This is a genomic window from Fibrobacter succinogenes (genome assembly GCF_902779965.1).
Taxonomy (GTDB): Bacteria; Fibrobacterota; Fibrobacteria; order Fibrobacterales; family Fibrobacteraceae; genus Fibrobacter; species Fibrobacter succinogenes_F.
Genome location: NZ_CACZDK010000014.1, coordinates 1 through 57,671, shown reverse-complemented (window position 1 = coordinate 57,671; position 57,671 = coordinate 1). Strand labels below are relative to the sequence as shown.

At 45.3% G+C, this 57,671-nt stretch carries 38 protein-coding genes and 1 pseudogene (1 of these 39 running past the window's edge); 19 read left to right on the top strand and 20 right to left on the bottom strand.

Features of this window, described 5'->3' with window-relative positions; all coding sequences use genetic code 11:
* Positions 1–84, bottom strand: the 5' portion of a protein-coding gene (gene rpmH / locus HUF13_RS08275) for a 50S ribosomal protein L34 (RefSeq protein ID WP_014546417.1). 72 nt of this gene lie to the left of the window's left edge; the window shows 84 of its 156 coding nt (coding positions 1–84); the start codon lies at positions 82–84; its stop codon lies beyond the left edge, outside the window.
* A 391-nt stretch (positions 85–475) separates the two neighbouring features.
* On the opposite strand from rpmH, the gene HUF13_RS08270 reads away from it, so the two are divergent.
* Genes HUF13_RS08270 through HUF13_RS08260 form a run of 3 tightly spaced genes read left to right on the top strand, consistent with a single transcriptional unit; the run spans position 476 to position 2,876 of the window.
* Positions 476–985, top strand: coding sequence for a DivIVA domain-containing protein (locus HUF13_RS08270; protein WP_173474690.1), 510 nt, complete (start codon positions 476–478; stop codon positions 983–985).
* A gap of 8 nt (positions 986–993) precedes the next feature.
* On the top strand, positions 994–1,218 hold the full coding sequence (locus HUF13_RS08265) for a DUF167 domain-containing protein (protein ID WP_173474689.1): 225 nt from the start codon (positions 994–996) through the stop codon (positions 1,216–1,218).
* A gap of 53 nt (positions 1,219–1,271) precedes the next feature.
* Positions 1,272–2,876: a diguanylate cyclase domain-containing protein gene (locus HUF13_RS08260; protein WP_173474688.1), complete on the top strand. Its 1,605-nt coding sequence runs from the start codon at positions 1,272–1,274 to the stop codon at positions 2,874–2,876.
* 15 nt (positions 2,877–2,891) lie between these two features.
* Here HUF13_RS08260 and HUF13_RS08255 read toward each other — a convergent pair whose 3' ends face one another.
* The 7 genes from HUF13_RS08255 to HUF13_RS08225 form a co-directional block, all read right to left on the bottom strand.
* On the bottom strand, positions 2,892–3,767 hold the full coding sequence (locus HUF13_RS08255; protein WP_304038972.1) for an AraC family transcriptional regulator: 876 nt from the start codon (positions 3,765–3,767) through the stop codon (positions 2,892–2,894).
* A 192-nt stretch (positions 3,768–3,959) separates the two neighbouring features.
* On the bottom strand, positions 3,960–5,186 hold the full coding sequence (locus HUF13_RS08250; RefSeq protein WP_173474686.1) for a DUF1302 family protein: 1,227 nt from the start codon (positions 5,184–5,186) through the stop codon (positions 3,960–3,962).
* 352 nt (positions 5,187–5,538) lie between these two features.
* On the bottom strand, positions 5,539–6,309 hold the full coding sequence (locus tag HUF13_RS08245; RefSeq protein WP_173474685.1) for an outer membrane lipoprotein-sorting protein: 771 nt from the start codon (positions 6,307–6,309) through the stop codon (positions 5,539–5,541).
* Between the two features lie 2 nt (positions 6,310–6,311).
* Complete coding sequence (locus tag HUF13_RS08240) at positions 6,312–8,690, bottom strand: RND family transporter (protein WP_173474684.1); 2,379 nt, start codon at positions 8,688–8,690, stop codon at positions 6,312–6,314.
* Between the two features lie 2 nt (positions 8,691–8,692).
* Positions 8,693–9,085, bottom strand: coding sequence for a biopolymer transporter ExbD (locus HUF13_RS08235; RefSeq protein ID WP_173474683.1), 393 nt, complete (start codon positions 9,083–9,085; stop codon positions 8,693–8,695).
* 1 nt (position 9,086) lies between these two features.
* Positions 9,087–9,647 carry a MotA/TolQ/ExbB proton channel family protein gene (locus HUF13_RS08230; protein WP_173474682.1) on the bottom strand — a complete coding sequence of 187 codons (561 nt, stop codon included), beginning with the start codon at positions 9,645–9,647 and terminating at the stop codon, positions 9,087–9,089.
* On the bottom strand, positions 9,647–10,357 hold the full coding sequence (locus HUF13_RS08225) for an energy transducer TonB (protein ID WP_173474681.1): 711 nt from the start codon (positions 10,355–10,357) through the stop codon (positions 9,647–9,649). Before HUF13_RS08225 ends, HUF13_RS08230 begins: the two co-directional genes overlap by 1 nt.
* Before the next feature lie 265 nt (positions 10,358–10,622).
* Between HUF13_RS08225 and HUF13_RS08220 the strand changes: the two genes are divergently transcribed.
* Genes HUF13_RS08220 through HUF13_RS08170 form a run of 11 tightly spaced genes read left to right on the top strand, consistent with a single transcriptional unit; the run spans position 10,623 to position 36,720 of the window.
* Positions 10,623–12,377, top strand: a complete 1,755-nt coding sequence (locus tag HUF13_RS08220) for an ABC transporter ATP-binding protein (protein ID WP_173474680.1) — start codon at positions 10,623–10,625, stop codon at positions 12,375–12,377.
* Positions 12,377–14,095: an ABC transporter ATP-binding protein gene (locus HUF13_RS08215; protein ID WP_173474679.1), complete on the top strand. Its 1,719-nt coding sequence runs from the start codon at positions 12,377–12,379 to the stop codon at positions 14,093–14,095. Before HUF13_RS08220 ends, HUF13_RS08215 begins: the two co-directional genes overlap by 1 nt.
* 19 nt (positions 14,096–14,114) lie before the next feature.
* Positions 14,115–14,858 (top strand): thioesterase II family protein, encoded by a 744-nt coding sequence (locus HUF13_RS08210; RefSeq protein ID WP_173474678.1) that lies wholly within the window; start codon positions 14,115–14,117, stop codon positions 14,856–14,858.
* A gap of 6 nt (positions 14,859–14,864) precedes the next feature.
* The gene (locus HUF13_RS08205; RefSeq protein ID WP_173474677.1) at positions 14,865–17,591 is read left to right on the top strand and encodes an amino acid adenylation domain-containing protein; all 2,727 of its coding nucleotides are present in this window, start codon (positions 14,865–14,867) and stop codon (positions 17,589–17,591) included.
* Positions 17,588–18,667, top strand: coding sequence for an NAD(P)H-binding protein (locus HUF13_RS08200; RefSeq protein WP_173474676.1), 1,080 nt, complete (start codon positions 17,588–17,590; stop codon positions 18,665–18,667). The genes HUF13_RS08205 and HUF13_RS08200 overlap by 4 nt, the downstream gene beginning before the upstream one ends.
* 4 nt (positions 18,668–18,671) lie before the next feature.
* Positions 18,672–19,745 (top strand): Gfo/Idh/MocA family oxidoreductase, encoded by a 1,074-nt coding sequence (locus tag HUF13_RS08195; RefSeq protein WP_173474675.1) that lies wholly within the window; start codon positions 18,672–18,674, stop codon positions 19,743–19,745.
* 1 nt (position 19,746) lies between these two features.
* A complete protein-coding gene (locus HUF13_RS08190) occupies positions 19,747–26,637 on the top strand; it encodes a non-ribosomal peptide synthetase (RefSeq protein ID WP_173474674.1) in 6,891 nt (2,296 codons plus the stop codon).
* Positions 26,637–28,091, top strand: a complete 1,455-nt coding sequence (locus HUF13_RS08185) for a condensation domain-containing protein (RefSeq protein WP_173474673.1) — start codon at positions 26,637–26,639, stop codon at positions 28,089–28,091. The genes HUF13_RS08190 and HUF13_RS08185 overlap by 1 nt, the downstream gene beginning before the upstream one ends.
* Complete coding sequence (locus HUF13_RS08180; RefSeq protein ID WP_173474672.1) at positions 28,092–28,769, top strand: 4'-phosphopantetheinyl transferase superfamily protein; 678 nt, start codon at positions 28,092–28,094, stop codon at positions 28,767–28,769.
* Positions 28,747–30,363 carry an AMP-binding protein gene (locus tag HUF13_RS08175; protein ID WP_173474671.1) on the top strand — a complete coding sequence of 539 codons (1,617 nt, stop codon included), beginning with the start codon at positions 28,747–28,749 and terminating at the stop codon, positions 30,361–30,363. The genes HUF13_RS08180 and HUF13_RS08175 overlap by 23 nt, the downstream gene beginning before the upstream one ends.
* Before the next feature lie 9 nt (positions 30,364–30,372).
* Complete coding sequence (locus HUF13_RS08170) at positions 30,373–36,720, top strand: non-ribosomal peptide synthetase (protein ID WP_173474670.1); 6,348 nt, start codon at positions 30,373–30,375, stop codon at positions 36,718–36,720.
* 190 nt (positions 36,721–36,910) lie between these two features.
* Here the strand turns inward: HUF13_RS08170 and HUF13_RS08165 are convergent, their stop codons facing one another.
* The 6 genes from HUF13_RS08165 to HUF13_RS08140 all read right to left on the bottom strand — a co-directional run bounded on the left by HUF13_RS08165 (position 36,911) and on the right by HUF13_RS08140 (position 46,674).
* On the bottom strand, positions 36,911–38,146 hold the full coding sequence (locus HUF13_RS08165) for a hypothetical protein (RefSeq protein ID WP_173474669.1): 1,236 nt from the start codon (positions 38,144–38,146) through the stop codon (positions 36,911–36,913).
* Positions 38,147–38,175: 29 nt separating this feature from the next.
* Positions 38,176–40,419 carry a TonB-dependent receptor domain-containing protein gene (locus tag HUF13_RS08160; protein ID WP_173474668.1) on the bottom strand — a complete coding sequence of 748 codons (2,244 nt, stop codon included), beginning with the start codon at positions 40,417–40,419 and terminating at the stop codon, positions 38,176–38,178.
* 366 nt (positions 40,420–40,785) lie between these two features.
* The gene (feoB, locus tag HUF13_RS08155; RefSeq protein WP_173474667.1) at positions 40,786–42,810 is read right to left on the bottom strand and encodes a ferrous iron transport protein B; all 2,025 of its coding nucleotides are present in this window, start codon (positions 42,808–42,810) and stop codon (positions 40,786–40,788) included.
* Entirely contained in the window at positions 42,807–43,028 is a 222-nt protein-coding gene (locus tag HUF13_RS08150) for a FeoA family protein (protein WP_173474666.1), read from the bottom strand. The genes feoB and HUF13_RS08150 overlap by 4 nt, the downstream gene beginning before the upstream one ends.
* A 15-nt stretch (positions 43,029–43,043) precedes the next feature.
* Entirely contained in the window at positions 43,044–45,296 is a 2,253-nt protein-coding gene (locus tag HUF13_RS08145) for a TonB-dependent receptor (RefSeq protein WP_173474665.1), read from the bottom strand.
* Between the two features lie 178 nt (positions 45,297–45,474).
* Positions 45,475–46,674, bottom strand: coding sequence for a hypothetical protein (locus HUF13_RS08140; RefSeq protein ID WP_173474664.1), 1,200 nt, complete (start codon positions 46,672–46,674; stop codon positions 45,475–45,477).
* A gap of 178 nt (positions 46,675–46,852) precedes the next feature.
* Here HUF13_RS08140 and HUF13_RS08135 point away from each other — a divergent pair, with 178 nt between their 5' ends.
* The 3 genes from HUF13_RS08135 (at position 46,853) to HUF13_RS08125 (ending at position 51,907) form a co-directional block, all read left to right on the top strand.
* Positions 46,853–48,616, top strand: coding sequence for an ABC transporter ATP-binding protein (locus HUF13_RS08135; RefSeq protein WP_173474663.1), 1,764 nt, complete (start codon positions 46,853–46,855; stop codon positions 48,614–48,616).
* Positions 48,609–50,336: an ABC transporter ATP-binding protein gene (locus HUF13_RS08130; protein ID WP_173474662.1), complete on the top strand. Its 1,728-nt coding sequence runs from the start codon at positions 48,609–48,611 to the stop codon at positions 50,334–50,336. The genes HUF13_RS08135 and HUF13_RS08130 overlap by 8 nt, the downstream gene beginning before the upstream one ends.
* A gap of 233 nt (positions 50,337–50,569) precedes the next feature.
* Positions 50,570–51,907 (top strand): ATP-binding protein, encoded by a 1,338-nt coding sequence (locus HUF13_RS08125; protein WP_173474661.1) that lies wholly within the window; start codon positions 50,570–50,572, stop codon positions 51,905–51,907.
* Here the strand turns inward: HUF13_RS08125 and HUF13_RS17575 are convergent.
* A complete protein-coding gene (locus tag HUF13_RS17575; protein WP_173474706.1) occupies positions 51,870–52,115 on the bottom strand; it encodes an RNA 2'-phosphotransferase in 246 nt (81 codons plus the stop codon). The two genes, HUF13_RS08125 and HUF13_RS17575, sit on opposite strands and share 38 nt — an antisense overlap.
* Between HUF13_RS17575 and HUF13_RS08115 the strand changes: the two genes are divergently transcribed.
* Positions 52,091–52,261 carry a hypothetical protein gene (locus tag HUF13_RS08115; protein WP_173474660.1) on the top strand — a complete coding sequence of 57 codons (171 nt, stop codon included), beginning with the start codon at positions 52,091–52,093 and terminating at the stop codon, positions 52,259–52,261. The genes HUF13_RS17575 and HUF13_RS08115 overlap by 25 nt on opposite strands.
* 31 nt (positions 52,262–52,292) lie before the next feature.
* On the opposite strand, the gene HUF13_RS08110 is transcribed toward HUF13_RS08115, so the two are convergent.
* The 3 genes from HUF13_RS08110 to HUF13_RS08100 all read right to left on the bottom strand — a co-directional run bounded on the left by HUF13_RS08110 (position 52,293) and on the right by HUF13_RS08100 (position 55,876).
* Positions 52,293–53,966, bottom strand: coding sequence for a beta-galactosidase (locus HUF13_RS08110; protein ID WP_173474659.1), 1,674 nt, complete (start codon positions 53,964–53,966; stop codon positions 52,293–52,295).
* A 61-nt stretch (positions 53,967–54,027) separates the two neighbouring features.
* On the bottom strand, positions 54,028–54,621 hold the full coding sequence (locus HUF13_RS08105) for a class I SAM-dependent methyltransferase (protein WP_173474658.1): 594 nt from the start codon (positions 54,619–54,621) through the stop codon (positions 54,028–54,030).
* A 73-nt stretch (positions 54,622–54,694) separates the two neighbouring features.
* Positions 54,695–55,876: an alpha/beta hydrolase gene (locus tag HUF13_RS08100; RefSeq protein ID WP_304038970.1), complete on the bottom strand. Its 1,182-nt coding sequence runs from the start codon at positions 55,874–55,876 to the stop codon at positions 54,695–54,697.
* A gap of 106 nt (positions 55,877–55,982) precedes the next feature.
* Between HUF13_RS08100 and HUF13_RS08095 the strand changes: the two genes are divergently transcribed.
* A complete protein-coding gene (locus HUF13_RS08095; RefSeq protein ID WP_173474657.1) occupies positions 55,983–56,771 on the top strand; it encodes a ZIP family metal transporter in 789 nt (262 codons plus the stop codon).
* A gap of 134 nt (positions 56,772–56,905) precedes the next feature.
* On the opposite strand, the gene HUF13_RS08090 is transcribed toward HUF13_RS08095, so the two are convergent.
* Entirely contained in the window at positions 56,906–57,394 is a 489-nt protein-coding gene (locus HUF13_RS08090) for a GNAT family N-acetyltransferase (RefSeq protein ID WP_173474656.1), read from the bottom strand.
* A 24-nt stretch (positions 57,395–57,418) separates the two neighbouring features.
* Positions 57,419–57,671: pseudogene (locus HUF13_RS08085) on the bottom strand (LysR family transcriptional regulator); the annotation flags it as partial.

Sequence of the window (57,671 nt, the reverse complement as noted above, 5' to 3'; positions counted from 1 at the left end):
ACGACCCCAACGGTCTTCCATACGGGCCATAAAACCGTGCTTGTTAACACGCTTACGATTGTGAGGCTGGAATGTTCTTTTCATGATAAAACCTTTCTATGAAAACAGAATTTTTTGAGACTCAAATTTAGTAAAATGTTGGTATTTATCAAGGGGTAACACCTCACCTAAAGGTTAAAAAATCGCACCAAACGAGACTCAAACAGAAAGCGTTCAGCGAAAGCACAATGTATTAACAAGATGTAAACATGTTTTTTTTAGTAGGAAGTAGGAAGTAGACAGTAGGCAGTGGTTAGGGACTGGTCGCTGGACAATTGATACGCGAGCACACGATTCTAAAACTTAGATCTTTGACCGCTTCGCTCTTAGAACTTAGAAAATGCCCCTAAGTTCTAAGTTCTGCCAACTAAGTTCTATAAAACTCCAAATCCTTTTTATATCTTTTACATATATAATGGAGCAATAGTAGGATTTTATGGAACTTACACCACTTGACATCAGAAACCAGACATTCCACAAGAAAAGCTTTAGCGGCTACGACCCGGATGAAGTGAAGGCATTTTTGGAAACGACCGCCACCGCATTCGAGAATATGTTCCGCGACCGCACAAACTTGACAGAACGTCTGAAAGTTGCCGAAGAACGCGTAAACTACTACCGTCAAATCGAAAAGACTATCCAGGAAGCTGTTGTCACCATGCAGCGCACCATTAACGAAGTCAAGGCGTCTGCCGAAAAAGAAGCCGAGATTATCGTAGCCGAAGCGAAGGCACGAGCCATGCGCGAAGTCGAAAGCATCAAGCGCGAAAGCGAAAACCTGCGCACCGAAATCGAACAGCTCCGCCAGCTCCGCACAAACTACTTCATCCGCTGCCGCGCGCTCATCCACAGCCAAGACGAATTGCTCTCCGCTATGGAAAACGACCAGCAGAAAGAATTCGAAGCCCCAGCCAGGCCGAAAAACGGTGGCATTGCGCTCACTTAGCCTTCGCCATGAGAATAAACATCAAGGTACACGCGCGTAGCAAACGCGAAAGCATAACGCCGCTCCCCGACGGGAGCTACAAGGTCGATGTCAAGGCGCCACCAGTAGATGGCGCCGCGAATGAAGCCATCTGCGAACTCATCGCAGACTACTTCCACGTTCACAAACGCGATGTTTCTGTTGTTATAGGCTCCACGAACAACAAGAAAGTTATCGAAATTTCAGGTAAATAAAAACAGCGGAAATCGAGGGGAAACCAACACGCTATTTTTTGAGCAAGTTGATTATGAAAGTTTCAATTCAGTCAAAAATTTTACTTCTATCTTTATCTTGTACGCTTATCAGTACACTTTCGCTCGGCATTCTCAGCACTATATTCATTAGCCGGACGACACAGCGCAACTCCATGCAATACATGAACGATCAGGCTAGCGCCGAAGCCGCGAAGCTGAACTACATGTTCGAATCGCATGAGAAATACATGATGGCTGCAGCCGCCGGGGTTCTTTCGCAAATAAAAGAAGATTCCACATTTTTAACCGACGAGACAAAGCTTCACACCAACATCGAGGGCATCCAGGAACGACTCCATTCAACCATATACAACCTCTCGGGAACAAAAAGCGTCTATGTTAGATTCAATCCACAAATTGTAGATTCAAACGAAGGCATTCTTCTCGTTAGAGCTAATCCAGACGATCAATTTAAACCATATAAATTAACAAATATTTTGCAATTCAGTCCAACAGATATGGAACATGTCGGTTGGTATTACAAGCCCATTCTATCGGGCAGCCCCATCTGGCTCCCTCCCTATTACAACAAGAACTACAATTCCTACATCATTTCTTACGTCATCCCCATGTTCCTGAACAACAAGGAAATAGGCGTTGCAGGTATAGATATCGACTTTGAATTATTGAGCAAGCAACTTTCGCAAGTCCGCATCATGACATCGGGATTTGCATTCCTAGAAGACAACGAAGGGCTTGTTGTTTACCACCCCACCCTCCCCGCAGGGCTCACGTTCAAACCCGAAGACGATCAAGTTAAATTGACGTACCCGCTCCAAAACGGCATGAAGCTTATCATGGTCGTGCCAACGGTCGAAATCAACGCCCAACGCGACAAGCACATCAAACAAAGTATTATTTTCATTTTACTCCTTTTATGCTTCACAACAGCCATCTCGATATTCTTTTCGAGGACCATTACAAAATCGCTTAAGAAGCTCACTGCAGAAGCAAAAAAGATGATTACCGGCGACATGAATGCCGATTTCAATATCAATCAAAACGACGAAATCGGCGATCTCGCCAAAAGTTTTACTGCCGCTAAATTCCACATCACTCAATACATGAAGCAAATGCAGGGCCTAGCTTTCCAGGATTCGCTCACGGGCGTTCGCAACAAGATGGCCTACGACAATTACCTGAGCGATTTGGACCAGCGCATACAAACAAACGATATAAAATCTTATGCCATCGTCGTTCTTGACCTGAACAACCTTAAGGAAATTAACGACACCTACGGTCACGAAAACGGGAACGAATATCTCATCAATTCGTGCAAGTTAATTTGTCAGGTATTTACGCATAGTCCGATCTTTAGAATTGGCGGCGACGAATTCATTGCCATTCTGACTGGAGAAGATTTAAAACAATCCCACAACCTTCTAAAGAAACTCAGGGAAGGCATGGTGGCAACCAAGAACGCAGCGTTCCCGTGGAAACACATTTCCATTGCATACGGTATCGAAATTGCAGAATCGGCCAAAGACACAACCATCGCGGAAACATTCAACAAAGCCGACAAGAACATGTACAAAAACAAGCGAGCCATCAAACTTGCAGAGCAGGGGCAACCCGCACAAGACGAAAAACCGCGCTAGGTAACAGCAAACGCATTACGCCTTGTTCCGGAATTCCTTGGGAGATTGCCCTGTAAATTCCTTGAACGCCTGCGCAAACTTGCTGGAATTTGTATAGCCCACGCGGCCCGCAATTTCGGCAATATTCAATTTTCCATCCAGCAAAAGCTGGGTGGCTTTTTTCATGCGGTACGTTTTGAGGTACGAGTAAATAGAATCGCCATACGCAAGCTTGAAATACTTTTTCATTTGCGTCGGGCTCATTTCGATTTGCTTGGAAAGCTGTTCGAGCGTCAAATGATCCTCGATGTTTTCGCGAAGAATTTCGCGCAGGAGTTCCATTTTGCCTTTGTATTGGCTCGGGATTTTGGCAGCAGTCTCGTATTTGGCTTCGGAATCGAGGCGACTCAAGAACAGAATCAGTTCGAGCACTTTGATTTTGAAATACGGCAAGCGGATGTTTTTAGGGAGCCTGTACAGTTCCGAAAAGATATGACTTACATGTTCGCTCGACGGGAGTTTTAACGGGAGTGTAAGCGGCTGGATTTTTTGAATCAGGGCCGTAAAGTCCACCCCCACCGCCTTAAACATGTTCATGAGTTCGCCCTGGCAGCGATCCATTGAAAATATGACGGCAATACCATGGTAGCAGTGTACGGGGAATTGATACGTCTTGCTTGCCGGCATTTGATCCAAGAGCAACAAACCGTTTTCTTCCATGGAGCGCGGCGAAGAATTCGAATCGAGCCATTCCGAACTGCCGTTATGGCAATGCAAGACGATCAGGCTCTTTCCTTGATTTTCAAAGTTGAAGGAGAATTCCTTGAGATGGAAATTGCTGTAAAAAACCTGCAATCCAGGCAAAACATTATACACTAGAAGATGCCCAGTTCCCGTTTTATTTTGAAGCATATAATGCGAAAAGAAATCTGTATTCTGTATTAGAATCAGATTTCTATCTGGGATAGGCTTTATCATATTTCACTCTCTCAAAAATTAGATTAAACCAAGTATTTTAGACCAAACAAATTTTATTAGATTAAATCAACTAACTTAGTCTAGACTAAATTTAAGCAATTTTCAAGAAAGCGTCAAGTAACTTATCTAAAAGAAAAACTTACCTTTTACCCATATTTGTGTATTTTTCTTGTAAGTTTCAAACGTTCCGCGCCGCCCTCCAAGCCAATCCGCGCCCAAAGAGAGCGTAATCTGGTCATTCAACAGGTAATCTGCAGCAGGACGGACATAAAAACCAACATTATCTACGTCAAACATCCCGTAAACGGAAAGCTTGAGCGTATTGTTCAAGACTTCCTTGGAGATTCGCGCCGTAATCATGGAGGTATTTTGCTCGGTCCCCAACACATCGCGATAATCCATAATGACCTTATGCATGTACTGCGCCATGATGGTCCAATTGTTACCAGCATACCAATCGATACCGATCAAGCCATTAAACGATTTTCTGAACCAGTAATCCATTGAATTTTTCAAGGCAATCGGCTCGCCGAAATACACAGCCACTTCGCCACGAATTACAATTTCGCCCGCCGGAATCGAGACATCGCCACCAACAACATTCATCGGTTCATAAACACCCTTAATCACAGCAGATTTCGTTTCTGGATCAAAGTTTACAATCGTTATCGGAGACTTGTTGAACGTGTGTAGCGCCGTAAGCGAGAAGTCCAGATTTTCAAGGAAGAACCGGAAACGACCGCCAACTTCGCTATTCTTGATGTGTTTTGCAGGCGTGTCGCTCAAGTCCATGCGCATGCCATTAGGCACCGGCATTTGCCATGGATTATCATCGCTTGTCGGAATCACGAAATATTCGGGAACCGGCACAAAGACGACTTCGGCAGAGAAACTTTCGCCTGGGTACTTGAGGTTAATTGCATTTACAGGCACACGAATATCGTCATAATCATTCGCCATGAATTCGGTGTAGTCCATAGGCGAAATCAAATCCGTAAGGCGCAGGCCATCGGCAACGCCCCACGTAACGATTTGACGACCCGCCTTGACTTCGAGGAATTTGCCAGCATAGTCAAAATAGGCTTCGCGAAGGAATGCGCCAGTTTGATTTTCAATAATGCCATTGTAAGCGAGGTTCACACTCGAAAAGAGCGAAGCTTCGCCGTAATTGGCACGCATTTCAAGACGGAGGCGTGTCCTAGAAGACATAACCTGCTGTGGGCTGCGCAGTTGCAAAGCGTGGTACGAATCCACAAAGCCGTTCAGCTGGATAGACAGTTCGTCTTGCGCATGCGCGGATAAGGCGAACGCCGCGGACAATAACATCGATCGAATCATAGATTGCTTCGTCATCTTATTCCTCGCAATGACGTTAAAGGTTGTGATGCGACAGGCTGCTTGCAGACTGGCATATCACAATCGCAGGTTCATGCACCCTGTGCAATGACGTTAAAGATTGTGATGCGACAGGCTATTTGTCATTCCCGCGAAAGCGGGAATCTCCATTCCACTTAAAAAAGCCATTATTCATAATCAAGGAGATGCCCGCTCGCTGGCGGGCATGACAAGAAGCAGAAATTTCTTCCTACTTGTACTCTCGCTTCGCTCAAGTACCAAACGCCGGGCTCGGTCATGTTCAAGCAAGCTTGACCGCGACTCTCGCCTATTGCGTTTGTCCTACCGTCTACTGTCTACTTCCTACTACCTACAGTCCTCTTTCCAGCTTATTCACCGTAAAGATTTTGGAATCGAGTTGAACGTTGAATTTCGGATCGAGGAAGAGAAGTTCCGTAGAGTGGCCCGTTTGCACGTTTTTCATTTCCATCTTGCCGACAGTCCAGAAGCCATCAACTTTCTTGATGTCTGAAGAAATCATTTGACGATGGAGCTTGCCGAGTTTGTCGTAGAATTCGACCTTTTCGACAACGTCACAATCCTTGCGGATCCAGACGAGCTTTTTCGAGAAGATTTCGCCTTCCTTCTTGGGAGTCGATTCAACAACGTAATAGTTGAAGCCGTTAGCAGATTCTTCGCGCAAGAGCTTGTGAGAATCTTCATCGACATTGCGCTTGCCGATATCATCGTATGTGAAATCGGAACCCATGAAGTAATCGGTCTTGGAACTCTTTCCGCTGATGCGGCGAGTCTTCTTCAGAGCGGGCAAGTAAAGCCACTTGTCGTCTTCCTTGTTGACATCATCGTAATTCACGGTCAAGAATCCCGTACCCTTTACATCGTTGGGGTATTGGAAGAACATGATGGTTTTGGTGTCTGCGCCCACGTCCATCGCGTAAGAGGTAATCTTACGGACGCGAGTGCCGCCATTCTTATTCACGAGTTTCATTTCCATCGAGGAAGAACGCGTGTCGCCATCCGGACGGTCCTTGACCTTGATCATGATATCACGGGCGTTTTGTTCGGCAGCAAAGACAAACGATGCCGAGAGCAACAGAGTTGCAACGAAATTCTTTTTCATTTTTAATTCTCCTTTCCACTTAAATTTTCTTTTCCAAAGATATGGAACTTTTTGACGAGTACCGGCGTCACGAGCAAGTCGGCCAAAAGGGCAGAGCCAAGGCCAATCGAGAGCACAAAGCCAAAGTTGAAAAGCATCGTGCATTTAGAAGTCATGAATCCGCCGAAGGTCGCGCACATAATAAACGTTGTCATCACAAGGGCTGTACCGGTAGAGCGATACACGCGGAGGATTGCGCTGGAGTAATTCTTATTGCGTTCGAATTCTTCGTTTGTGTGGTTCACAAAGTGAATCGTATCGTCAACAGCAAGGCCAATGACCATCGGGATAATCGTTGCACTCATCATGTCGAGCGGAAGGCCCATCCAACCGAGGTAACCGCCCACAAAAATGGCAGGAGCTACGTTCGGGATCATGCCGATAAGTCCCGTACGCAGGCTGCCAAAGACAATCATCAAAAGCACAGCGACAATCACGATGGAAATTCCGAAGGAACGAATTTGGCCCTTCACCAGATACTGCTGCATCGTGGTAAATTGCGGAATGTTACCGACTGCAGAAACCGTTGCTTCAGGGAAGAGTTCCTTGCCCTTCTTGGTGATGGCTTCAATTTCCTTATCCAGTTCGTTCGAATTGTAAGTGCTGATTTCAACCATCATGCGGAGGTAACGGTAATCATAGTCAATCCAGTAATTCGATTCGGAACCGCCTGCGTTTTCGTAGAGCAAGAGGAGCTGAGCCACTTGTTCTTCGGTATCGGGGATGCGGTAGAATGATTCGTTATTTTCATTCACAGTACGGTTCAAGTCCTTGACAATATCAAGAATCGAAGTGAGGCGCTTGCTCAGCGGGAATGATTCGATGTATTTGCCGTATTCATCGAACTTTTTCAAGTTCTCAACTTTCTTGGCATCATCGGGATTCGGGAATTCAATTTCGAGGTCGTAAGAATAGACGCTACCAAGCGGCGATTCACCCATTTCGAGAATCTTGCTCACATAAGGAACCTTGCGGCCCATAGTGCGTTCCACATCGAAGGAGGGTTCCATCTTGAACATTCCCACGGCAGAAATCGCAGCGATAATCGTAAAGCATGCAAGAATTTTACCACGGTGAGTTAGAACAAACTTACCGATACTTTCCATCATCAAAGCCATGCGCGTATCACCACGTTTCAAGACATTCGGATTCGGCTGCTTATCCTTACCAAAGCTGAGAAGAATTGGAGACACCACAAGCACCACAGCAAGCACAAAGCCCACAGAAATGGCGGACAACAGACCTACGGAACGAATGGGGCGAAGCATCACTGTGAGGAATGACAACAACGCCACAATCGTCGTAAGCCCAGAGAACAACAGCGACCAACCCGTTTCGCGAACGGCATGGACAACGGCATCTTTGCGTTTTCCGTGCAAGAGCATTTCTCTACGGAAGAACGAGTAAAGGTGGATATTATAAGCAATCGACACTGCAAAAGCAAGGAACGGCGGAATCATCATGTTCGTAGAGTCCATGTAGAGTCCGAGATAACCGACCAAGCCAAACGTCATCAAGATGCCCGAAAGAGAGCTCAAAATCGGCGAAACGACACCGCGCAAAGAACGCGTAACAAGAGTCATCACGATAATGGCGCAAATCATCGCAAGCATCATCACACGGCCCATTTCAACGTTGATGAACTTCATCTTTTCGGAGCTCATGTAAGGCATACCGCCAGCGTTCGGATGGAGCGGGGCGTATTCCGGCTTGTTGATGATGTCATAAGTTTCGGCACCCGTCTGCATGTCAGGCGAGATTTTGCCTTCGGCCTTCCACACGGAATCTTCAGGGAACGGGCGAAGTTTCACGATGACGAACGTATTCTTGCCATCGGCACTCACGAGCTTTTTCAGGAATTCCGGCTTTGCAGCCACGCGACGCTTGATTTCAGCAATGCCAGCTTCATCCGTCGGGATTTCATCTGGGACAATCTGCGTGATTTCCATGCCCTCTTCGGTTCCGAGCGTGTATTCAATGTTCGTAAGCGAAGTGACGGTTCCGTTAGAATACGAAAGATTGTCGCGGAGATCTTCGGAAAGCTTGCGCAGCAAGCGGAGATTTTCCGGCTTGTAGATGTCATCGCATTCCGTGAGGACAGAAACAAAGTAATCGTTTCCGAAAAGTTCCTTAAACTTGTCCGTTTGAACAAGCATCGGGTCGCCTTCGACAAAATAGCTATCCCAGGAAGTTTCTACGTAAATTTTCTTGGCGCCAATGACAGATAGCACAAGCAGAATCACGAGACCTGCAATAAACCGAAAACGATGCGAAATCAGGAACTTCGCAAAGTCTTCGAACATTTGGTTCACCTTTTCGATGTTGATTCGAATCCGAGACATACTCACTCCTTCTTTAATTCATTGACAAACTGTATGTTGTAAATTTTTTCCATCTGGAGAACGTCCAATACTTCGGCAACTTTTTCGTAGGGCGTTTTCTTGTCGATTTTCAAGGCAACCGGAGCCTTTTTGTTTTGCACCGCGGCGCTCTTATTTTTCAAAAATTCGATAGTCGCGATTTCGCCGTTCACGGCAATTTCTGTTTCAGAAAGTTCGATAAAGAACCCTTCGGAAACTTCTTGCTTGACTTCGCTTGACGTTTCGGGCAAGAGAAGTTTAAGGACGGACTTGTCCTGCTTAAAGACTGAGGTCACCAGGAAGAAAACCAGCAACAAAAAGACACAGTCAATAAGCGGTGTCATGTCCAAGGAGATTCGACGACGTCTTTTAGCCATTTTAAGCCCTTTCTAATCTTCTGGCATCGCGTTCTTGCAAAGTCTTTCCCAAATGCAAAAGCACTTGGTTTTCGACTTCGTCTTGTTCCTGTTCCATTCGAGCGTTCAGGTAATTGAAAGCAAGCACGTGCGGGATAGCGACCACAAGTCCAAGGACCGTTGTCACGAGAGCAAACTTAATGCCCGTCGCAAAAGCGGATGGATCATCAAGACCTGAAGCCGCTATCACCGTGAAAGCGTTAAAAATGCCAACGACTGTACCTAAGAGGCCAAGCATCGGAGAAATCGATGCAATGTTTTCGACCGTCGTAAGCCCCTTCGTGAGAGGAGAAAAAGCAAGACCAATTTCGGTACGAATACTTTCGGTAATGATGTGATGGTCCGTATTGCATGTCACCACACGATGAATGACCTTGTCAGTCAATCGTGGCTGCACTGTTTTATTGAAGACTATAAGCGAAATCACTTTCCAAATGATAATGGCATAGCCAACAAAGTTCATGGCCACCAAGATGTAGCCAATGTAACCACCTTGCTTTATAAATTCAAGAATAAAATTCATTACGACCTCCCGGCATTAAGTTTGTACTGGATTGGAATTTCTATTCTCCAGCGTTCTTTTTCTAAAAGTTTTGGAATGGGATCAAATTTGCCCATGTTGGTAACGGCTTCTAAAGCGCTATTGTCCAGCGAAGAATAGCGGCTCGATTCCGAGACCTCGATTTGCTCAATTTTACCATCCGCAAGGATGGTGAACCTCACACGTACTGTGCCCTCCTGCTTCAAGCGTTTAGCCGTCGCAGGATAATCCTTGATCTGTTCCAACTGTTTTTTGAGCGAGCGCAAGTATGTGCGGGTCACCATTTTCACTGAATCAGCCGAAGGTTTGGGGGGCGCCTTAACTACGGGAGGCGCGGGCGGAGCCGGCGGAGCTTCAACAACAGACTCTGCGACTGCAACAGGAGCCGTTTCTACAATCGGTTCTGGCTCCGGTTCCGGGATTTTTTCTTCGATCGGTTTGTCAACGACCTTCGGGATAATTTTAGCACGAACGACTTTTTTCACGACCGGAGGCGCTTCCGGCGGAGGCGGCGGTGCAATATAGACCTTCTCCGCATGAATTACGGGAGAATCCGGGCGATGCACCGGAATTTCTTTCTTTTGGAACAGTGGATTCAGCAAGGTTGCAGCATGGATAAGGATTGCAACGACAAGCCCGACATAAAAGGCCTTGTTGAAAGACAGTGCTGAATAAATCCGTTTGCGAGTCATTTTTGATTACTTCTGTGTTCACATTAGGACGCAAAAAAATAAATCCAAATGGGCGCTCGATTCTACTCTAAAAGGTTGAAAAACAATCCAATTAGACTAGGGTAACATTTTTATCACAAGTGATGTTTTAAAACGAATTTCGCCAACAATCCAAAGAGTTTTGCTTAAATCCAATCCGTCTTAAATCAGAAAAAAATCCTCTAAAACAATGTTCTTTGTTCTAAATTTTGTTAGCCAAATCTATCTTTTTAGGAATTTGTTAAAAATGACTTCAGATAAAACACAAAAGAATCCATTGAAATTACTTTGGCTGTACGCCGGAAACAAAAGAATACAACTTTTTATATCCTCGCTTTATGCAATTTTAGGGGTCTTTTTCGGCATCCTTCCGTATTTTTGCGTTGCCAAACTGCTTTCGGCATTCTATTACAAGACCGTTACGCAAAATGATATTCTGATTTACGGGCTTATCATCATTGCCGCATACGCTCTAAAAGTGTATCTATCGACAGTTTCGACAATAAAATCGCATAAAGCGGCTTTTTCGATTTTAAAAACAATACGCACTCAGATAACAAGCAAAATGGAACACATTCCCATGGGTGTAATGCTGGATAAAGCATCCGGTACATACAAAATGCTCGTGGTCGATACAGTTGAGCGCATTGAAAAACCTTTTGCCCACATGGTGCCAGAGATGACCGCAAACATCGTGACTCCTTTAACGATAATTGTTGTTTTATTTGTGATGGATTGGCGCATGGCTCTTGGCGCTATCGCGACAATTCCCGTGGGATTCCTGGTAACTATGGGGCAAATGATTGGCTACAAAGAAAAATCAGCTCGTTATTTCAAAGCCAATGCCGACATGAACGACTCCATCGTAGAATACGTGAACGGAATAGAAGTGATCAAGGCATTCAACCAAAGCGCATCATCTTTCGGAAAGTTCACCAACGCCTGCAAATACTATCGCGACACCACACTTCAATGGTGGCGCAGTTGCTGGTTTTTCTCGGCAGCAGGATTGAGCACTCTTTCTTCGACATTGCTTGTAACACTTCCGCTTGGCGCATACTTGTTCATGAACGGAAAGATTGAATTTGCCACATTCCTCACATGCGCAGTGCTCAGCATGGGCATTTCAGGGCCAATTCTTGCATCAATGACTTACGCAGAAATGTTCGCTTCGGTTTTCCAAGCCTTTCAACAAATTGAAGGATTCCTTAACGAAAAAGATCAAGTACGCCCCACTGAAAAAGTCAAATTCAACGGTTCCTCCTTTGAATTCAAGAATGTTTCTTTCGGCTATAAAGACAAGAACGTTTTGAATAACATTTCATTCAAGACTGCTGAAAAAGGCGTCACAGCAATCGTCGGGCATTCTGGTAGCGGAAAATCGACAATCGCAAAGCTCATGGCCGGTTTTTGGGACGTAGGCAATGGAGATATTTTACTCGGCGGCGTCAGTCTATCGAAGATTCCATTCAAGCAGCAAATGCAAAAAATCAGCTACGTAGCCCAAGACAATTACTTGTTTAACACATCCATTCTAGAAAACATCCGCATGGGCCGCCCAAAAGCAAGCGATGAAGAAGTTTACGAAGCCGCAAAAGCTGCCGGTTGCCACGAATTCATTAGCGCACTCGAAAAAGGCTATAACACAAAAGCAGGTGACGCCGGCAACAGACTTTCTGGAGGCGAACGCCAACGCATTACGATTGCTCGCGCTATTCTGAAGGACGCCGATGTCATCATCTTGGACGAAGCCACGGCTTATGCGGATCCCGAAAACGAAGCCGAAATTCAAAAGGCACTTTCAAGGCTCATTCACGATAAAGTTTTAATTGTCATTGCTCATAGACTTTCGACAATCAAGAATGCCGAAAAGATTTTGGTCATTGAAAACGGCGAACTCGCCGATAGCGGCACTCACGAAGAACTCATGAAAAAATGTGCCTTGTACAAATCCATGTGGGAACGCCACATGGCAGGTTCCGAAGCAAAGGAGATTGCATAATGCTCAAGACATTGAAAAGAATCATTAAGCTTTCTGGCAAATACAAGGGACGAGTTTATTGGGGACTTGTATGTAGCATTCTAAACTCCGTTTTCAATTGCTGTTCAGTACTCGCTATTCTTTGGGTATTGATGAATATCAACAACCTCACGATGAATATCATTTGGGAAACGGTCGCCATTTTAGCAGCAGGACTCATAGGCAAAACCACACTCAAATTCTTAACCAACATTTTCATGACCGCCGCCGGTTACATCATCTTTACAGACAAAAGACTTGAGCTCGGTGACAAATTGAAAAATGCCCCCATGGGTTACTTTTCAAAGAAAACTCTTGGACGCATCAACAACACCATTACCACCAATATGGCAACACTTGAAAACTACACCATGATGGCCGTCGATAACGTGGTGGGTGGAATTTTGCAAGGAATTTGCGTATCCATTTTCTTGATGATTTTCGAATGGGAAATTGGAATAATTGCAATTTTGGGAATTATTCTATCAACGTTTTCGTTATCGGCAATTCAAAAGAAATCAGGCTCGTTATCTTTAGCGCGATACAATGCCGTAGAAAACGTCACAAACGATGTCATCGAATACATCCGCGGCATAGCCGTTATTCGTTCATTTGGCCGCGGCAACGCCTCCAAGCTTGACGAAACATTTGATGAATTTGAAAAGACCGCGATCAAGATGGAAAAAGGCATTCTCGTTCCGCATGGATTTTTCAGAGCAACTCTTGAAATTTTTAGCGGCATCATCATCTTGACTTCGGCATGGTTGACTTACCAAGGTACAATAGAATTTTCGTACGGAATGATGTTCCTCGTCTCGGGATTTATCATATACGGTCAAATGGAACTGCTAGCCAATGGCGCGTTCATGATGGAACAAATCGAGACTTCCATGGATCAAATGGACGAAACCTATAGCGTTCCAAAGTTAACAGGAACGCAAGCCGTTGACAAAAGCAACACTGATATCGAAATCAAGAACGTTACCTTCGGTTACGATTCACGCATTATTTTAGATAAGGTAAGCGCTAAGATTCCAGCTAAATCAAAATGCGCCATTGTCGGATATTCGGGAAGCGGAAAAACTACTTTATGCAATTTGATTGTTCGCTTTTGGGACGTTCAATCAGGCTCTATTACTTTTGGCGGGAAAGACATCAGAAGTTACACACCGGACGAATTGCTTTCGCATTTTTCCATGGTGTTCCAAAACGTTTTCTTGTTCAACGATACGGTAGAAAACAATATCAAGTTCGGATGCCCAAACGCTACGCACGAGCAAATTGTTGAAGTCGCCAAACGCGCCCGTTGCCATGAATTCATCGAAGCTTTGCCAAACGGGTACGACACAATTATCGGAGAAAACGGAAGCAGTCTTTCGGGCGGCGAAAAGCAACGCATTTCCATTGCACGCGCGCTCTTGAAAGATGCACCGGTCGTCATTCTTGACGAAGCCACCTCTTCTGTAGACCCAGAAAATGAATGCGAATTGATGGAAGCGATTGCCGAACTTACGAAAGGCAAAACAGTCATTTCCATTGCGCACCGATTGAACACCGTCAAGAACGCAGACCAAATTCTCGTCATCGATCACGGAAACATCGTGCAACGCGGAACCCATCAAGAACTTTGCAACGTCGATGGAGTCTACAAAAAATTCTTGGATATAAGGCAATCTTCAGCGGGCTGGAGCATTACCTAAAAAAAGGGAAACGGCAAAAATGGAAAAAACTCTCGAGGAACGTTGGTTCCCCTTTACCACTTATTGTCTTAACGATACAGAACACAAGAAAATTTTCTGTTTTCACCACGCTGGCGGTAGCGCAAGCGTTTACCGCAAATGGACTCTTGAAAAGAAGAACATGAATTTCATTTGCGTTGAATTGCCCGGCAAGGGAACTCGCCGCCGCGAACCTTTTGTTGGCGATTTCAAAAAGCTCCTGGAACCACTTTGCCAAAGCATCGTCAAAGTCACTCAAGGCAAACCATTTATTTTATTTGGACACAGCATGGGTGCAGCCATGGCATTCTACGTCGCCGACTATTTGCAAAGCAAGTACAACGTACGTCCAGAAAAACTGATTGCCGCTGGTCGCCAGGCCCCGCAAGATGAAGACCCTAGCGAATTTAAAACGTATATGGGAGACGACGCACTAATTCGCGAACTCAAAAAATACAACGCAACGCCTAAAGAAATTCTCGAAAATAAGGAATTGCTCCAGTTCATCCTCCCAGAAGTGCGTAAAGATTACACGCTGAACGAAAGCTTGATTTATCACGGTGAGCGCATCGATGCCCCCATCTACATCAATTGCGGCACCAAAGACATTGGCGCCACAGCGTCGATTATGCAACGTTGGCAATCTGTCACGACAAAAGAATTTAAAGAAAAGGAATTCGAAGGAGATCATTTCTTTGTTCTGAATTCCGAACTCTATCCCGAATATCTCGCCACTGCAGGTTAAAAATCTATGTTCACAAAGAATCCAGAATGTATCCATTCAGCGGTTTTCGTAAAAGCCGCTGAAGTTCCTAACGCAACTGCACTCGTTTCACGCAACTCCGACGGAACTTACAATTCCAAAACATACGGCGAACTTTCGGAAAACGCATTGAGAATCGCTTCAGCACTTAGAACGGCTGAAATCAAAGCTAAAGACCTCGTTGCAATCGTTCTTCCGAAAGGAATGAATCAAATTTTCTCGACACTCGGCATTCAAGCAGTTGGCGCGGCCTACGTTCCCGTCGGCATCCACCAGCCCATGGAAAGAATGCACAAAATTTTTGACTCTGCAAAAATTTCGGGAATCATCACGGATAAAATCCACGCAGAAGTCATCCGCAAAGAAAATTCAGCTTGGAACGTTATAGAAATCGAAAACGCGTTGCAAGCACAGCCAATAAGCATTGATGAAATTGTCGAAGACGCAACTAGCCTCGCTTATATCATCTTTACCTCCGGCACAACAGGTGTTCCAAAAGGCGTGATGATTTCACATCGAGGCGCAAGCAATACCATTCGAGACATCAACGAACGTTTTAACGTATCTGCTAATGACGCCTGCATGGCCATTTCAGAATTGGACTTTGATCTTTCCGTTTATGATATATTCGGAATGCTATCCACCGGCGGAAAGGTCATCGTCCTCTCTGAAGAAATAAAGAAAGAGGCTAACGTCTGGAAACAAATCGCAAGCGATCAGAAAGTGACTTTGTGGAATTCGGTCCCTGCACTTTTTGAAATGTTCACGATTGTCGCAGGCGATAAAGCAAATACAATTCCATTAAAAACGATCATGCTTTCGGGCGACTGGATTCCGCTCCCGCTGTTTGGCACAACAAAGAAGTATTGGCCGAATTGCCGTTTCATTTCTTTGGGCGGCGCTACAGAAGTTTCTATTTGGTCTGTTTGGTACGAAGTAAACGCATTGCAGCCAGAATGGAAATCTATTCCTTACGGACAAGCGCTAAAGAACCAAAAGATCAAAGTCATGGACGAAAACAGCAAGGAATGCGCCACTGGAGATGCAGGAGAACTCTGGATTGGCGGTATTGGCGTTGCCGAAGGTTACTTAAACCAACCGGATTTAACCAAAGAACGCTTCCCAATTGAAAACGGAGAACGTTGGTACAGAACCGGCGATAAAGTGCGCATGACGCCTGACGGCAACTCAGAATTTTTAGGACGTTTGGATACGCAAATTAAACTTGGCGGTTACCGTATTGAACTCGGTGAAATCGAAAACGTCATCAAGAAAAAATCAAACATTGTGAATGCCGCAGCTGTAGTTGTCGAGAACGGAGCGAAAAAAGAAATTGTCGCTGCGATTATCCCTGCTCTCAGCAAAGAAAAAATCGCAAAATACGATTACAAATACAACGATAATTATACGGACGAAACTCAGCAAGACCGCACCAACGCAGTCGCCGCCCTCATCCATACCATTCGTTCGAACATCAAGACAATTCCTGAAAAGTCGAAAAACGCATTCGCCCTGTGGAATAATTGGCTTTTCTCAAACGGTTTTGAACAAATTCGCCCAGCAGTGACTTCAGATTTTTCAAAGAAACTGAACAGCAATGAAAACATCGAATTGTTGCAGGATGTTCTTACCGGGAAGCGCCCCGAAACGGACCTTTTAGGGAACGATTTTTTCACTCCTGAAAAGCTGCTCGTTGAAAGCGCACCATTTAAAACATTTATAAACAAAGTTATTTCCATCGCCGCATTTGCAGACTCAAGGAAAATCGCCTTTTTGAACGCTCGTTCTGGAATTGGCGTTCGCGAATTTTTGAAAGCCTATGAGAAAAACGGAATGGAAATCACGTTATTCGACGAATCGATGGGCATGCTTGACATGGCTCGCGATTTTTTACGGGCTTGGAAGGACTATTTGAAATTCAGGCCTCTTGACTTGAGCGCAAGCGTTCAGGATTTAGAAAAGTTCGATCTCGTTATCGATGCAGGATTCCTACACACTTACAACAACCCCGCCAACGCCCTTGCCTTCGCCTACATGATTCTCAAGAAAGGCGGCAAGTTCATGGCACTCGATTTCGAGAATTTCGACCCAGTCGCCATTGTGAGTTCTGCCGTTCTGGAAAACGGTTTTGCAAAATACACACGTTTACGCCGCTTCACTTCACTTTTGTCCGATGAAGAATGGGAATCCATTTTTAAGGAACTTCCCTTCGACACGATTTCACTGGAGAACAACTCTCACTTTGTGCAAACCATCATTGCGCAAAAAGCGATTGACGCAAAAGAAATTCTCGGTAGCGAATTTGACGATTACTTGAAAACAAATCTAGTCCCGTACATGATTCCGTCAAGGACAGAGGTTTTTGTGAAATTTCCGCTTACGGCCAACGCCAAAGTGGACCGCAAAACAATTACCGCACTTTTGAAAAAGACATGTTCCGCCGATGTAAACGAAAATTACGAAGGACGCGAAGCAGACCTCGCTGAAATCTGGAAGTCTTTGCTTTCACTCGAAAAAATCGACCGTTACGCCAACTTCTTTGAAATCGGAGGCGACAGTCTCTTGGCTACGCGATTCCTCGAAAAAATACACACGCAATACGGTGTCGAAATATCGCTCCGTGAAATTTTCGAAAATGCAGAACTGAACAATCTCGCCAAAATTTTTGAAGAACGCATCAACGCCTTGGGCGATATCGAAGAGGGAGAAATATGATTGGAATTCTTGGAGCATACGGCGCTGTTGGCATTTGGGCCACACGCTTCATCAGAAATAATTCTGAATACCGCCTTCGCATTGGCGGGCGCAATATCGAAAAAGCCCCAAGCGAATTACGTTCGGAATGGAGCAACGCCGAATGGACAAAAGTTGATGTTTCAAATAAGGAAAGCATCGAACAGTTTATGGATGGTTGCGAAATCGTTCTCGATTGCGCCAAGCTTTCAGAAGCGCAAACGACATTGATGGACGAAATCGCCGAAGCGAAAAACACACCCGTTTTGCATCTTGGAATTGAAGGATTCAAAAGAAAAGAATCTGGAGTTTCAATTGTTTATGGCGCAGGATGCATCCCAGGACTTTCCGGGCTCATTCCGCAATATCTCGCAAAAAAATTTGACCATGTCAACTCTTTGGAATTTTACTACGGCGGACTTGGTGCATTTTCGTACACAGCGGCTAACGATTTTATCGATAGCCTCCACAATAGCAATAACCGCACCATGGTCTACTGGAAAAAAGGAGAAATCCTTCCGTTCGTACCTTCGTCAAATGATTATTCCGAAGAATTAAAGAGCGTCATTTCAATCAATAAAATGTTTCCGTTTTTCGATGGCGAAGCAGAAGCCGTCACACGCAAAATGAATCTTGACGAAGCGCGATTCCACATGTGTCTTAGTGGACAACGCATGATTGAAATTATGAATTCCGCAAGACATCAGTACAAACAAAATCCTGACGAAACCATCAAAAAACTTTGCACCGCAAGTAAGCTCGATACCTTCGGCATCAAAGAAAACACTTTTTACCTATGCGTTATGGAAGGCGTTAAAGACAATGCGCCGGCAAAATTCAAGCTCACCATTCATGGGCTCGGCCCATCACCGATGACAGGCGTTAGCGCAGGAGCTGCCACACTTTGCTTTGTCAAAGAAAAGAAATCTTGCGGAACCATTTTACTTGGCGAAAGCGATTATGCCACCCCCATCATTGAATCGCTCATCGCAAATCAACCTGAATTTTCATGCGAAATCAAGGACATGCTTACAACCGAAATAGAGGGAGAAATTTAAGAAAATGAAGAAACGAGTTGTTGTCTGCGGAAGCACTTTCGGACAGTTCTACATCAACGCTCTGCAACAGTTATTAAAAGATGATTTTGAATTAGTCGGACTTTACGGCAAAGGAAGCGAACGCTCCAAAAAATGTGCCGAGACTTATAGCATCCCGCTTTTCACAGAGTTCGAACAAATTCCAAAAATCGATTTCGCTTGTGTTGTCATCAGTTCTGGAACGGTGGGCGGCATCGGTACAGAACTCGCCTGCAAGTTCATGGGAAAAAAAATCCACGTTCTTCAGGAACAGCCCATCCATCCGCGCGATCTTACTGAAACTTATCGCGTTGCCAAAAAGAACGGTGTTTATTTCAAGACTTGCGATCTTTACCCGAAACTCCCTGAAGTAGCACGATTCATCCGCGTAGCTCAAGAATTGAATAAGCACGAAAAGCCGCTTTACATCAAGGCCGCCTTCGGTCCACAAGTTTCTTTCCCAGCGATTGACATTCTCTCCCGCATTCTCCCTTCGATTTACAATTTAAAGGTCGAACACATCACAGAATGCATCGGCCCCTTCGATATTCTTACCGGAAAACTTGGCGACACGCCTATCATGATTGAATACAACAATCAGGTGAATACGGATGACCGAGACAATCACGCGCATCTTTTGCACAACTTCGCCATCGTTTACGAAACCGGCCGTTTGATTCTCGAAGATACTTTCGGCCCTGTACTTTGGAAACCGCGTATGTACGTGCCCAAATACTTGTATAACCCCGAAAAGCGTAACGAAATTCCGCCTTACCTTAAAGAATTGACGATGGAAACCTTGGGAAATTACAAGGCCAAGGATTTTATGCACGTTCTTTTCGATGATTGGAAACAAGGCATTGCAGATAACATTATTGAATTTTCGAAGATGATTGACCAAAAAGTAAAACTCGCTCCATTGGCGCAACGAGAACTTTTGTGTTCACAGAAATGGTCCGAAATCACCAACATTTTCGGATTTGCAAAATTGATCCACCCCGAAGGCAACAGCGAATACATCCCGTCGGCAGAAATCCACAAATACAGCGAAGAGGTTTAAGATGACAGACAAGAACATGCAAAATTTGGTCAACCGTTTTGAAGCAAACGGAATTCACTTGTGGACGGAAAACGGGAAAATCAAGTACAAGGCTTCCAAGGAGGCTATGACCCCCGCTGTACTCGCAGAACTCAAGGCAAACAAAGAAACTTTGATAAAGTACTTGAGCGAAAAAAGTGACGATAGTAATGTTGCCATTGTCATTGACCGCACCAATCGTTTTGAACCGTTCCCGCTTACCGATGTACAATCCGCTTATTTGCTTGGACGCAGCAAAACTTTTGAATATGGCGGCGTCGCTTGCCACGTTTATCTTGAAATCCGTTACGCAGAACTCGAAACGCAAAAAGTTCGCGACATTTGGAATGCGATTACGCGCAAATACGACATGCTCCATGCGGTCATCAACGAAAGCGGTTATCAGCAGGTAATGAAGGATGTTCCCGAATTGGAAATTCCGGAATGGGACTTGGTGAAGCATCCTGAAAAAGCAAACGAATTTGAAAAGTTCCGCAAAGAAATGGGCAACCGTGCCTATACCGTTGGCAAATGGCCTATGTTCGGTCTTGCCGTAAGTCGCAACAATGAAAGCGCCATTCTCCATTTTTCGATTGAATTTTTGCTCGCCGACTGGACAAGCATTTGGAAACTCGTTGCCGAATTTGAAGCCGCCTATTTTGACGAAATTGCCGTCACAGGTGAAGAAGAACTTTCTTTCCGCGATTATTTGATTGCCGAAAAGAAACTCAAGGCAACCGCACAGTACGAAAAAGAAAAGAAGTATTGGATGGACCGCATCGAGAATCTCCCTGATGCGCCGGAATTGCCGAAACTCCCAGCCTCCGAAGCAAAGGATGCCTTTGGGCGCAAGTTCTTGAGAATCCCTGCAGATACTTGGAACCGCATGAAAAATCGCGCCAAGCAATACGGCCTCACGCCGACTGTTCCGATTCTTTCGTGCTACGCCGATGTACTTGCCAAGTGGAGCCGCAATAAACGTTTCTGCATCAACATGACCGTTTTGAACAGACTCCCGCTCCATGAAAAAGTCATGGACATCGTTGGCGATTTCACATCGCTCAGTCTGCTCGAAGTCGATTGCGCCGCAAAAGAAAACTTCCTTTCTCGCACCCGCAAAATAAACGGCCAGCTTTTTGCGGACTTGGACAACCGCCTTTTCAGTGGCGTCGAAGTCATGCGCGAAATCTCTAGACAAAGTAAAAAAACAGGGCTTTCGATGCCAATCGTTTATACAAGCGCGATTGGCCTCGCCGATTCGGGGGCACCATTGCGCGGAGACTTTGTCGGAGGCATTTCACAGACGCCACAAACCTTTATCGACTGCCAAGTGATGGATGGCGCTTTCGGATTGCAAGTCAACTGGGACTATCGCGAAGGCGTATTCCCAGAAGGCGTTTTGGATTCCATGTTCGAAGCATTCGAAAAGCGTTTGCTCGCTCTCGCTGAAGAAAACGCCGATTGGGAAGATGTTGCTGAAATCGCGCTCCCCGCCCGCGATGCCGCAGAGCGCAAAGCTGCAAACGACACACGCAAGGATTGGAATGTGCGAATGCTGCAAGATGACTTTATCGAAAGCGTCAAGCGCACTCCAAAGAAAATCGCCATTGACGATGGTCATGTTAAATTCACATTCGAAGAACTCGACGCACGCGCTAAAGTTCTGGCAGACCAACTGATCACCTGTGGCGTAAAGGCTCAGGATTGCGTTCCCGTCTTGATGGAAAAATCAGCATGGCAAGTCGTATCTGTATTCGGCATTCTGTACGCCGGAGCCATTTACGTGCCGATTGCAGCCGCCAAAGCAAAAGGCCGCGCCGAAAAAATTGTCAAGAAAACAGGCGCAAAAGTGGCCATCGGCATTTCTAACGACGAAGCACTCCTTGAAGGTGAAATCACGACCATCAATGTCGATACACTCGGTGCAAATGATTTTGCAGTCGATTGCTCCAGATTTCCGAAGCGCACTCCCGATGATATCGCCTACATCATCTACACGAGCGGCAGTACAGGCGAGCCTAAGGGTGTCGTAATTACACACAAAGGCGCGATGAACACTATCGATGACATGAACGACCGTTTTGGCGTTACCGCAGACGATGCTGTTCTCGGACTTTCGCAGTTGAACTTTGACCTTTCCGTATACGATCTCTTTGGCGTTCTCGGCTATGGCGGCACGCTTATTTACCCGACCACCGAAGATTACATGAACCCCGAAGTTTGGGAAGCCCTCATTCACAAGCACAACATTACCGTATGGAATACCGTGCCCGCATTGATGAAGATGCTCCTGAACTTTGTCGAAAGCAAGAACTCTGCAGAACCGCTCCCGCTCCGTGAAGTATTCCTCTCCGGCGACTGGATTCCTGTTGACATGCCCGAAAGAATCCGCAAGGCTGCTCCCGGCGTTGATGTGATTTGCCTTGGCGGTGCGACAGAAGCCTCCATTTGGTCCAACTATCATCGTTACGATCCAAACGACGGTCTCAAAATTTTGCCTTATGGCCGCCCGCTCGCAAACCAGACGATGCATATTCTCGACAACAATTTGCAGCCGTGCCCGACAATGGTCGCTGGGCAAATTGCACTCGGAGGCGATGGCGTTGCACTAGGATACTACTTGGATGCAGAACGCACTGCCGCACAGTTTGTAGCGCTCCCCAAAACAGATGAACAAGTTTACTTGACCGGCGACATGGGGCGTTATCTCCCCGGTGGTGAAATCGAATTCCTCGGTCGTGAAGACACGCAGGTAAAAATCCGTGGCCATCGTATTGAACTCGGCGAAATCGAAAACGTCTTGAAAGACTTCCCCGCCATTAAGGAAGCTGTAGCCATCGTAAGTGCAGACAAGCGCGAAATCTATTCCGCAATTGTTGCTGAAAATGCAACCGCAAACGAAATCAACGTTAACAAGCAAAAATTTGTAGAACGCGAAAAAGCTATCGAAAAGTTCATGCAAGACCGCATCGGCGAAATTGACATGAAACAAGTCGAAGATGGTTACAAGGCCGAAGAAAGAGCCAGCGCTTACACCATCTTGTTCGAGCTACAAAAGATGGGCGTTTTCCAAAAGGATAAGGCATACACCATTGATGAAATCAAAGCTCCGGTCATTGCAAAATACCATTGGCTTGTCACGCAATGGCTCGGCTACCTGCTTGCCGAAAAGTTCATCGAACAGCAAGGCGAATCTTACATTTGCCACATTGACGCTACCGAAGGCGAAAAGGAAAATCTTTGGAAGAACGCCTACGAAATTTGGAATGGCGAATACATTTCAAAAGACTTTCTTGAATACGTCAAGCTTAACGGCGACCATCTCGCAGAAATTGCGCAAGGCAAAGTGGATCCGGGAAAATTCCTTTACCCCGAAAAAGGCGACAAATACCGCTATGTCGATTCGCTTTACGTCAAAAACAAAATCATGCGTATTGCGTACAACACATTGGCGGAGTACTTCAAAAAAATCTTGGACGAAAATCCAAACCGAACCATTCGCATTTTGGAAGTCGGCGCAGGAACCGGTTCTGCAACACGCTACCTTTTGCCGGTATTGAAGGGACACAAGTTTGAATACTACTTCACCGATTACTTGAAGCACTTCTTCCCGACAGCGGCAGAAATGTTCAAGGATTATCCGGAACTTGTATTCAAGCAGTTAGACGTAAATGAAGATTTCCGCAAGCAGGGATTAAAATCGAATACGTTTGACATCGTCTTTGGCGGCTACGTCATGGACAACGCGATTGATTTCGGCAAGACTCTATCGCAAATCGAAGACGTTCTCGTTCCCGGTGGGCACTTTATGTTCCTGGAATCCTATGAACTCTCCGCTTGGATTACCATCACGCAGGCACTTTTGATGGATGTTCCTTCTGACGATTTAGAACGCCAGAAGCAGATTTTTGAACAGCTCAAAATGTCTCGAAGCAAATGGACCGAAAAACTTTTGCATGGCGAAAAGAACGTCAACCTGAGTTCATTCCCGGCTAACGACAGTGCACTTGATCTTTTGCATGTGCTGTTCTTTGTCAAGCAAGTCAAGAGCGATAAACAAGTTATCGATAACGAAAAGCTCAAGGAACATCTCGATAAATACCTGTTGCATTACATGCACCCGGGCTACATCCAAGAATTCAATGCATTGCCACTTTCTGCAAATGGAAAAATCGACCGCAAGAACATCCTCAAGTTCTTCGAGGAATCTAAGGCCAAGACAGGCGCGCTAAACCTTACGCAAGTTGAAGAAGCACTTGTCAGCAGTTTGCCAATTGAAAAAGCGACAGCATTCTTGGGCAACAATAAAGACAACCTCATCGTTGCCGTGGAACCACGCAAAAAGCAGAAAAATCGAATTGATGAATGTGAAGAAATTTTCACCAAAAACGTAACTCAGGTGGATAAAGAAATTTCCGCGACACATAAAAACTTCGATTGGGAAAAAATCAGCAATAGCTACAAGAACATTGAAAAAACGGCTGCCGACTCCATTCTTCTTGGACTTTTGCAAAACAATATTCTTGTTTACGGCAAAGATTTTACCAAGGAAGAACTCGAAAATGCCATACCGGAAAAATTCCGTTTCCACGCCCAAGAATGGATAAATGTTCTTTTAGAAAATGGCAACATCACACCTTGCGGCAACAAATTCAAGATTTTACAAGATGTTTCGCTCGAACAAAACGAAAATAAATGGGACGAAGTCATTCAAAACACCGATAGCCATATCGCTTCGAAGCCATACGTTCGTTATCTCAAAGAAAACGGAATCCACTTTGGCGAAGTTTTAGCAGGCAACGCCGATCCAAATGATTTTGTCTACAAGAACTACAGCGACAATCACGAAAACAATGCGTTGCAAAATTGGTCTGATATTGTACAGGCCCAAAACAGCTACAAGATTATCAACGAACATCTCGTAGAATTTTTGAAGCAGATTATGGCAACGGATTCCAAGAAAACATGGAGAATTCTTGAATTGGGTGCTGGCACAGGGCAAATCACAAGACAGGCGTTCGCAGGTCTTAAAGAATCAGGTTTCCCTTTCATATACAATTTCACAGACAAGTTTACACAATTCTTCCCCATGGCTGGAGAATACACGCATAAAGATCCAGCAATGATTTTCACGCAATTGGACTTTAACGAAGAATTCGAAAGCCAAGGACTCCCCGAAAACAGTGTCGACATTATTCTATGTGGCGGCGCGATGGCCAACTCCATAGATCTAGACCACACGCTAGAACAAATGAAGAAAACTCTAGTCCCAGGCGGTTATCTCTTTATCGAAGAAGTCGGTTCCGATACTGCATCCATATCCGTATCGCAGGCTTTGATGATGGATAAGCCCATAGACAAGATTAGAGAAAAACACATGTTCTTGCCTAAAGAAGATTGGATTGAATTGCTACGTCAAAAAGACGGTCTTGCAAACGCAACAACATTCCCGCAAGATGAAGCAAAGGCCAAAATGCTAGGCGGATACCTTTACGTCAAGCAATTCAAGTATGACAGGGATGAAGTTTCCGAATCTTCTGTAAAGTTGATACTAAACGACATCTGCCCTGAAAAGAACACGTCTATCCATATTCTCGACAAGTTGCCTTTAGCCGCAAACGGAAGCGTAGACCAGCAGGCGCTCAAACATTACGCAGATGCATTCGAAGCATCACAGGGTAAAGACCAATCCATCGAAAATCGCCTTATCGAAATTGCCATCAAGGCTTTGAATATCGACTCTCTCGGTAAAGACGACAACTTCTATGACTTTGGCGCAGATTCCTTGCTCATGGCGCAAATGGCAACGACCATCCGCAACGAACTCGCTTCGGACAAGACATTCGATGCCATATTGAAGCAGATGCTTGATTTCCCGACAGTCACTGAAGTTGCACGCTTCTTGAAAAACGAAGTCGAAGAAGCAACTGACAATTCGGGAGAGTTCATTCAACTCAAACGTTACGGCAAGGCAAAGGACGATTGTGCAAGAGTACTCCTCCCGACCGTTCTTTGGAACGACGAAATGTTCCATGAAATTATTCCGCTCATGGAAAGTCAGGACGAAGGCGAAATTTTCACGTTCAAACTTTCGAATACGCAACACTTCTTTGAAATTGGCGAGGCTGAAGTTGCAAGCGTCTTGGCCAAGGAATTTGCAGACAAGATTATAGAAGCTGGCGTCAAGAAAGTACAGATCATCGGTTATAGCTTCAATGGAAAACTTTCATTGGAACTTGCTGAACGTCTCGAAAATGCTGAAATCGAAATTGTGGACCTTGCCATCATCGAAGGAGCACGTTTGCCGTTCGAAATCAAGCAGACAAACATTAAAGATTTCTTCTTTGCCACATTGATTGACGTTAATCCAGAAAAGGTTGGTTTCAAGTTCGAAGACATCACCTTCTTGATGAACAGCTATATCGAAGAAACAAAGAAAAAAATCATTGATGAAAACGATTTCGAAAAGATTATCGGTCAATCGCCTGATGCAGATGCCATCCGGACTTTCAACGCATTGGCATCAAGCGAGCGATTCCAGAAAATCAAGGAATACTCCGGTGATTTTGGCAATAGCATGACCGACGAAGCCTTTGCTCGAATTAAGAATACGTTCGATCAAAATTTCAACGTCATGATCAATTACAATCCGACTCCGTATTTCGGCGATTTGCGCTATTTCAAGGCTGACAACAGCAACAGCATTTTCAAGAATGCAGACAAGATGCTGTTCCAAAAATGGGATGACCTTTGCATTGGTGAAATCAAATACGAGCAACTCAAAGGCGACCATTTCACCGCATTCACATCGAAGGAATTTGCGTCGGAACTTGCCGAAAAACTTTCCTTGAAAAATTTGCAGGAGAACAACTAATGGATTCTCTAACCGCAAAGGAACTCATTGAAAGTTTCGTACAGCGCGGCGTAACGCTTTGGCTCGAAGAGGGCAAGCTAAAATTCCGCGCTGCAAGCGGAGCGCTTTCTAGCGAAGACAAGGAATGTTTAAAGGCAAACAAGGCCGGAATCATCGCGCTTCTCGAAAAGCAAGCGGAAGAAGAACAAAATTCTTTCCCGCTCTCGCCCATTCAAAAATCATACCTTGTCGGTCGCGATCCTGTTTACGATCTTGGCGGGATCAACACGCATTATTATTTGGAAGTTGAACTTGACGAAACGCTTGATGTAACGCGGTTGCAAAACGCATGGAACGAAGTTATCGCTCACGATGATGCTCTTCGCCTTGTGATTTCTGCAAAAGGAACACAGCGCGTTCTCGAAACCGCCCCGACGTATTCCATTGAAGTTGTCGAATTAAAATCCATCGAAGAACGTCTCGAAAAGCGCAAGGAATGGAGCCACCACATTTATCCATTGAATCAATGGCCGTTCTTTACGATGCGCATTTCGCGCGTGCCAAACACAAAAGACGTTCTGCATTTTGATTTCGACTGCATGATTATGGATGCCTGGAGTGCAAAAATCGCGCTTTCGCAGATGTTCAAACTTTATCGCAACGAAACCGTGCAATGGGTCGATTACTCCTTCAAGGATTATTGCAACGACTTGATTACATTCGAAAAGCAGCAAGATTACTCGCAAGCCGAAGCATTCTGGAAATCAAAAATAAACGAGCTCGTTTGCGAACCGGACTTGCCATATGCAAAACCGCTTTCAGAAATTCACAACCATCGTTTTTCAAGAATTTCTGGAGAATTGACAGTCGATGAGTTTGCGTTATTCCAGCAGAAATGCCGCGAATATCGCACAACACCTGCCGCCGTCATCAGCACCGCCTATCTCAAGGCGCTCCTTGGTTTCAGCAAGTGCGATTCACTCACCATCAATTCCACTTTGTTCAATCGCTTACCGCTTCACAAAGACATCAACTCGGTCGTTGGCGATTTCACGAACATTGCATTCATCACGCTTTCGAAAAAATGCAAGAACTTTTTGGAATGCGTGCAGTCCGTGCAAAAAGACATGTGGCAACTTGTACGCTTCCATACATACGACGGTACAAAGATTCTCAAATTCAAGGAAGGTCTTTCGCCCATGCGCGCACAAATGCCGATTGTCATCACTTGCGTGCTTGAAAACGGGCAAAAGTCCAACAGCGATTTACCCCAAGGATTGCAACAAATTTACGCATTGAGCAAAACTCCGCAAGTTGTATTGGATTATCAAGTCACCAATTTTGACGGGAGGCTTTCCATCAATTGGGATTATGCAGAACCCGCTTTTGCACCAGAAACATTAAAGCAGATGTTCGCTACAAACGTGAATTTACTCAAACGATTGCTCACCGAAAAATGGGACGAGGTTTTGTAAGTGCTTTACATTTTCACAGAAACCGAAACATTTACAGAGTGCGACTTGGCGGGGCTATGGCCCCTACTGAGCGAGCAACGCGCAAAACGCGTTGACAAGTACCGTTTTTTCAAAGATCGCAAACTTTCCGCACTCGCTTACATTCTTTTGCGATACGCCCTAATAGAAGAAAAAGGCATTGACGAAAAAGTTGAATTTGAATTCGGTCCTTACGGAAAGCCGTTTATCAAAGGCATGCCCGAATTGCAATTTAGCTTATCACATACCGCAGGAGGCATCGCTTGCGCACTTGCCATTTTTCCGGTTGGCGTAGACATCACTGATGTCGATGACCGCAATTTAGATTGCGTTCCAAGAGCAATGAACTTTTTCGAACAGCAAGCCATCAATCGTTCCAACGACAAGGCTCGTACATTTGCACGTCTGTGGTCAATGAAAGAATGTTTCCTCAAATACGTTGGTACAGGAATTGATGAAAACATTTCCTGTATCAACTTTTCTGGCTATCACGGGGATTCATTCGATTACAGATCTGGAAAAATGCAAGTCATCAACGATGAGAAAACTGTTACCAGCGTTTTCGGCTCGGAACTTTTACCCGTCAAATACCTCACCAAAATTGACCTCTTTGATTTTTTAATAGGAGAACCACAAAATGGAAAACTTGCCTTCGCTTAATCAAAAATTGAAGGAATACCTTGAATGCGATTTTCGCATCATTCTAATGAAAAACGGAATTGCAACAAATTTTTCGAAAGCCGAACTCAAGACACGCATTCTTTACGCACGACATACTTTTGAAAAGGCAGGCCTCAAGCAAGGCGATCTTGTCATTTTCCAAATTAACGGAGCATCGAAAAAAGCCTTCATGGGGAATTTCTATGCATTGTTGAGCATGGGAATCGCCCCCGTTTTATTGACGGCCGCTCGTAGCAAAGACCACGTAACCCGATTAATTCGCGTGGCAAACGCCAATCCACAAGCAGCCATCATCGCCGACACCGAAACGGCAGAATTCATCAAGTTTTTCTGGAAGGAATGTGATTTGAAACGTTTAATCACCGTTCCCGAAGAAATCACACAAATCCCGCAAGATTTGCCAAGCGAAATCGATTACGTCGATGTTGATCCAAAAGCACTCGCACTTGTACTTTATTCATCAGGAAGTACTTCGGACCCCAAGGGCGTAATGATGACAAACGAAAGGTTCCTTCTGATGCTCAAGAATTTGAACATTGCATTAAAGACAAGTTCAAAAGATACATGGTTGCAATGGCTCCCGCTAGAGCACGCCTTCGGCGTTGTCACGCTCATCACAATCCCGATGTACTACAAGACGGGTGCCGTCCACATGGACGCCGCAGAATTCATCCAGAATCCGAAATCATGGTTCGATGCGGTCAGCAAGACGCGAGCCACAAAGACTTCCGCCCCGAATTTTGCCTATCCGCTTCTCTTGAAAGCCTTGGACGGCAGCGAAAAATGGGATCTATCTTGCATCGATTTTATTTTGAACGGCGGTGAACCCCTCTCCAAAAAAGTTTTTGCCGAATTTACCCAAACCATGGCCAAATTCGGAATGCACGAACACGCCATCGTTCCGCTTTACGGCCTTACCGAAGCTTTGGGCGCCGTAACGTTCAACATGGACCACGAATATCCAGAACTCGACATGAACAAGGTAACATCGGGTATTGATTTCGACATGAAGGGGCTCCGTGAAAACGCAAAAGATATCGTGTGCCAGGGCCGACCGATTCCCGAAATGCAAATCCGCATCTGCGATGAAGAAAACAAAGTCCTTCCCGATAACACCGTGGGAAGCATCCAGGTGTTCAGCGATTACATCTGCACCGGCTACTTAAACAAGGATTCTTCGGATATGTTTGTTGACGGATGGCTCGACACGGGCGATCTCGGCTTTTTGAGCAATGGACTTTTATACGTTGTGGGCCGCAAAAAAGACATGTTCTTTATCCACGGCAAAAACATTTACTTGCGCGATATCGAACAAGTTGTCACTTCAAAATTCGGCTACCGCTGCGCTGCCTGCGGCGTAAACGATTCCGCAGCGTCTACAAATTACATCTACCTCTTTGTCGAATATTGCGAACCCGAAAAAGTGAATACACATTCACTCAAAGATTTCGTCTTCTCGGAAATGGGTTTCGGTCTCAAAGAAGTCATCCCGCTCAAATCACTAGTGCTTACAGGAACCGGAAAAATCGCCAAAGAAAAACTGTACGCCGCCTACAAAGAAGGTAAAATCTAAGGAGATTCCATGTCGCAATTTTCGCAAAAAGAAATTCTCGAAATCGTTAATCAAATTCTAAAGCAAAACGTCCAAACAGAAACATCCCTCTACGAAGTTTTTGAAGATTCCATTCAAATGTTCCGATTCCTTGGAGAAGTCAAGAACAAACTCAGCATAGAATTCGGAATGCTCGATTTGGTCAAAGCAGAAACAATCGGCGACTTGGTTGATAAGATTCAAGAAAAGCTCGGCAAAGGTGCCGAAGTCGAAAAAAAAATCCCCCTAACGCCAATGCAGCAGTCTTACAGACTCGGGAGAGAGCAAAACTTTCACGGGTCTGTAAACTCCACGCATATCTATTTTGAAGTGGAACATTCTTTGGACATCGACAAGGCCGAAGAATGTTTCCGTCAATTGATTGAAAAACACGAAGCACTCCGAGCATTCGTAGAAGAAGAAAATCAATGTATTCTTGCAAAAGATATCAGCAAGAATTTTAAAATCGAACGCACCAGCGTTTCTGAAGCGGATTTAAAAAAAGTTCTTGACGAGAAGCGCTTACAGGCACAAACAGAAATGCGTGATCTTAGCAAGTGGCCACTTTTCGATATCACCAACATTTCTACAGAAAAACGCAATATCGCAACCGTCGATTTAGAGCTCATGTTTGTAGACGGGATGAGCGCACAAGGGCTCGCATCGGAATTTCTGATGCTCTATCATGAAGGAAAACTCCCTGAATACGATTTTGAATCAATCCCGGAATATGTAGAATGGATTAAGTCGCGCAAGGATAACGCGAAGCACGATAGCGATGCAGAATTTTGGCACAAGCTTGAAGCCGATATTCCTGCCGCACCAAAGCTCCCTGTTACAGCATCGCGCAATAACGAGGCAAACATTTGCAAGCGCATGCAGAATGTGTTCAGTAAGGACACTCTCCGCAACATGGAAATTACTGCCCGCAAGAACGGCGTCACATCTAGCGTTGTCCTCTTCTACCTTTACTTGAAAACGCTCGCACGATTTAGCGAAAGCGAGAAGTTTTCTGTCAACATCACGATGCTCAATCGCCCTTACGGTGTAGAAGGCATGAACTACATCATCGGCGATTATACAAGCAATGTTATTTTCGATTTTGACAACACCCAAATTGCGCAATTGCCGCTTCGAGAAGCGTTACAAGCCATTCGCGACCGCATGTACGAACGAATCGACCACAGCGCTTACGAAGGCGTCGAAGTCATTCGCGATCTCATCCGCCAAAAACAAATCGACAACGAAAATCCGATGCCGATTGTTTTCACGAGTATGCTTTTCGGGAGGCTCCCCGAAGCCAAGGGCTTGCAGGTTTCGTATGTTCAATCACAAACATCGCAAGTCAGCATCGACAACCAAATTTGCAAAACTCACGATGGCTCATTGATGATTTCTTGGGACTATCTCGAAAAGATATTCACTCCGAATACCATCACTGAAATGTTCCGTTACTACAGCGAAAGCATCGAAGCTTTTTCAAAAACTGGCGAATGTACTGTTCAAGCGCCACAATTCGAAGAAAGAGTTATCGCATACAATTCGACAAAAAAAGAATTCGATATCAAGCATCCGATTGAATACCTGCAAAAATCCTTCGAGAAATACCATGATCGCATAGCACTCAAGAACGGTGTCATGACAACCATGACTTACGGCGAGCTCGAAGATTCTGTACGCAAAGCCATGTACATGCTTAAAAAGCAGGGCGTCAATTGCAACGATTCCATCGCCATTCTTTCGCAGAAGAATTTTTCAACAGTCATCGCCATCCTTGCCACGATGGGCGTGGGTGCCACATACATTCCCGTTGATGACAAGTGGCCCGAAGACCGCAAGGAATATATTGTCAAAAATTCCAATTGCAAATTGCTTGTCAATCCGCAAAAGCTCGTAGAAGCACCGACTCGCGAACGTGCAGACTTCGCTCCAAATCCGAATCTCGATGCAACCGCTTACGTTATATACACTTCCGGCAGCACGGGCGTTCCCAAAGGCGTGTCGATTTCTTACGCGGCCATGATGAATACGATTCTCGACATCAACGAACGCATGGGAATTAACGAAAACGCTTCGATTCTTGGACTCTCTTCATACTGCTTCGACCTTTCCGTTTACGATCTTTTCGGTTCCTTGATTGCAGGTGCAGAACTTGACATAGCAAAGGACATCCGCGAAACTGACGAGATCAAGCGTTTTGTAGATTCTTCCAAAAACATCCTGTGGAATTCAGTGCCGGCCGGCATGGAACTTTTCATCGACAGCCTCGACGAAACCTACGTCAATCATGAATTGAAAAACGTCCTCATGAGCGGCGACTGGATTCCTGTTTCGCTCCCCGCACGCATCCGCAAACATTTCCCTGAAGCAAAAATTTACAGTTTGGGCGGCGCAACCGAAGCATCCATTTGGTCCATTTATTTCCCCATCGTACACGTAGATCCTAGTTGGCAAAGCATCCCTTACGGATATCCGCTTGCGAACCAAACGATTTACATTCTGAATGAATCTCTTGAAATTTGCCCGCCCGAAATTCAAGGCGAAATCTATATCGGCGGTGTGGGCGTTGCACAAGGCTACGCCAATAGCGAAGAAAAGACAAAGGCCGCATTTATCTACCATCCCAAATTCGGTCGCATTTACAAGACCGGTGACTTTGGGCGTTTTTCCGCAAACGGTTACGTAGTCTTCCTCGGCCGCAAAGACAATCAGGTCAAAGTCGGCGGCTACCGTATTGAGCTCGGTGAAATCGAACAACGCATGAATTCGCTAGAACAAGTCGATGCCTCCATCGTTGTTTTGGATCCGAGCAAGCACATCGTTGCATTTTACACAGGCAAGCAAACAGACAAGGAAGTTTTCAAGAAAGAGCTCTCTCAATTCTTGCCCGCCTACATGGTGCCGCACCGATTCGTTCACTTGGACGAAATGCCTCTTTCCGCGAACGGCAAGCTCGATCGCAAATCGCTTTTGCAAACGCTTACAGCAAATACGAACGAAAGCGCTGAAGCAAAATCACCCATCGTTCTCACCGAGACGCAATCGGCCATTATCGATATTTGGAAATCTGTTCTTGACTTGAAAGAAATCGATTGCAGTCTGGACTTCTTTGAGCTCGGTGGCGATTCCATCAAGGCGCAACGAATCGCCCAACGCATTGATCAAAAATTTGGCATCCGCGTTCCATTCGTCTCCGTTTTGAACACTCCAAACGCAAAGGAATTTGCAGAAACTGTCGAAGATAAAATCGTTACCAAGAACGAAACGGCATACACACAAAATGCAGACACGGGAGTTTCCGGCAAGGGTGCGGAATTTCCGATGACAGGCGTTCAGCTCGCCTACTTAAACGGACGCAATGACCATTTTGAGCTCGGCAAATACAATGCCCACTATTATTTCGAAATCGATTCGCAATACACCGTTGCAGAAATCGAAAACGCCATCCGCAAAGTCGTCAAAAAGCACGATGCATTCAGGGCCATATTCCTCCCGAGCGGAACGCAAAAAGTCCTGACCGAAGTTCCCGATTACAAAGTTGAAGTTGTCCATTGCACTGCTGCTGAACGCGAATCCGAGTCGCTTAAAATTCGCAACGAACTTTCGCATCATATTTACAAGCACGACCAATGGCCACTCTTTACATTCAAGGCCATCGATTACGGCGACACGAACCGCATTATCTTCGTGAGTTTCGACTTGATGGTTTGCGATGGCGACAGCATGCAGATTTTCTTCTCGGACTTGGGACGAATTTTGCGCAAGCAACCTTTTGAAGAACGCATTGGCTACTCTTACGAGCGCTACGTCCGTGACCTTTCGCATTCCCGCGATGAGAAACGCTACGAAGAAGATAAAGCCTACTGGCTTGAACGATTGCCAAGCTTCCCTGAATACCCGCATGTTCCACTTGCACAGAAAATTTCGGATTGCACCGATTATACAATCACGCGCAAGCAAGATGTCATCTGTAAAAAGACTTGGTCCAAGTTCAAGGAAGTTGCCAAGGCCCATCGCGTATCGCCATCGGCGCTCCTTTGCACCATCTACGCCAAAGTTCTTGAACGTTGGAGCAACCAGCGCGATATGGTGCTGAACTTGACGGCATTTGAACGCAAGCCATTCCATAAGGATGTCGAAAAGATTATCGGTGACTTCACCAAGCTTTTACCGCTTGCGCTTTCGATGAACGAAGACAATTTGTGGAAGCAGGCTACCGATGTGCAAAACCGTATTGTCGATGGTCTTGACCACTTGTCTTACGACGGCACCGAAATCATGCGCGAATTGGCAAAGTCGAAGAATCAATTTGGCAAGGCTATTTTGCCCGTGGTGTTCACATGCGTTCTGTTCGATGCTCCCGAAAATTATTACGAAGTTCTCGGCAAATTGCGCTACTCCATTTCGCAAACTCCGCAGATTTTCATCGACAACCAAATTGCCGAAATGGGCAAAAAGCTCTATGTAACATGGGACGTTGTCAAGGAAATTTTCGACCCGACAATTATTGATCAGATGTTCCATGACTTTGTCGAAAACATCCGCTACATTGCCAACGGCGAACACGAAACATGTTTCCCCGAAATCAACCTAGTATGGGAACGCTACAATCCCGAAGTCAAGCCGGCACCGAAAAAAACATTACACGGGCTCGTCAATAGCGCAATGCCATTGTTCAAGAACCGCACCGCAGTTGTCGGGAAAGATTCCTCGCTCACATACGCCGAACTCGACAGCCTTTCGAATCGCATTGCCAATTTGTTGCAAGAAAAAGGCGTTGTCCGCGGAGACCGAGTCGCCGTTTTAGGAGAGCGCATTCCTGAAACAATTGCAAGCATTCTCGGCATTCTCAAGGCGGGCGGCGTTTATGTTCCGGTCGATGTTTCGTATCCGAAGGAACGCATAGATTTCATTATGCAAGACGGCAATTGCAAATGCCTCTTGAAAAAATCTTACCTCGAAGCTAAAGGAATCCAAAACTACAGCGACAAACCACTCCAAATGATAAACGCCCCGGAAGATGAAGCCTATATCATCTACACATCAGGTAGTACAGGCAAGCCCAAGGGCGTCATCATGCAGCACGGAGCAACAGCAAATACCATCATCGATGTCAATGAACGTTTGTCCTTAAACGAAAATGATGCTCTCATCGGCATTTCTTCGATTTGCTTTGACCTCTCCGTCTACGATATTTTCGGAGCTCTCAGCAGCGGCGCAAAGCTAGCATTGGTAAGCGATGCGCGCGACATGAGCGAAGTTTGTCAAATTCTCACAACGCAAAATGTGACCGTTTGGAATTCCGTCCCTGTTCTTTTCGACATGGCGATGAAGCACCGCATCTCGGCAAATGATTCTAGCAAGCTTTCGCTCCGCAAGGTACTCCTTTCGGGCGACCGCATTCCTCTCGACATTTGCACCACCGCAAAGAACGCAGGCAGCACCGCAGACCTCATCAGTCTCGGTGGCGCCACCGAAGCGGCTATTTGGTCCATCATCTACCCATTTAGTGAAGTGCGCCCGGAATGGGATTGTATCCCTTATGGTTACCCGATGAAAAACCAAACATTCTACGTTCTCGACGAAGAGCTTAAACTTTGTCCGCCAGAAGTTCAAGGCGACCTCTACATTGGTGGCGTTGGACTCGCGAAGGGCTACAACAACGATCCAGAAAAAACAAATAAGGCATTTATCAAGCATCCACAACTTGGCCGCATATACCGCACCGGCGATTTGGGCAAACTCAAAACAGAAGGCTTTATTGAATTCCTGGGCCGTTCCGATACGCAAATCAAGCTCAATGGTTTCCGCATTGAACTTGGTGAAATCGAATCCGCAATTATGCATACAGGGTTTGTTTCACGTGCTGTCGCTGCGCTCAAGGACGTTCCGGGCAGCGGCAAGCAAATCATCGCTTACGTTCTCGGGGCAAGCATCGAAAACGCCGAAAGCACCATCAAGGCCGAGATTTCAAAAACGCTCACAGGATACATGATTCCGTCGCGCATCGTTACAATGGATTCATTCCCGCTTTCCGCCAACGGCAAGGTTGACAAAAAGCAACTTCCAATTCCGGAAATTTCTATTGCAACAGCGACACCAGCAAGCACCACGAACGAGAACATTTCTGACGAAGAAAAAGCAATGCTCGAAATCTGGCAAAACGTTTTCGAAAATCCAGGCATTTCTATGAACGATGATTTCTACTCCATCGGAGGAGATTCCATCACCTTGATGAAACTCGTCGACAAAATCGCTCTAGACCTCAAGAAGACCGTAAACATCGACCAAATTCTTCAAGCAAAAAGCATCAAGGAGTTCATAAGCCTTATCCACTAACATCTCTCCTTAGTATAAAATAGCGTCGGAAAATTTTTCCGGCGCTTCTTTTTTTCGTCATTCTCGTTACGCGTTCAGACAAAAAAAATATGGCGCACCGTTTGAATCAACAATTGGCACGCCATACTTTTTTCTTCTATGGGAGTCTGGGATTATAGAAGATATGTAGGAGTCTAAACTTTAATCAGCACTAGTCTTCAAGCGGAACGATATAGTAAGCAGTTCCAGTCACGACATCCATTTCCTTAGAGACTTTTCCCGATGCGATGTCATAGCGGTAAACAGCGCCGCCCTTCTTATCGGCATGTCCCAAAAGAACACTCTTGCCATCGGAATCCTTATGGATCGAAGGAGCAAACCACGGGATTGTCGGAGTAAGGCCTTCAATCTTTTCGATAGTCTTCTTCTTCAAATCAATTACAACAAATTCCCATTCGTAATTATTGTAGTTGCTCGGATCTTCAAAATTACCGAAGAAGCCAAGGAACTTGCCCTTACCCAAATAAGCGCCACCACTCATCAAGAAATTATTGTTAGTCTTTTTGCCGGCATAAGCTGCATCATGCAAATGGAAAACCCAATCCTTATCGAATTCAGTTTGACCCTTCTTAATACGAACAAAGCCTTCCTTATAGCCATCCATCCAGCCCATTGCAGCATTAGAATAGAAATAAATGTCGCCATCTTCATCGATAAAGGACATCGTATTGTTCATATCATCAATAACGCCAACGGCAGCTGTCATATCTTCAGTAATAACTTTTTCTACCTTGTCCGTCTTGACGTCAATAACAATAACAGAGCCCTGTGCACCCGTAATCATGCTATTGAGATCAATCATCTGCGAAACAGCAACAAACATCTTGCCATCGCGAACAACAGCAGAATTCGGAACCGTACTTACAGCGCCATTTTTTTGATCAATGTACTTGGAAAGGTCAATTGTAGCCTTTTCCTTAAGAGTCACCGGATCAAGGGCAGTCAAAGCATCACCTAAAGTCTGTTCGACATACATTTTGTCCTTATCCACAAACTTCATCATGAGCGCATGTGTGCCTTTAAATTTAGCCGTAGCAGCAGGCTTTTCTGCCATATTATTATTTTCATCAAGCTCATAGCGGGCAAGAGTACTGTTCATTTCTTCGACATAGAGCACATAGATAGAGCCATTAAAATATTGAACGCTACCCTTATTCGGAATTTCAATAAAATCATCAACAACTTTCTTTTGGTCAGCAGAAAGCGATGCGGTTCCTACAAACTGGGAATTTTCCACCATAAAGGAAAATCCGTATTTCTTTCCATTGTCATTGGAATCATCGGAAGCATTGGAACTTGAATCGCTACAAGCGGCAAGTCCAAAAACGAGGCTGGAAATGGCGAGTCCTTTGACAAGGCTCGGAATCAATTTATATGACTTTTTCATATTGTTTCCTTTTTTATTGTTTTAAATTTTTAAATCGAGAACTTCATCTTCGTAGCAAACGAGCGACCTGGTTTGGATTCTCCGTACTTATCGTAAACACGCTCATCCGTAAGATTATGAACTTCAAAGCTCCATGAAAGTTTATTTGCAAGAATCGAATATTCTACGCCCAAATCCTGCGAGAACGAACTCGGAATAGAGCGATCTTGTTTTTTAGAAACTTTCCAGGTATAGTAATATTCATCGGTATAATTCGCAAACCAATAAAGCTTAAAGAAATCATCACGGAAAAAGAGATCACCGATATGGAATTCCGCACCAAAATTCATATAGAATGTCGGAATATTCGGCACAATCAAATCTTTTGCGATACCATAAGCATAATCCGCTTCGCGGCTCTTGGCTTCTTGCTTTGTCATGTTTAACGAAAGCGCAATATATTCATTTATATCGAGCCTTAAATCTATTTCAAAGCCGCTTGTTTTTGTTCCAACGCTATTGTAATAAGGGCGCGGCACAGCAACGTAACTATTCCAATAAATACGATCATCCATCAAAAGATAGAACCAGTTAAATTCAAGATGCAGCTTCAACAATAGCGGAATTTTATCTAAATCGAGTTCAGCCCCTGCCGTAAAATTATCAGAATATTCAGGCTTTAAATTTGGAGAACAAGCCACATAAAGGCCATCACCAAAAATCTCTTCACGTGTCGGGAATCTTAAACTGTGCTGATACCCAGCTTTCACAGCCAATGGATCTATGATCTTAACACGTAAATTTTCGCTAAATCCAAAATTATTTTGAGAGTACTCATCATTTGTCAACTGTTGGATTCGATTTTCACCGTCATCATCAGCGACAATGTTATAAAAATATCCTTTAATTCCAACGACATTTTGGATACGTTTTTCCCAAAAATTATTTTCAACAGACAATCCCGTTATAAGCGAATAGACACGTCCAGGGAATACAGCATTATTCAACTTTTTTTCTTTTACAGACAATTTGTCCTTAGATTTCTGCGAATCATAACGATACAACCCACTCCATGTCAAATTGTGATTTTGCGAAAATTCATAACCAACATTCCAAGGAACAAACAACGAGTAGTTTTTATATTCGAAAAGTGATGGAGAACCTAACGAAATTTCACCCAATGCATTTTCGTTTTCTTTGAAATCGGATTTATCCCAGCCATAGAAATACACATGACTTGTATCCACCACATTTTCTATACCATAATTATAGCTAACAGAAATATTAAAAGACAAGCCTTTCACAAACAAATTCGTCTTTTCAAAAGCTACAGAAAATCCATATCCAAAAGCATCAGCCGAAGCATGTTCTACGCGATGCGCAGTCGATTGCACTTCCTTATCACTCGCTCCAAAACTTGCACCAAAATTAATTTTATCAAAATAAAAATTACTCAAGCCAACAAATGGAGAAACATTGTAGCTGTAATAACGGCCATAATCACGCGTCACCACCGTATCCATATAAGGCGTCGTGAATTCGTAATCGTTATCTGAATAGTTATAGTAGGCAGAAGCCCCAATTTCTACAGAACGATTCTTTGTCGAATCCGTAACCCAAACGTATTTAGCATCAAGAGACGCCTTATGCGTATTGAAACTGCCAATGGAATAAGAGCCGTTCACAGAACTTTTGGCAAGCCCCTTTGTTATAACATTGACAACTCCACCCATGCCATCCGTTGCAAAACGCTCCGGCACATAGCTTTTATAAACTTCAATACGGTCAATTTTATCGATAGGAATATCATTAATCGAAAGATTTCCATTACCATTATCGACAGGCACTCCATCGACAAGGACTTTTACATTTTTACCTTCCATCCCACGGATATTAATTTTACTTTCACCGCCAAGTCCACCCGATTGGCGAACTTTTACACCACTCGAACGATTCGTCACATCGGCAATTGTTGCGCTAGATCCCTGCAATTCCTTCGTGTCTAAAACCTTAACCGACTCAGCCTTTATCTTTGTATCAATCGGAGCCGTTTCCATTTCGCTTTCATCTTCAACAGATAAGCCTTCAAGAACAGTCACATCCGTGGATTTTTCTGTGGCACGTGAGCTATTCGAAGTTGCATTTTTAACGGATTCATTAGTTGTCGCAGTACCAGCCGCATCCGTAACAGCCGCAGGTTCATCGAAAAACGCGTCATCATAACTCGTTACATCGTCGTTCTGAGCAAAAGCGCAAAGCGAAGAAAAAGCGATAGAAGCAAAAACTTTTTTCATCCTTGTAATCTCATCCACCCATTTACTATTCAGTTTCAATCATAAATTGACGAGTAAAGATAAGTTCAAATACTATCCTTTTTCTACTCTAAGCAGATTTAAATCAATCCGATTAGACAAGGGTAACTTTTCGTTATTCTGAGCATAGCGAAGACAACTCAGCAGGCGAGAGTTGCGACAACGCTTGCGTTGTCATAACCGAGTCAAAAAGTTGGAGCTTTAGCCCAATCCAGTCATATTTAGCACTGGATCCTTCACGCTACGCGTTCAGGATGACGTAACGCAAACAAGTATGGCGCACCTTTGGAGTTATCCATCGGCACGCCATACCCGCTTCTATTGTAGTCTGGGTTTTGTGAAGAAGCTCTAAAGCACCCAAAGTGCAATGTGATACACGATAAACGCAAGCCCCAACGAAATCGCAAAATAATATCCTGCAATCGTTGCTGTCCACTTGAGCGAATGCGTTTCGCGATACGTTGTACCCATCGTCAGCACACAAGGCACATTGAACATCGATGCAAATATAAACGCAAGAGCTTCAGGTAGCGATACCGCCGCGCGCATCATTTCGCCGAGGTTTGCACCGGCTTCATTACGTGCAATTAACGAGAACGCATCGGTAGAGCTCGAAAAAACAACACTCATCACGCCGAGAGACGCTTCCTTGCTAAAGACACCGCCCAAATACGAGATAAAGAGTTGCCAACGCATTCCAAAAATCTGCGTAAACGGTTCAATAAAATTCCCAATACGGTAAAGAAGACTATGCGCAACAAGACCATCTGTTGAATAAGATAAAATCCAAAAGACAAGCGAGATACTCCAAATAACGATAATCGCCTTTTTGAAGACTTCCCATACATTACGGCACACCGTCTTCAACAAAATTTTCCAATGCGGCTTGTGATACGGCGGAAGTTCCATAATCATGCCCACGCGTTCATTCACAGGCATCAACTTGTTTCCGAAAAGCTTAGACGAAATCCAGAACGAAGCAAAAATCAACGCCACATAAATAACGCCAAACAGCGGAGCCGCCGAACCGAAAAAGACCGAAGCAAGGAACAGCACCACAGCAACTTTCGAGCCGCACGGGATCGACCACAAAAGCACCATTGCAAACAAACGCTGTCCTCGCGTATCAAGAACACGCGTACCGCAAACAGCGCCGCCAGTACAAGCGAGCCCCGAAACCAAAGGCATAAAAGCTTTTCCATGGAGGCCCAAGCGCGAAAGCCAAGAATCGAACACATACGAAGATCTTGCCAAGTAACCCGTATCTTCCATCAATCCAAAAGTCACGAGAATGGCAAACACAAAACCCATCATGGCAACAGTCACAGCAAGCCCGCCCACAATAACGCTGTTCACAAACGACGATACAGCAGGCCATGCGCCAAGAGCATTGTTCACGAGCGGTTCAACAACGCCCTGCAAACCAAAGCAGCCCATAATAATCGGAACCGCAATCATCATGCTTACTGCAAGCGTAAGTACTAAAATAAAGAATGCGACAAACTTTCCCCAAATGCGATGCGTAGCCATCTTGTCAAAGCGAGAAAGCTTTGCCGTTTTTTCGCTAGCCGCAGTGACTTCGCGAAGCGTTTCCGAAATAAAGCGGTACTTCGCTTCACCCGTGATAAGCCCGCCATTCGAACCTTCATCATCAAGAACTTTCTTGATACCGCGCCAAAGCTCCGAGCTGACCGTAGTTTCTACTTCTGCACAGACAAGCGCATCATTTTCCAAAAGCTTCGACACAATCCAGAACTTTTCGCGATTGCCAAAATCCAAGCATTCAAGCAACTTTTCGAGTTTCAAAACTGGCGAGGATTCACGACTATCCGATACATTCGCCAAAGCCTTTTCGCGAATTTTTTCCGACGAAATTTTCGAAGGCTTTTCAATTGCCCTTTTCAAAGTATTAAAGAAATTCGAATAGCCTTCCAAATTCGAAGCCGTAAATCCAAGCACTGGAATATTCAAAAGACTTTGAATTTTTAGAACATCAATCTTTTTACCTTTCTGCTCAGCAACATCCATCATGTTGAGCACAAGCATCACGGGGCGTTCAATCCCTGCAAAATCTGCGAGCATGTAAAGACTACGTTCCAACTGCGACGCATCAACGATAATGCAGACGATATCGGCATTGCCCTGTTCCACAAAATTTCGCGTTACAACTTCTTCGGCAGAGTTTGCCGTAAGCCCATAGCTACCCGGCAAATCAACAACACGATAAACTTCTTCATCAAACGTGAAATAGCCCTCGGCCCTTTCAACGGTTTTTCCAGGCCAGTTACCGACATGCTGATGCGAGCCTGTCAATGCATTAAAAAGCGTTGATTTACCAGAATTCGGCTGGCCAAGCAAAGCTATCGTTTTCATGCCATCTCCACATCAATCTGAGCGCTTTCCTTGCGGTTAATCGCAATCATCGTATCGTGCGAATACACAAGCACAGGCGAACGACCATCATTTTGCAGTACCAAAAAAGAGCTGCTCGGCGAGAGTCCCATTGAAACCACACGAGAAACAAAACGAGAATCCCCATTAATCTTTTGAATCAAACCCTTTTGATTTTCCTGTAATTCAGACAAACACATTCTTACACATTCCTTCTATCTAAAGCTATAGCGAATCTTTGTTGCAAAGCTTCTACCCGGTTTACTTTCACCAAACTTATCGAACGATTCGCTATCCGTGATATTATCAACTTCAAAGCTCCAGCCCAGTTTATTATCCCAAAGGGAATATTCAACACCAATATCTTGCGTGAACGAAGCGTTAATTTTACGGTTCTGGCGAGAGCTAATTTTCCAGCCGTAGAAATATTCATCCGTATAATTTGCAGACCACCAAACTTTCAAAAAATCTTCCTTGCTAAACAAATCACCAATATGGAATTCCGCAAGATAATTCATAAAGAACCTCGGGATATTCGGCACAATCGCATCCTTAGGGACCCCCTGTTTTGCCGTATATTTCATATTGCGCAAATCTTGGAAAGTCCAATTCGTTCCGAGCAAAATCCATTCGTTGACATCTAACTTTACATCACCTTCATAGCCCCAGGCACGAATCGGATTCATGTTAAAGTAAGGCGTAGACATCTGTGCCGAACTCATGTAATGGATTTTATCCTTGTAGTACGAATAAAATACATCACCATCAAAGCGGAGCCTTGTCACAAGCGGCAATTCTTGCAAGTCTACAGAAATTCCAAAGTTGAAATTATCAGCCTGTTCGGGCTTAAGACTTGTCGCCGCACTCACGCGAATGCCATCGCCAAAAAGTTCTTCCGGAGTCGGCAAGCGCACGGCATGCTGATACGAAACCTTCACAGAAAGCATATTTGCCACCTTGAACATCAAGCTTTCATCGTAACTAAAATCATTGTAATCATTCGATTCAACCGCAGGTTCAATCAGAAGGCTCGTCGGCATATTCGAAATTTCAGCCTTCATGTAATGGAACTTGAAACCGAGAAGATTCTGGAGTCGCGAATCAAAGAAATTATTTTCAAGAGAAAGTCCCGTCGTTATCGAAAAAACTTCTCCCGGAAGCCCCGCCGTGTTAAACTGGGCCATTTTAGCGCCGTAATCGTCTTCAGGATTTTCCTTGTGGTACTTGATGAGCGTATTCCAATAAATCTTTTGATCCTTAATAAACTGGTAATCAAAATTCAGCAAGTTGTTGAAATCGTGCACTTGCACCGTACGCAATCTTGGGAGTCCCATGGATACGAGTTCGCCCACATTCTTTTGTGCCGTATCGCAGCTAAACCAGTTGCGGCAATGGACTCGGCTAGTATCGATGATTTTATTTTCTGCAAAACCAAACGAAAAATAGTCACTGAAATTCAAATTTTTCGCAAAGAAGTTCTTCTTGTCAAGTCCAAGCGAAACTCCAAAATTATAGCCTTCGGCTCTGGATTCTACAATGCGATTATCAACACCTTGAATTTGCTTGTCAAATGCACCAAAGCTTACGCCGAGCGAAACCTGGTCAAACCAAGCATTTATCAAATTCGCAAAAGCCTGCACATTGTAAGAGGTATAATGGTCGTGATCGCGAACAACGCTCGTATCCGCGCCTGTAGAGCTCTTCATGTACGGCGAAGTGAATTCATAATCGTTATCGGAATGGTTAAAGTAACCGGACACGCCAGTTTCAAGGCTTGCATCACCAGCAATGCTATCAATCAAATGGCTTGCGGCAACGGAAGCTTTATGCGTATTGAAGCTCGAAAGACTGTAAGAAGCATCCACAGAATTTGTCGGACGTTTCTTGGTCACAATGTTAATGGCACCACCCGCGCCATCCGTTGCAAAACGCGCCGGAATGTAGCCCTTATAAACTTCAATATCTGCAATTTGATCAATGGGAATATCGTCAAGTCCCAAATTTCCCTGCGTTTCGACAGGAACGCCGTTGACAAGCACCTTAATGTTCTTGCCTTCCATTCCGCGAATATTGATTTTGCCTTCGCTACCCATTCCGCCAGACTTGCGCACTTTCACGCCAGACGCAGAATTAATAGCCTTAGAAACTGTCTTGCTCGTATTTTGCAATTCAGCAGCATCAATCGTAGAAACCGTTTCCACCTGTTTTGCAATAGCAGCCTGTTCCGCCTCGGATTCCGTCTCGACCGAAAGCAAATCCAGTTTTGTGACATCTTCCGAATTTGCAGAGGAGTTCGTAGCTGCGGCACCATTCGCCGAGACATTCGCAGCATCCGTGCTAATCGCCGGACTTTCATTATCATCCGCAAAATCATCGAATTGCGTCACTTCATCATCTTGCGCAAAAACAGCCACAGTCAAAACTGCGGCACAAGCAAGCACAAATCTCATTCTTTTATAGATATTCATTATCAAAAAATTTTCTAAAGAGCCGCTGACGCCTAGGCGTCAAAAGCATCAAAGGCGAATGCTGCGGTTGCACTTGTGCAAACATAGCTGAGCCGTAATTGCTGATGCTGAAAGCATCCACTCAGAGCTGGGGCCCCGCCCGCATGATTTTTTCGCTTAGCCGTTAGGCCTCATAATCTTACTTCAGCGGTACAATCCACATCGGGATTTGTTCAGCCTTGGCAATCTTTTCGGCCTTATCCATCTTCGGATCATAGCGGAAGTATGCATTGCCATCTTCTTCGGTAGAGACCGCAAAAATCACCTTGCCATCATCTTCAACATACTTGCCGTAGCTTGCCCAGCTCGAAGAATAACCAATCGGCAAAGCCTTAATCTTCTTCTTGGCAAGGTCAAGTTGCACCGGCTTGCAAGTGTTATTGTGATAGCTATCCATGTCTGTCCAAGTCTTTTCCAAATCCTTCATCACGTTCAAGAAAGAATAGACATAGCCATCCTTCGGGTTCGTTGCCGGAGCGAGATATTTGAAAACACCTTTCTTCGTAATGCCATCGATAGCGACGTCCTTCGTGATATACCAGGCGTAATCCTTATCGAACTTGGTTTCACCCACCTTGATACGGAGGAAGCCATCAACTTGGCCCGGAGCGTAGCCCCAAGAAGCGTTACTATAGCAATAGATATAGCCATCAAGAAGAGTGAAAGCCTGATTCTGGGAATCATCCAAGGAACCCACAGCAGCAATGCGATCATCCTTGGCAACTTCAATTACTTCGTCCTTCTTGACGTCAATAATGGCGACCTGAGCTTCATTACCCGTAGCATAGTCGCTCACGTTTTGCAAAAGGCCCACATAAAGGCGACCGTCAACAATCACGCCAGTTCCCGGGCTCACCACGAGAGCATCTTTATCCTTGTACTTGGAAAGGTCAATAGCTCCCGTCTTCTTCATGGTTTTCGGGTTGATGATAATCAAGGAATCAAGCATGCCGCCCAAATAAGCCTTTTCTTCGTTCACAAAGTAAATGTGGTTTACCCAAGTTCCCGGGAGAGAAAGCTTAGCAGTCACCTTGCCAAGTTTGTTATTTTCTGCCAAGCTGTAACGGGAGATAGCGCCAACATCCAAATCAGCGATAAACAGAGAATTATCATAATAGACAACACCTGCACGCGTACCAACTTCAACAAAATCCTTGCCCAAATCATCCGTGTGGTCCAAAGACATTGTGCCGATAAACATCGTTTCGCCAGTCGAAATGGAAGTCGCAAATTCGCGCTTGTAATCATCCGAATCAGAGCCTGCGTTGCTCGAAGAATCGCTCCCGCATGCAGCGAAAAGGCTAGCGGCAAAAGTAAGTGCAATCAATTTTTTATTCATACATGACTCCTAGTATTATACACCATTTAAGTTTTGATCGCATTTTAGAAATCCAAAAAGTCTACCTCAACTCCAAATAGACTCGAAATAATCCGAAAAGTTAGATATGACTAATATAACCTTTAAAACAAGAACTCAATAAATTAAAATTGGTGCGAAAAACAAACAGAAGGTAACTATGAGTGTTTTCAAAAGATTAACACCTTATATGCAATCGAGAAAAATTTTATTTCCGTTTGCAATTTTATTTTCAACATTGAGTTCCATCGCAGGGATTGCTCCCTTCATATATGTATGGCTCACAGTCCGCGAACTTTTCTCCGCAACCGGTGAAATTTCATACGACATGGTCAAACATTATGCATTAATGGCCGTCATTTTCTCAGCAACGAGCGTCGTGCTTTATTTTGCGGCACTCGCCTGCTCGCACTTGGTTGCATTCCGCATCGAAGGCAACATCCGCAGAATCACCATGAAAAAATTGCTCAAGCTCCCGCTTGGCTTTTTCGACAAGAATCCCACCGGACGCATCCGCAAAATCATTGACGACAACGCAGCCGTCACACATACATTCATGGCGCATGAGCTTCCGGATTTGGCAGGAACCATCGTTGTCCCCATCGCCTCGCTCGTATTGTTGTTCATTTTCGATTGGCGTCTTGGCATCGCATCACTCGTCCCAATTGCCTACGCCATCATCACGCTCGGCTCCAAGATGAACAAGAGCAAGGACTTTATGCAAAAATACATGAAGTCTCTCGAAGACATGAATACAGAAGCGGTCGAATACGTGCGCGGCATCCCCGTCGTGAAAGTCTTCCAACAAACAATTTTCTCCTTCAAAAACTTCTATAAAACGATTGATGATTACCATCAAATGGTCACTGCATATTCCAGCAGTTGGAAGTTCATCATGTGTTCTTACACGACTCTCATCAACGGAGTCGCCCTCATCCTTGTTCCCACAACATTCCTCATCGCAACGAGTTCCGGCAACATCGCCGCAACAATCGTGGACTTGATGCTCTACGTTCTCGTAACCCCAGTATTTTCGCAGTGTGTCATGCGCAGCATGTACTTGAGCCAAGCAGTCAACCAAGCAAAACTCGCCATTGGTAGCATTGAATCGTTGACAGATTACCCGGAACTTGCTACACCGACAAACCCGCAAGAAGTCAAGCATTTCGATGTTGAATTCAAGAATGTCAAGTTCACCTACCCCGGCACAGAAAATGAAGTCCTTCACGACATTTCATTCAAAATAAAGGAAGGCGAAACGGTCGCTCTCGTCGGTGCATCTGGCGGCGGCAAGAGCACCATTGCAAAGCTTGTTCCGAGATTCTTCGACGCAAACGATGGTGAAATCTTAGTCGGCGGCGCACCCATCAAGGAAATACCCCAAGAAGTCCTCATGAAAAACACATCATTCGTTTTCCAGAATACTCGACTCTTTAAGAAGAGTATTTTGGAAAACGTCCGTTACGGAACTCCTGAGGCTTCCATTGAAAGCGTCAACAAGGCTCTCGATCTCGCCCAATGCCGCGAAATCATTGACCGCCTGCCCGAAGGCATCAACACCGTCATCGGCAGCAAGGGTACATACCTCTCCGGCGGCGAACAGCAGCGAATCGTCCTTGCCCGCGCCATTCTCAAGAACGCACCGATCGTCGTTCTTGATGAAGCGACCGCATTTGCAGACCCCGAAAACGAAAGCCTTATCCAGCAAGCACTGCAAACGCTTTCGAAGGGTAAAACAGTCTTGATGATTGCACACAGACTCACAAGCATCGTGAATGCCGACCAGATTCTCGTCGTACAAGGCGGCCGCATCGTGGAACGCGGCACGCACAAGGAACTCGTTGAAAAAGGCGGCATATTCGCCAAGATGTGGCAAGATTATCAGCAGTCCGTCAGCTGGACTATCGGAGGCAAGAATGTATAATTGGATTAAAAATCGCTTTGTCCTCTCTGATGAAGGTACAAAAACATTTATCAAAGGCGTATTTTGGACAACGTGGCATTACCTTTCGTTAATGCTCCCACTTTCGTTCGTATTCCTGTTCCTCAAGGAATTCATGGCGAAGCTGAAAGAACCAGAGACAATCACCTTAGATTTCTGGCAATATTTGGTCATCGCTGTCGTCATTTACCTTGTCATGTACTTCATCTATGCGCTCTCTTACGACAGCACATACGAATCCGTCTATTCGGAATGTAAAAAACGTCGCATCACGCTCGCCGAAAAGTTGCGCAAGCTCCCGCTCGCCTTCTTTGGCAAAAAAGACCTTTCCGACTTGACATCGACTATCATGAACGACGTAAACGCTCTTGAAATGATTTTCTCGCACGCCGTTCCTGAAATTTTTGCAGTCGCCGCGATGCTCGTTATCTGTGCAGTCGCACTCATCATTTACAATCCGTTGATGGCAGCAGCACTTTTGTGGGTAGCACCATTTGCAGGCTTGCTCATTTACCTGTCCCGCAAATTACAGTTCAAAAACTTCAAGCATACCTACAATGCCGCCCGCGTCATTACCGAAGATATTCAGGAAAGCCTTGAAAATATTCAAGAAATCAAGTCCTACTGCGAAGAAGAAAGCGTCTGCAAAGCATTGGATGATCACTCCAAATTCTATGAACATTCCCAGATTAAAGGCGAATTCATGTCAGGAGTCATCCTGAACGGCGCCCAGATTTTCTTGAAACTCGGCCTTGCTTCCGTTCTCATTTTCGGTTCTATCCTCCTTGCACAAGACAAATTAAGCGTATTTGATTACCTCGTGTACATCGTCTGCGCATCGACGATTTACAGCCCCATTTATCTCGTTCTAAACAACATAACGGAACTATTCTTCTTGGATGTTCGTCTCAAGCGATTCAAAGAAATGGACAATATGGAAGTGCAACACGGTACCACAAAATTCACTCCCCAAAATTTTGATATTGAATTCAAAGACGTAAGCTTTTACTACAACGAAGAAAAGCAAGTTTTGAAGAACGTATCGTTCACAGCAAAACAAGGTGAAATCACAGCTCTCGTCGGGCCATCCGGCAGCGGTAAGACAACTGCCGCAAAGCTTGCCGCCCGCTTTTGGGACATTCAAGGCGGAACCATCACGCTTGGCGGCGTAGACATCTCAAGAATCGATCCCGAAACACTCCTCAAGAATTTCTCTATCGTATTCCAAGACGTCGTATTGTTCAACACTTCTATCCGCGACAACATCCGCATCGGCAAACGCGATGCCACCGACGAAGAAATCTTGCAAGCCGCAAAGCTTGCAAACTGCGATGATTTTGTTCGCAAGCTTCCGCAAGGCTACGACACCGTCATCGGAGAAAACGGCGACACGCTCTCCGGTGGCGAACGCCAACGAATCTCAATTGCACGCGCCATCCTCAAAGACGCTCCCATCGTGCTCCTCGACGAAGCCACCGCAAGCCTCGACGTTGAAAACGAATCCAAGATTCAGCAAAGCATTTCGGAACTCGTGCAGAACAAGACCGTCATCATCATCGCCCACCGCATGCGCACCATCGCAAACGCCGACAAGGTCGTCGTTCTCAACAAAAACCAAGTCGCCGAAGTCGGCTCCCCAGCTGAACTCAAGGAAAAAGGCGGCCTCTTCAGCAAAATGCTCAAGCTCCAAGAAGTAAACTAGAACTTCATTCAAAAAACACCTACAAAATTGCCTCGGAGAAATCCGGGGCAATTTTCCTATTCAACGCCTAAAAATTCTTTTGGCAATTCCCCGCAAAGCAAAATGGCGAAATTTCACTAAATTCGCCATTTTTACACTTTTTCGGTGGAAAAAGTGCACTACAATAGCACTAATTCGGTCGAAAAAGTGCAGTAAAAATTGACAATTCGGTTGGAAAAGTGTAGTTTTAGGACATGTTCAAGCGAAAAATCCTTAAAGAATTTGAAAACTGGAAGACCTCGGGGGGCAAAAAGAAGGCCCTAGTTGTTAAGGGTATGCGCCAAATCGGCAAAACGTCCAGCGTCCTGGAATTTGCCCGCGCCAACTACGAGAACGTCGTCTATATCAACTTTAAGGAAAACGAAAACGCAAAGCGAGTCTTTGACAGCGACCTGAACGTGGGCAGGATTACCATAGATCTTTCGGCGCTCTTTCCCAACGTGCATTTTGTCGAGAATAAGACAGTCATCATCTTCGATGAAATTCAGGAATGTGCAAACGCCCGCGCCAGCATCAAGCCTTTTATGGAAGACGGCCGCTACGACGTCATCTGTACGGGATCCCTGCTTGGTATTAAGGGGTACAACCGTAAAAAAGGGAAAGGCGTTCCGACCGGTTTTGAAAGAATAATTTATATGAAACCCATGGATTTCGAGGAATTTCTGTGGGCAAAGGGCATTGGCGAAAACGTCATCGCATACCTGAAGGACTGCTACGAGAAAAAAGAACCCGTAAGCGAGGCAACGCACAACGCCATGCTCCGCTATTTCAAGGAATACCTTTGCGTGGGTGGCCTCCCTTATGTCGTTTCTCGATTTGTCGAGACGAACGACATGAACGTTGTTTGGCAGGAACAGCAGGACATTCTCGAAGAATACAAGGATGATTTTGGCAAGCACCTTGACGAGAACGAAAATGAGGAAATCGACCGTACGCTTCTCGGACGCATCAATCGCGTATTCGATTCCATACCAGCCCAACTTGCAAAGGAAAACAACAAGTTTGTCTATTCGCAACTAGAAAAGAAGGGCCGTTCCGAAAACTACCAAACGGCAATCCAATGGCTCTACGACTGCGGCATCATCAACATTTGCCACAACCTGACCAACATCGCAGAACCCCTTGAAGGCTACAAAATCGAGAATACGTTTAAGATTTATGTACAGGATTCCGGCCTGTTCGTTGCCATGCTGGAACGCGGCACCGCAGCCAAGATTCTAAGCGGCGATCTGGGATTCTATAAAGGCGCCATCTACGAGAACATCATCGCAGATTGTTTCTCCAAGCAGGGCCGTAATCTTTTCTACTTCCGCAAAGATTCTGGGCTAGAAATTGACTTTGTAGAAAACATCGGCGGCGAAATCGCCATTATCGAAGTCAAGGCGACAACGGGGCGCTCCAAGTCGGCAAAGACCGTTCTGAGTAACGACAACTATGCTGCCAAAGTTTGCTACAAACTTTCCGAAAACAACATCGGTGTCGCAGACAAAATGGTTAAACTGCCGTATTACATGGCGATGTTCTTGGAGTAAAAATCGAAAGAAAATCTTTCGGCATTTCTCTGCAAAGCCAAACCTTGTCATTGCCGATGAAAAACTGGATGCCCGCTTTTTGTGCGGCTTCCGTATCTATTTTCAAGATGACAGGGCTGCCATCGCGTCTTTTGCCAACACGGGTGGCGGTATCAACATCAACAGAAAGATGAACATAACGCCATGGTAGATGGCATTTTCGAAGAATTCGCGGACGAAATCAACGCGAAGGTGGCTTCGAGCGTTCAAGACCGCGAACGAGAAATGGCTCGCAACATGCTTGCTGAAGGCGATTCTGTGGAAAAAATCTCTAGAATAACGCACCTTTCCGAAGAAGAAATCCGCAAATTGTAATCTAAAAGCGAAGCTATTTCGCGAAACAGCCCTATCGTTTCAGCATTAGCTTCTTGTTTTCCAAAATTCCATCATTGTCAAAACGAACGGTCGGATTTTTTCCGTTTTTGAAATTGCCTTCGCTTTCATAGAGCGAGAGCGCAACCGTTACGCCGGGTAACTTCGCGATGCTCGTCTCCCCAGCAGTAGCTTTGTACGTGAACGAGAATTTTTGCGAACTTGCATCCTTGAAAGTTCCTTTGGGAATGCGAACAGTCTCGCCGATTTGCGCGAGCACCGTCCCTAAACTATCGACCAATTCAGCCACCAAATACACATCAAAGAAACAAGGGGCAACGCCAGTGTTCTTGACAGTAATGTTCAGCGTGCTCATCGAACCTTTGGTATCCACAATAGTCGTCAACTCCGCTTGCGTTACCGTAAAGTTATAGCCAATAACTTTAGTCATGGAATCTGCAAGAGCCTTGTAGTCTTTGTAGAAATTATAGCCACAGTCGCTGTCTTGATCTAAAACATAGTAAGTCAAATGAGCCGTGGTAATCGCATCCACCCAGCGCTGCGGAGTCCACTTGAGATAGCCTCCGGGAATCACGTCGGTGTATTCCAGCATCGTCTTGTAGCCGGCGATGTTTTCGGCGATGGTCGGCAAGTTGGCCTCGTAGGCACGCACTAGTGAATCCGGCCTGCCGGGAATGCCGATGAACCCGTCGTCACGCTTGGTAATGCCGAGGCTAAGCGCATGCGTATAGACTTCGCCCATGCCGCTGGATGGCAACACCAGCTGAGTCTTCTTGAAAACGGAAGCGTAGTAATCCAGCATGTCCATCTCTATCGAATCGGAGGGCATTTCGCTGCCGTCCAGGTGAGAGGCATGCCATTCACCCCATTCGCCAAAGGTCCGGATGTCGATGTATTCTATACGCGGGTCGCCATCGTATTTTTCAGCCAAGGCCTTAGCGAATTCCTTTGCCGCTTGTAAATAGACCGGATCATCCCAAACGGGCACAGCGGCGCGGTAACCATTCCACTGCAAGGTGGCAGTAACTCTCTTTGCGCCCATTTCGTAGACAAAGGACGGCGTCCAGTCATATTCTTCTTCGGGCGTGTCATTACCCCTGACAAAAGATGGTGAATATGGCAGCACGCGCAGAGCGTAGCCCATGTTGTGCTTGGCCAAATCATTCAGCAGTTTTTCCAGTTCCGTCCAGTCGTAAACGCCTTTTGCCGGATTTAATTTATTCCACTTCTGATAACCGGAGCCGTATGAGATAAGATCCCACGCCTTGTTATTCAAGGAACCGTAAGGTCCATATTCGAATTCCGGAACGAAAGTCCACAGGCCTTCGGTCGGGACCGTAAAGCCCTTGTGCGGGTTAGAAAGCGGGCCGTCGAAGGGTTTGAGGGCGTAGGTGATTTTGGTGGTGTCAGCTTTAACTGCAGTGGAAGTATCGGCATTACTTGATGATGTCATTCCGGCCCCCGAGCCGGAATCACCATTTTCACTACTAGATGAGACTTCTGAGGATGAACTCGAAGAGTTCGCGGCAATCCATGATGAACTACTCGGCAAAACACCCGCCGACGAACTCGATTCATCAACGGCACTGCTTTCGCCACTCACAGGTGCTGCGCCATTTTCGTCACTACAGGCAACGAATCCGACAACAGAGAAAATAAGCAAATAACATAAAAACAAACGATTCAATCCCCACTCCTTAGCATAAAATCGATCGGTTTATGTTAATATATCTTTTTTTCGGAGAAAACTATTTGCATTCCACGTAGGCCAAATCAATTCGGCCTTTTATCACGCAATTTTCCGTTATCGTCCAGCCATTTCCTTTCAAAAAAGACTTGTATTCGTCTTCCGTCCATTCGTGCGCAAAGCGTACTCCGACAAGACTCAAAAACTTTTGCCACAAATTTCTTTTACCTCCTTCGCGAAATATAAAGTTCGGAGCAATAAGCACACCATCATCTTTCAAGACGCGACGGATTTCCGCAAGCGCTTTTTCAGGCTCTGGGATAATGTGAAGCGCATTTGCAATCACGACCACATCAAAAGCTTTGTCCATAAAGCGCAATGAAGTCGCATCGGCCACTTCAAAACGCACGTTTTCAGGATTCTTAGCCTTGCGAGCCGTCTCGATCATCTTCGGAGCAAAATCAGTCGCCACCACGTGATTCGCAAGCGAAGCAATATGCCGCGCAATCATCCCCGGACCAGTCGCCAATTCAAGCACATCCTTGCCCCGCGCAACCTCGCCAATCCGCTCATACATATAATCATAAATGTTCTTCTGCGAACGCATTGAGAATTCATAAACTGGCGCAAAAATATCCCAAATATTCTTACTCATAATTTTCTCCTAAAAAACGCACTTCCCTCATAACAAGGAAAGTGCGCTAACCGATTAAAACAAAATTTAATTATTAAAAATTCTGCGCAACGACAATCTGCTTCCGCAAAACGGCACCATCCAAAAATTCAAACATCGTGCGGTAAGCGTTATCACGAACATCCTTGCGCGACAGGAACAAGTCGTGCATGCCATCCGTAATCGTCACGGTCGTGACATCACTACCCAATTTCGGAGCCCACTTTTCAAGGAGATTCACATCGAGCATGCAGTCGCAACGCATGTAGTCATCATCCCACTTGACCGTATTCACCGTGCAGCCGCTACGCATCATGAGAACCGGAGCCTTGATTTGCATTCCCGCATGAATCCACTTGATACCGCGTTCCGTCGCACGGAGGTAACCAAAGTACTGTTGCGGCCATTCATCACTCTTCAAATCACGATTAAATTCCCACTCCCCCTTTTCACTTTTCAAAAGAGATATGTTGTACTTAGGGGCTTCCTGCTTCGGGGCGGGAACATCGGGTAACAATAGCGCTATATCCGAAAACACGGGGAAAGCCACATTGCGGACAAACCAGCTATTTTTATAATCCAAGAACGGACTGTTCAAAACGAGAGCCGCAAAATCTTCGCTATTGCGTTCATTCAGGTAATTTGGCGTAATCAGCCCACCCTGCGAATGACCGAGAATGACAAACGGCAATTTCGCATTCGAGCCTTTTGCTGCAATTTTCTTGCTGAGCGCTACAGCTGCATCCAACTCCGCATAGTATTCCTTGACGCTACGCATATCAGAACGCGGCTCGCCTTCGCTATACGAACGACCATTGTAATGCAAGTCAATTGCAAAGAAAGCAAAACCCGCAGAATCCGATTTTTCTGCAAGCTCTTTCTGGAAGAAATAATCATTGTACCCATGTACGTACAAGATAACTCCACGCGGATTCGCTTCATGCTTCACCGCTCGCGGAGAACTTCCGTAAGGATATTCAATCAGCGTCGCATGGAAATCTTTATCATACGATTTCACATCAATCGGGTAAACCTGATAGGGTTCGCCAAGTTCCGGATCCACAGCCTTTTGCGGCAAAGCGTTATTAATGATAGTTTGCAATGCAGCAGTCGTGAGTGGCTTACTGTAAGCCTCGTCTCGTTTCTTTTCCTTGCAAGCGGCAAGGCATGCATTTGCAGAAGTTGTAAAAAGCAATACGGCAGAAGCCGCGACAACGAAAGACTTTATTTTATTCATGCATCTACGATACAAAAATGCAGCCGTTTACGCTACTCCAATTAGACTCTCAAAACTCCAGCAAGTTTTTTGAAAATCGTCACATTTTAATACTATCTTTTTTCGCATGAGTCAATCCTTTTTACCCATTATTCAAGGTCTCACCATCCCATTTTTAGGCACGGTTCTCGGCGCGGCTTGCGTATTCTTCATCCGCGGGCAAATGAAGCAGAACCTCAAACGCGGACTTTTATCATTTGCGGCTGGCGTCATGGTAGCGGCATCCGTCTGGAGCCTGCTCCTCCCGGCTATCGAAGCTAGCGAGCATTTGGGCAAACTATCATTCGCACCCGCCGCAGTGGGGTTCTGGGCAGGCATTTTATTCCTGTTCATTTTGGACAAAATCACGCCACATTTGCATTTGGGTAGCAAGACTCCCGAAGGTCCGAGAGCAAAACTCAAACGCACCACGATGCTCACGCTCGCGGTAACGCTCCACAACTTACCCGAAGGCATGGCTGTCGGCATCGTTTTCGCAGGTTGGCTTTCTGGAAATGTCGCCATCACACTCTCAGCAGCATTCGCGCTTTCCATCGGTATCGCTATTCAGAATTTTCCTGAAGGAGCCGTTGTTTCGCTTCCGCTAAAAGCCGAAGGCGCAACGCGCAAAAAGGCATTCGCACTTGGGGCGCTCTCCGGAGCAGTCGAACCGATCGGAGCTTTGATTACCTTAATCGCCGCCGAAATTCTTTCGCCGTTCATGCCCTATCTGCTCTCGTTCGCGGCAGGCGCAATGATTTACGTTGTCGTCGAAGAAATGCTCCCCGAAGTGAGCGAAGGCGATCACTTTGACGCAGGCACCATCCTCTTCGCCGTCGGCTTCACGCTTATGATGGCACTCGACAGCGCACTGTAAAAAAAAGCCGTTTTTCAGCAAAACGGCATCTCAGATTAAATTTGCGATTTTAAATTCAGCAAGCTTTTTATAAACTCTAAAGTTATTTACTCTAGAGTTAATATAAGTCTTGGGATTAAATTCGATTGATAGCGCTACAGTTCAATATAGTGCGGAATGATATCCTCGTAATTTCCGTTCTTGAGCAGGAATCCCTTGGGAATCACGCCGAGCTGCGTAAAGCCGAGCTTCTTGTAGAGCTTGAGCGCAGACGTATTTGTCGCGACAACCGCATTGAACTGCAAAATCCTGAAGCCGATTTCCTTGGCCTTCGCGAGGCAATCCTTTACGAGAAATTCACCGATGTGCTGGCCGCGTTTGTTCTTCTTGACCGCATAGCTTGCATTCGAAATATGCCCGCAGCGCCCGACATTATTCGGGTGGAGAATGTACAACCCGACCACCTCGCCGGAGTCCGTATCAACAGCGATGCCCGTGAACGACTGCGACTTGAAAAAAGCGTCACCCGTCTGCGGGTCAAGCAATTCCATTTGCGGAAACGCGATGCCATCCTCGACGATGTCGTTCCAGATTTCAACCGCGTCGCTGATACACTTTGTACTATATTCTTCAATTTTAAGCATGAGAATAGTCCTCTAATCTCGGGCCTATTCCCCCAGCACATGCCGGAGCGTGTCGAGAAAAAGTTCGCCCGCCCGCGTGAACTGCTGGCCCCGCCGCCAAATGATGTACATGTTGGTGGTGAGCTCGGGCATGAGCGGCCTGAAGCACAGGCGCGAAGTGCGGCTCGTATCCACCAGGCCGTCGAAAGTGAGCAAGTAGCCCGTGCCCTCTTTGGCAAGCACCGAACCGTTGTACGAAAGATCCAGCCCCACAATCACGTTCAGCTTCGAAATATCG

Coding starts and splice junctions, on each gene's coding strand:
- HUF13_RS08270 (WP_173474690.1), top strand. CDS start 476: ATGGAACTTACACCACTTGACATCAGAAACCAGACATTCCACAAGAAA.
- HUF13_RS08265 (WP_173474689.1), top strand. CDS start 994: ATGAGAATAAACATCAAGGTACACGCGCGTAGCAAACGCGAAAGCATA.
- HUF13_RS08260 (WP_173474688.1), top strand. CDS start 1,272: ATGAAAGTTTCAATTCAGTCAAAAATTTTACTTCTATCTTTATCTTGT.
- HUF13_RS08255 (WP_304038972.1), bottom strand. CDS start 3,767: ATGCTTCAAAATAAAACGGGAACTGGGCATCTTCTAGTGTATAATGTT.
- HUF13_RS08250 (WP_173474686.1), bottom strand. CDS start 5,186: ATGACGAAGCAATCTATGATTCGATCGATGTTATTGTCCGCGGCGTTC.
- HUF13_RS08245 (WP_173474685.1), bottom strand. CDS start 6,309: ATGAAAAAGAATTTCGTTGCAACTCTGTTGCTCTCGGCATCGTTTGTC.
- HUF13_RS08240 (WP_173474684.1), bottom strand. CDS start 8,690: ATGTCTCGGATTCGAATCAACATCGAAAAGGTGAACCAAATGTTCGAA.
- HUF13_RS08235 (WP_173474683.1), bottom strand. CDS start 9,085: ATGGCTAAAAGACGTCGTCGAATCTCCTTGGACATGACACCGCTTATT.
- HUF13_RS08230 (WP_173474682.1), bottom strand. CDS start 9,647: ATGAATTTTATTCTTGAATTTATAAAGCAAGGTGGTTACATTGGCTAC.
- HUF13_RS08225 (WP_173474681.1), bottom strand. CDS start 10,357: ATGACTCGCAAACGGATTTATTCAGCACTGTCTTTCAACAAGGCCTTT.
- HUF13_RS08220 (WP_173474680.1), top strand. CDS start 10,623: ATGACTTCAGATAAAACACAAAAGAATCCATTGAAATTACTTTGGCTG.
- HUF13_RS08215 (WP_173474679.1), top strand. CDS start 12,377: ATGCTCAAGACATTGAAAAGAATCATTAAGCTTTCTGGCAAATACAAG.
- HUF13_RS08210 (WP_173474678.1), top strand. CDS start 14,115: ATGGAAAAAACTCTCGAGGAACGTTGGTTCCCCTTTACCACTTATTGT.
- HUF13_RS08205 (WP_173474677.1), top strand. CDS start 14,865: ATGTTCACAAAGAATCCAGAATGTATCCATTCAGCGGTTTTCGTAAAA.
- HUF13_RS08200 (WP_173474676.1), top strand. CDS start 17,588: ATGATTGGAATTCTTGGAGCATACGGCGCTGTTGGCATTTGGGCCACA.
- HUF13_RS08195 (WP_173474675.1), top strand. CDS start 18,672: ATGAAGAAACGAGTTGTTGTCTGCGGAAGCACTTTCGGACAGTTCTAC.
- HUF13_RS08190 (WP_173474674.1), top strand. CDS start 19,747: ATGACAGACAAGAACATGCAAAATTTGGTCAACCGTTTTGAAGCAAAC.
- HUF13_RS08185 (WP_173474673.1), top strand. CDS start 26,637: ATGGATTCTCTAACCGCAAAGGAACTCATTGAAAGTTTCGTACAGCGC.
- HUF13_RS08175 (WP_173474671.1), top strand. CDS start 28,747: ATGGAAAACTTGCCTTCGCTTAATCAAAAATTGAAGGAATACCTTGAA.
- HUF13_RS08170 (WP_173474670.1), top strand. CDS start 30,373: ATGTCGCAATTTTCGCAAAAAGAAATTCTCGAAATCGTTAATCAAATT.
- HUF13_RS08165 (WP_173474669.1), bottom strand. CDS start 38,146: ATGAAAAAGTCATATAAATTGATTCCGAGCCTTGTCAAAGGACTCGCC.
- HUF13_RS08160 (WP_173474668.1), bottom strand. CDS start 40,419: ATGAAAAAAGTTTTTGCTTCTATCGCTTTTTCTTCGCTTTGCGCTTTT.
- feoB (WP_173474667.1), bottom strand. CDS start 42,810: ATGAAAACGATAGCTTTGCTTGGCCAGCCGAATTCTGGTAAATCAACG.
- HUF13_RS08150 (WP_173474666.1), bottom strand. CDS start 43,028: ATGTGTTTGTCTGAATTACAGGAAAATCAAAAGGGTTTGATTCAAAAG.
- HUF13_RS08145 (WP_173474665.1), bottom strand. CDS start 45,296: ATGAATATCTATAAAAGAATGAGATTTGTGCTTGCTTGTGCCGCAGTT.
- HUF13_RS08140 (WP_173474664.1), bottom strand. CDS start 46,674: ATGAATAAAAAATTGATTGCACTTACTTTTGCCGCTAGCCTTTTCGCT.
- HUF13_RS08135 (WP_173474663.1), top strand. CDS start 46,853: ATGAGTGTTTTCAAAAGATTAACACCTTATATGCAATCGAGAAAAATT.
- HUF13_RS08130 (WP_173474662.1), top strand. CDS start 48,609: ATGTATAATTGGATTAAAAATCGCTTTGTCCTCTCTGATGAAGGTACA.
- HUF13_RS08125 (WP_173474661.1), top strand. CDS start 50,570: ATGTTCAAGCGAAAAATCCTTAAAGAATTTGAAAACTGGAAGACCTCG.
- HUF13_RS08115 (WP_173474660.1), top strand. CDS start 52,091: ATGGTAGATGGCATTTTCGAAGAATTCGCGGACGAAATCAACGCGAAG.
- HUF13_RS08105 (WP_173474658.1), bottom strand. CDS start 54,621: ATGAGTAAGAATATTTGGGATATTTTTGCGCCAGTTTATGAATTCTCA.
- HUF13_RS08100 (WP_304038970.1), bottom strand. CDS start 55,876: ATGAATAAAATAAAGTCTTTCGTTGTCGCGGCTTCTGCCGTATTGCTT.
- HUF13_RS08095 (WP_173474657.1), top strand. CDS start 55,983: ATGAGTCAATCCTTTTTACCCATTATTCAAGGTCTCACCATCCCATTT.
- HUF13_RS08090 (WP_173474656.1), bottom strand. CDS start 57,394: ATGCTTAAAATTGAAGAATATAGTACAAAGTGTATCAGCGACGCGGTT.